Source organism: Enterocloster sp. 210928-DFI.2.20 (genome assembly GCF_020554465.1).
In the GTDB taxonomy this organism is placed as follows: domain Bacteria; phylum Bacillota; class Clostridia; order Lachnospirales; family Lachnospiraceae; genus Enterocloster; species Enterocloster bolteae.
The window spans coordinates 1-57,671 of the sequence record NZ_JAJCHK010000006.1 but is presented as its reverse complement, the minus strand read 5'-3'; the positions used below and the strand labels follow the sequence as shown (position 1 = coordinate 57,671).

Here is a 57,671-nt window from a genome sequence, read left to right as displayed (position 1 = left end):
AGGTTCCCTGTTGGTGCCTTATAATTACGATGAGGCTGGAGTACAGGCGGAGCAGATTCTGGAGGAAGTGCTGGAGGCGTATAAGAGGCGGCGCTCCAAGGTGGAATTAAGGCTTTTGGATACCCATGGATACAGGAACTGCGTTACCGGTGTCAGCGAACTGAATCTGAAAGCATTTCTGGGGGGCAGCTGGGAGCCGCTGCTTGATTTGATAAAGAGCGGAGCAGTGAAAGGAATTGCCGGAGTGGTAGGCTGCTCCAGCCTGGCGGATGGCCATGATACTCTGACGGCCAGCCTGACGAGGGAACTGATTCAGCGCGATATTCTGGTACTGACGGGCGGCTGTACCTCAGGCGGCCTGGCAAATATTGGGCTTACTTCCCCGGAGGCAGCCGAACTGGCGGGAGATTCACTGAAGTCCGTATGCAAGAAGCTTAATATCCCTCCTGTGCTCAATTTTGGTTCCTGTCTGGCCATTGGCCGTCTGGAGTTAGTTGCTGTGGAATTATCAGAAGCCCTGGGGGTAGATATTCCCCAGCTTCCATTAGTGCTTTCAGCGGCCCAGTGGCTGGAAGAACAGGCGTTGACTGACGGGGCTTACGGCCTTGCCTTAGGTCTGACGGTCCACCTGGGTACCCCGCCGTTTATAACAGGGAGCAGCATAGTTACGGAGACACTGACAGAGGGTATGGAGGGCCTGACAGGCGGGCGCATTATCATGGATTCGGATGGCACGTCAGCGGCCCGCCGGCTGGAGGGAATTATTATGCGGAAAAGAGGAGAACTTGGCATATGAAGAAACGCATTATGATTCAAGCGTCAAAATGTGTTGGCTGTCTCAACTGCTCAGCTGCATGTAAGAATGTACACCGGCTGGAAGGTCCTTCCATCTTTGCGTTAAACATGGGCAGCCGCGATAATCCACCCCGCAGCCGGATTTACCAGAAAGACGGATCATATTATCCTGTGTTATGCCGCTGCTGCGAAGAGCCGGACTGTGTCAGAAGCTGTATGAGTGGAGCCTTGCGCAAGAATCCGGAAACCGGCTGGATTGAATATGACAGCAAACAATGCGCAGCCTGTTTTATGTGTGTCATGATGTGCAGATATGGGCACCCCATTCCGGCTCAGGGAGCGAAGTCCGTAATCCGCTGCACCTTTTGTCAGGATACGGATGAGAAAGATCCGGCCTGCGTCCGGGCGTGTCCCACGAAAGCAATCACAATAAAGGAGGTGGGATAGCATGGGGGCATATATAATTATTGGAAGCAGTGCGGCCGGCCTTTCAGCGGCGCAGACCATACGCCGTCTTCAGCCGGACCGTGAGATTATTGTGCTGTCAAAAGATAAGGCAATCTATTCCCGGTGTATGCTGCACAAGCTTTTAAGCGGAGAGCGCAGCATGGAATCCATAGAGTTTGAAAGTATTAATTTTTTCCAGGACAACCGGATTAACTTTATGCCAGGGACAGAGGTGGTCAGGGTAGATGAGGAAGAACGGGTCCTTATTCTGGCGGATGGGAAGAAGCTGTTATTCGAAAAAATACTGGTTGCCTCCGGGTCTGAGTACTTCATGCCGCCAATTCCAAATTTCAGGTATGCCCAAAATGTATACGGCTTTCGCAGCTTGGACGATGTGAATCAGATTCGAAAGGGAATAGGTAAATATGGCCGCCATGCCGTTATTATCGGGGGCGGCATTCTGGGATTGGACGTTGCCTATGGACTTTTAAAATGTGGCCTTCAGGTAACGGTGCTGGAAAAGGAAAAACGTCTTATGCCTCTGCAGGCAGACGAGTTTGCCTCCGGACTCTACGAGAATGCGTTTCGCGGTGCGGGATGCCGTATTATGACAGGTGCTGCAGTTAAGGACTCAAATATAAATATGGAAGAAAACATTGAAGCTGTTCTGCTGGAGGACGGAATGGAGATTCCCTGCGATTTTGTGGTGGTTGCCACCAGTGTAAAGCCGCAGATGGATTTTCTGAACGGCACATCCATTCAGGCCCTGCACATGAATTATCACATTCACACGGTGCTCAGCCACTACCTGCGCAAGACAGGGGTAAAGGTGAATAAAGGGCTGGAAGTGGATCGTTATTTGGAGACGAATGTATCTGGTATCTACGCTGCAGGCGATGTTACCGGAATGTCCGGTATATGGCCGGACGCACGGCAGATGGGGCAGATTGCAGCATATAACATGTGTGGTGTGCCTGCCAGAAGGCCAGAGACATTTATAGAAAAGAACTCTGTAAATTTTTATGGAATCACCATGGTGTCTATGGGCCGGGTCAATGCAGATCCGCAGGTATATGATATATTAACACACCATAGTAAAGGAAGTTATACTAAACTGGTTCTCCGGGACGGCTGCATGGAAGGCGCACTGCTGCTGGGAAATCTTCAAAATTGCGGTGTTTACCAGTATCTGCTCCAGGAGCATAAGAGTATAGAGGGACTGGAAAAACGTCTCTTTAAACTGAGTTTTGCTGATTGGTATGGAATTGACGAAGAAACTGCGGAATATGTGTATCAGTGATAGGAAAGACATGGATATTGGGAGATGAGAAAATGACAGGACGAAAAACAGAGGAATCTGGCCAGAGCCTGGTTGAGTGTGCGATTATTCTGCCGCTACTGGTGCTGGTAATGTCCGTGGTAATTGAATTTGGCTGGATAATTATGAATCGGATGAATTTCGATAATATGGCGTTGGTGGCGGTGCATGCAAATGCCAAGACGGACAGCGGACAGGCTGCGGATTTTCTTGAAAAATATGTGCGGGATAATTTTGACAGGTTCGATGACAGCAGCCTGACAGTATCTGCATCTACTGAGGTCCAGACGTACTACTACGATGAATATGTATGGAAATCCAACCAGCACAAACATTGGCAGGTACCAATGTATTTCGATATTCTGCATACCGAAATGGATATTTCCTACGAAATGCCGTATCTGACACCGATGGGAAAGGTGCTTTTCCAGGATACGGACAATACGATGACGCTAACTACAAAAACAATGGCCAGCAGGGCTCTGGCTAATGACTCGGTTGCAGCGGTGGATGGAGGAGACGATGGTGATTAGAAGGCGTCGGACCTGCAGAGAGGGAGGTCAGGCCATTTTGGAATTTGCTCTGGTACTTCCGGTTCTCATTCTGATTATTATGGCATGTATCGAGTATGGATGGTATTTTACCAGCCGATATGAGTTAGGCACCTATTCCAGGGAGATAGGTTATAATATTAAGGAACCATTTAACCTGTACTGGAAGCATGAGACTGCTCCCAGAGACTGGGTGGATTCCTCTAAAAACAGAAAGCCTAGCTGGCTGACAGCGGATGAGAAAAGAGACTGGAGCTTTGATGAGTATGATGGCTGGTATGCATTTTCGGCGCCAGCTGCAGATGATATAATAGGGCACAATTATTATATTGCGGCAATGGATTCAAAGGATTTTTTCATTTCACGATTGAAGCATACTGGAATCGTTCTGGACGAAGATAAGGTCGATTACACAATCAACGGTGGCTGGTACATTAAGGCCGAGGCCCTTAATATGCCTATGGGAGGTGGAAGTTCCTGGAAGCAGAAGCGTAAACAGGAACGGTCTGAGTTTTATTATGTGGATGTCACAGTAGATGTATTCTATGAATATGAACCCATCACTTTTATTGGAAAGCTCCTTCTTGCTCCCAATGGAAGTGATACTGTGAGTCTTGAGGAGAGCAGCCGCTATACCTATAATTTACCGCCGTCCTGGCTGTCTAACTAGAAAGCACTAGAATAAAAGGGGCAGGCACGCTTAAGCGTAAGGGACGAAAGGAGAATGACCGTATGAGGACGAAATATTATAATCATGCTCAGGAAGAGGGCAGCGTTATGATAATAGGAGGCATGGGCCTTATCATTGCCATTATGATTATGGCGCTGCTGATGGATATGGGAATGTATTATAACAGTTACCGCAGGCTCAAGGCTGTGTCTGACTTTGCAAACGAGGAGGTTACACAGATGCTTCCTTATTATGCTTACTCTGGAGATTATGTGGAAGCATTTAACCGGAGTCTGGACGCGGCGCTGGATGGTCATGGGTACACATCAAGTAACGTGAAAAAAAGTGAAATCGACCGGAATACATCACTGAATATGTCATGGACAGTTATTGTTTCAACCGATATTATACTTGAGGATGAGTACTATTGCATGTTTGCGTCAATTATCGGTATCAATAAAATACCAATACGGGTGTCCGCAAAGAGCAGACAGCCTATGTCTATAGGTGAACCATACTACGATGGTCAGCCATATGAGGTTTGGGGAGAAGATGGGGCGGATCCTTAAAGTAACTTCATAACCTCATCTGCGAAGTAACCGTGTTTACATCCTTATAAACCGCTGCAAATGCATTTCCATAGGCTTCCGCTAAATACGCGTGGTTTTTTGCGGCTTGTACGAGTTCCTTCATGGCAATTGATACATGACAAGGATCCGGGAACAGAGATTCGTCAGCCGCCTGCAAATAGTGTCCCCAGATAATTAATTCGTCCAACTGGCTGTAAATACATTTCAAAGAGTGGCAGGGAAGCATCTGGATAAAGCTGCTCATAAGAATCTGAAACGACAGGGGAGTAGTCCGGCTGCCTTGGGCAGCCGAAAGTCTGTCCTCCATAAACAATGCAAGGTTTTCGGAAAAAGAAGAAAAGGAAGCGGCACAACTGCCTGCGGTGAGCGCTACAATCTGGAGCGCATTCATAAAATAAGTTAACCGCTCTCGAATAAGCGGTTCTGAAAAATCTATACTGCCGCTGATTGCTGTTGTTCCATTTAGTGCCACGGTCCCTTTTTTGTCGATTGTCCGGGCAAAGCCCAGGGAATTGAGCAGAGCAACCGCCCTGCTTGCCGTATCCTTCATCACACCATATTCCTCCATCAGTTTAGGGATGGAGGGAAGATACTTATGTCCGTCAAATTCCCCATTCATAATTCTGCGGATGATTGTCATGGTTAGGCGGGCATATAATTCACAGCGGTCTTTGGTTCGGAACCATGTTATCGTATCTCCCGTCTGTTCGCGTTCATCAGTATATCTGCTTAGAGCGCATAGATAATGGTCAACCCTCTCAGCCGACGCTCGGTATAAAAGTGATGTCCCGTCATGAAATTCTTCAAATTGCCTGTTCTCAATCTGATGGATGGCATTCTGCATCCAGACCTTTAAACGTTCTGCTGACAGAGCAAAGGGATTTTCCATGCCGGGTATGGGAATATATGGAATATGCAGGTAATTTTCGCTGTCCAGTTCCAAATCCATAATCAGTTGGTTATTCAGAGGGCGCAGCAATGCAGTCATAAAAAGATTGGCCTGCTTATAGAGACTGGCTAGTGACATCTGTTCAGATATCTCCCCCAGTAGATTCCGGAAATACTTAAACTCTGACTCCCCGCAGCGTTTAGCTCCTTCGCGGTAAAGAACGGGCATGAGAAGCTCCAGGCCTTTGTAGGCGTCCGCGATTCCTCTGCGGCGTTTTACTAAGAATGAGATATATTTCTTTTCAGAAGTTTGGCAGGTAACGATGGAAGGCTGCCCCTGGGCAGTGTGGATATACCCTTCTTGATTCAATATTTTCAGTACCTTTCGGATGGTCGTGATTCCCACATTATATTGCATACAAAGTTCCCGTTGGGATGGAAATATCTGCCCCGGCATATAGGCGCCGCTTAAAAACTGTATTTTAAGTATCTGAAGTGTGTATTCATATAGATTCTGACTTTGTTTCATCCGAATAATGCCTCCTCATTTTTTTATTATAGCAGTTTTGTGGACAAATTACAATTTGCTTCTCCTTTCAGTGTCTGCTGAAACTACTTGTAGTTAAAATGGGAAAGATGTATAATTACAAAGAGTATGCAAAACCATGAACGTGCTTGAGTACAATTAGAACATGGAAACAGAAACCATTATGATTATAGATGGGGGCAGTTGAATGCATATCTCACAAATGAATATATGGATGGCTACCAGGTCAGTTATTCGGTCATGACGGAAATTACCAATGTGATACATGAGACGGAACAAGTTCAGTCTGTAATTGTTTCACGGTTTTACATCAGTCCCTGTTCTGGAAGTGGCTTTATGATTAAAGATAAAATTCAAACCATATTTACATGATATTAAACCAAAGAAGAGGGAACAACATGGCTGATTTTATTGAGGAATTGGATGGAATGAATGAGCTCATATATATAGCGGATATAGATACCTATGAGCTGCTGTATATGAATACTTGCGGATTAAAGCAGTTTGGCTTAAAAAGCAGGCAGGAAATCTCAGGGCGGAAATGCTATGAAGTTCTGCAGGGAATTGATTCACCTTGCTCTTTCTGTACTAACAGTAAGCTGAGCAGGGATGAATATTATGAATGGCAGACGCAGAACCCGGTTACCAAGCATCAGTATCTGTTGAAGGATAAGCTCATTACTTATGAGGGCAGAAACGTGCGCATGGAAATTGCCATGGACATTTCAAAGTTTCTGTCACAGGAGCATCAAATCAAGGTGTTATTCGAAAATGAACAAATAGCCATGGAGTGTGCCCGTGCTTTGCAGGATACGCGGGACGACAGACAAGCAATTGAGCAGGCACTGGAACTGCTTGGGAAAAAGCTGAAGGGAGACCGTACCTATATATTTGAAATACATGATTTGCTGATGGATAATATTTACGAATGGTGTGCACCTGCAATTAAAGCACAAAAGGAGGAGCTGCAGGGGATTCCCCAGGAGGTCTGTCATCACTGGATTGAGGCCTTTGAGCAGAGAAAACCGTACATTATCAGCAACCTGGAAGAGCATGCCGAAATAGAGCCTGCCGAGTATGAGCGTCTTAAGCCGCAGGGCATACACTCATTGATTACGGTACCGCTGTTTGATCAGGATCAGCTTTTTGGATTTATTGGGATTGATAACCCTCCGTATGAAAATGGCAGCAACATCATTGAGATTTTTCAGATACTGGCATATTTTATCCAGGCGGTCTTAATCCGTATGCGCACCAACGAAAAGCTCCGCAAAAAAACTTATATGGATGAATTGACAGGTTCAAAAAATCAGAATGCCTATCTGCATGAAGTGGAAATACTGAATGCCCAGCTTCAGTTTGATAAACAGAATGCGGAAAACGTTGGAATGGGAGCTGTTTTTGTGGATGCCAATGGTCTGAAGGAGATAAATGATACGGTCGGCCATGAAGCAGGAGATAAGCTGCTTATCCATATTGCGCAGAAAATCATGCAGTTTTTCCCCGCAAAGCATGTGTACCGCACTGGCGGTGATGAATTTGTTGTTCTGTCCAATCATGTTGAGGAGAATGCATTCCTTCAAGAGGCAGTAAAGCTACGGGACAGCTTACGTGAGTTCGAGGCTGGTCAGGGTGATAAAGCCGCTGTGGGGGTCTGTTGGTCCCGTGATGCTGTTTATGTAGAAGAAATTGTAAACAAGGCTGAATCAGAGATGTATGAATCAAAAAAACAGTATTATAAAAAGGGATGCCGAAAGGTCCGCTCCTTTTCTGAAGATTATGATTTACTGGATACCTATACCACCCTATCGTTTAAGGACTCGGATGTAATATTGGAAGCGACCAAGTTACTGCATCTGATTGTTGAGCGTTGGAATGAAGAACAGCTGAGAATGATGCTGGATGATGATTTTATCTTGTTTGAAGAAGAATATCAAAAGGTGTTCCGAGGCAGGGAGGCAATCACCTTCCTGAAAAAGCAGCAGGAAGGAAATGATGGACAGAAATTACGTGATATGCAGTTCTTTCGTAAGCGTATTGTCAAGGGAGTCAGCATTTTAAGCTGTTACGGACAGTTGGATGTGAAAAACAAAGAAGGGAAAACCTGCAGTATACCAGTGGATGCAACCCTGATGCTGGTACAGAAAAATGGACGTATTAAATGTTTGTATATGCACAGTACCAATATTGGCCGGCACAAAGAATATGAGGAATATTTCCAGCGAAACGCCAACACGGCGTATTCAAATCTGATGGCAGAGTTTGCTGACGGAACCAACTCTTTGATTAAGCCAGATGATGCTTTGAATTCATGCAGCCTTCTGATGAATGCCTTTGAGCTGCTGCTGCAAAAATATAGTAACGTATACTTTGTCAACATAAATGCGGATTTTTATATAACACTCAGATCAGAGAATAAGTTCCAGCCCCTGGTTGGTTCGTCAGGCAGCTTCACCTGTATTAATGTAAACTATGCAGAACAGTACATGGACGAAATAAATAAAATTAAATACCACAACTTTACCAGCAGAAAAAATCTGCTGGACAATTTGGAAGAGGGAAACAGGTTCATTTCCATGACCTTCTTTGTAGATAAGGATAGCGACAAAAAAGGCAGGGAGGTTGAGGTGGATATCTGGTTGGGGGATCTGTCAGGGGAAGCTTCCTGTATTTTTGCTTTTAAAAACATTACTGAACACCCAAATTCCATTGAGTTTATAGAAACAGATAATCTGACCGGTTTAGCCAGCTATGAAAAATTCCGCAAAAATGGGCAGGACCTGATTGACCAAAAGTTAGGGAGATTTGCAATTGTTTCAATTGATTTCCAAAATTTTAAGTACATTAATGAGGTTACAGGCTACAAAACAGGTGATAAAATCCTGAAGAATTTTGCTGCTAATTTGATGAATATGCAAGGCCTGCATACGAGGGTGACAGCAGACCATTTTCTGACAATGCTTGCTTATGACCAGGATTCAAATTATGTGATTGAAAATGTGAGCCGGAACGTTGAACAATTTACGATGTCCCGAAGTGTCCAGAGTGAAGACATTAAAGTTGTTCTGCGCACGGGTATCTACTTTGTGGAAGAAAACTGCACTAACATTGATACCGCGATTGACAATGCTAACATTACCCGGCAGTCCATAGGACAGACTTTCAGTAATGAGATTGCAGTTTATAATGAGGCGTTTGTCAGACAGAAAAGTCTTCAGAGTAAAATACTGGCCAGGATGGAACCATCACTGGAGAACGGAGATTTTCAGGTATGGATGCAGCCGAAGATAGACCTTAAGACGGGAGAACTCTGCGGTGCAGAAGCATTAAGCCGTTGGATGAACAATGGAACTGTCTGTTTCTATCCCGATGAGTTTATTCCTATTTTTGAGAATAATGGTTTTATCACCAGCCTTGATCTCTATGTTTTGGAGACTGTATGTAAGAATATAGCCCAATGGAAAGAACTGGGCTGGGATGACATGGCCAGAATCAGCATCAATCTGTCTGTCATGGATATTATGAGGGATGGTGTGGTCGATTCCATCAAAAGAATCGTCAATCGCTATCATGTGGACTACAAGCTGCTGGAATTTGAATTAACTGAGACAGGTTATTTCCAAAATTTCAATACGGCGGCGTATGTAATGAAGGAACTTCAGGATTTGGGATTTTTCACTTCAGTGGATGATTTTGGAAGCGGTTACAGCGTAATGAATATGCTGGTTAATATGTCTGCAAATACGATTAAAATTGACCGGGCATTTATGCTCAATTCTATCAAGACAAAAGCAGGCTGCACGCTTCTTGAACGCATCATTGGTATTGTGCACGAATTAGGATACAGTGTATTGTGTGAGGGAATAGAAACGCAGGAGCAACTCGATTTGCTGCGGAAAATGGGATGCGACGAAGGGCAAGGCTACCTTTTTGCAAAGCCGATGCCAATGAATGAGTATTTCAATACATATAAAAACAGGTAACTGCAGTGAAGCATCGTATCGTGAAACCTTAACCGTAAATACATTGCAGTAGAAAGAAAATCTGTATAAGAAGAGCATTGAAACACTGTCCTGATGTTTCTGTGCTCTTTTATTTATGATGACATTGTGATAAAAAGACAACTACAAAGGCTATTTACCCATATATAAAATTGAGATTTACAGTAACTCAGCTTGCTATTCGTTTTCTAATATGTTATATTAAATCGAGAATAAAGATGATTATGATAAAGGTTGGCGGAACAACTAAGGGCTGAGATAACCAGTTTGAACAGCCGGACAGGTGCATATGCTGAAAAACTTGCCGGAAAGTTTAGGTTACATGGGTGGAAGTCCCGGGAGATATAGAACAGATGAACCAGCAATCATTGCCCAAAGCCGCTGCCATGTTACAGGAAAAAAAGCATAAAGGAAAATAACAGGAGGAAAAGAAAATGGCAGGAACAGGAATTACAGGTATGTTAATTACTTTTGTGGGGGGAATCATCCTAATCATGGTTCTGGTAATCGTACTTATTTTATATCACAAAAGGCAGGTGGAAAGGACTTCCGCCCCCTTTCCTCAGGTAATTCAGGACGCGGCAGTGATGGCGGTTCCAGAAACGGAGGATTTTGATAAATTCCTGGTAAGGGGAATCAAGGATGCAGGCCAGTCACTGAAGGGTTATGAGAGGATTCAGAGCGGTTATGATTCGCTGCCCAACTACATTATCTGCTATCGAGGTAATGAAATGTATATTTTGACGGCAAAATATTCCTCCCGGAGAAGAATTGATGTGGATACAGAGAGAATTCTGCACTTTACCAAAGAGCAGATTAAAGAGATTAAGATTGGTATGGGAAAAGTGGATATCATCTTTAAAAATAAGATGTTTTTTGTTGCGGCAGTAAGCCCGAATCTAATTGCTCCACAGACGGAACAGTATGGGGGATTTATGAAATATATTAAAAATCTGGCGGCAGAGGTGAAGGCTTAAGTAAATGGAAAGATTTGGAGGAATGATGGCCGCTTTATCGGGGCGGATGGATAACAGTCAAGAATTGGAGCTTCGTATCCAGGGAAACATATCCAGACGGTTTGAACAGGCGTTGCAGTTTTTAAGGCACAGTTTGCTGGCAGTTGAATATGGCGTCAAGAGGAGAAGATTATGTATCTGATTGTGTTTTTAAGTGTTCCATTGGTGAGTGTACTTATATGTATTAAACTGATTGAGAAAAAGGCTGAGAAAAAACATGAGGCGTTTTTACAGGTAGTGAGGGAAGGCGCGGAAACCGCAGTTCCGGAAACTGCCGGGTTTGAAAGCGTTATTGCACAAGGGGCAAAAGATATAGTTTCCTCGTTTAAAGGTTATGGCCGGATCCAGACCGGTTATGATTCTTTGCCCATCTTTATTGTCCGCTACAGGGAAAATGAAATGTATATTATGACGGTGCCTTATCCTTCCAGTACAGAGATGGAGGTGGACCAGGATTTCATTTTACATATCACAACGGATATTCTACAAAAAGTAGAGCTCGGAGCTATGGGAAAAGTCTCTTTTTATTTTAAGGGCAGCAACCGTATCTTTGCAATGACAGTGACTGAGTATGCAATTCCTCTTATGATGCAGGCAGCTGACAGTGAAAAATTCAAATCATATATAAAAGCATTTGCAGAAAGGGTAAAATAGCGGAGCAGAGTTATGTTATTTTATGTATGAGGGCCGATACAGGTCCAGAAACTCAGCTATTACTATGCTAAAAAAATAAATCGTATAGTAGATCTGCCGCTTCGCAGGCATAGATGAATCTTTACAAAACAGGAATTGCAGTGTATGGTATGACAATACACTGCAATTCCTGTTTTAAGTATCTGCTGCGGTTTCTGTGCAGTGGCGGTGAGTAGACCAGCATATTATGATGCCTGATACATGGTTATGTGTGGTATATCATGATGCAAAAGACACATCATCCCCGCCGCTACATCATACGCACCAGGCCAATAACCTTGCCCAGAATCTCCACGGTTTCTGTAATGATAGGATCCATGGCATCGTTCTCCGGCTGGAGGCGGTAATGTCCGTTCTCCTTATAAAAACGCTTGACCGTGGCTGAATCATCCACCAGGGCTACAACAATCTCCCCATTGGCCGCAGTGGGACACTGCTCCACAATCAGTTTGTCGCCGGGCAGGATTCCGGCGCCAATCATGCTTTCGCCCTTAACCTTTAACATGAACGTCTCCGCGTTGGGAAGAATCTCTGCCGGGAAGGGGAAGTAGTCCTCAATCCGCTCCTCCGCAAGAATGGGTTCTCCGGCAGCTACGGTTCCTACAAGAGGGATATTCACCATCTCTCTGCGGTTAAAATTAAAGGTGTCGTCTAAAATCTCAATGGTCCTGGGTTTGGTAGGGTCACGCCGTATGTAGCCCTTTTCCTCCAGGGCGGACAGATGGGAGTGAACGGAAGAAGTGGACTTTAAATGTACTGCCTCGCAAATCTCCCGCACAGCCGGCGGATATCCCTTCTGTAAAATAGTCTCTTTGATGTATTCTAAAATCTCCTGCTGCTTAGAAGTAATTTTATCCTGTGCCATAATCAACCTCCTGCGTTTTCTATATTAATAGTAACATATGTTCGATAAAAATGCAAACCTTTGTTCGTTTTTTGCTGGGAACACTTGACAAACATTTGTTCTGGTAGTATAGTATGGATATACAAAAGAACAAACGTTCTGTATTGCGCGCAAGAAGGAACCGCCCCAGGGAGGTTACCATATGAGAGTGAGAAAGAGAAGGTTGGCAGCTACATGTTTTACGGTTATACTGTTTGTCTCCATTATTATGGGACGCACCATGTTTACTTCCATGGCCAAAGAGGAGGGGAGCAGGAGTACTCCCTATTATAAGAGCGTCCGTATCCAGGAAGGGGACAGTCTTTGGGAAATTGCCCGTCAGTACAGAGAAGGCAGTTCCATGAGTATGGATGAGTATGTAAATCAGCTCAGGCAGATGAACGGTCTTAAGAAGGACACCATCCATACAGGGCAGTATCTGACCGTAGTATATTTTGAGTAAACCAGGTTAGATTCCGCACCTATAATATGATATACATCTAAACCCTTTGGAGGTATCCGGCCAGCTCCAAAGGGTTTTATCTTTTCATGGATTTTCTTTGTATTCCGGTTACATTTTTACCCGGAAATTTCCAAAAGTTCCATATTATATAATTTTGTAACGTTTTATTGTGCAAAATGATACAAATTTCTTTCTTGATGTTAAGATGCCGTGAAAATGAATATTATGTGTCGTGATATATTACACAAATTACAGAATGAAATCTTCTTAGATTTGTAATATTTTCTTTTTTATAACATTTATATTATCAATTTATAAATAATATGTATTTGAAATTATTAAATAAGGTGTCTATAATAGGCAAAAGCAAACGAGAAGAGAAAGGGGGTTGTTTAGTATGAACGGTTTAGTGGAATCACTGATGGAAGAGCTTAACTGCAATGTGGTGTTCACCATACCGCTGTTTGGCGGTATTGATGTGATGGAATCCGTGGTAGTGACATGGATCATCATGGCGATTATGATGATAGCTTCCCTGATACTGGTCCATGGCCTGAAGGTAAGGAACATAAGTAAGAAACAGGCTGCTCTGGAGAGCGGTATGTCTTTTATCTATGATTTTTTTGAAGGGCTTTTGGGAAAGGAAGGAAAGGCTTATATACCATATCTGATTACAGTGGTGATATACATAGGAATTGCCAATATGATTGGACTTCTTGGCTTCAAGTCGCCAACCAAGGATTTGAATGTGACCGTTTCCCTGGCTGTTATGAGTATTGTTCTGGTGGAAGTGGCCGGCATCCGTAAGAAGGGTGTCAGGGGATGGATTAAAAGCTTTGCGGAGCCCATTGCCATCATAGCGCCAATCAATGTGCTGGAGCTGTTTATACGGCCATTGTCCCTGTGCATGCGGTTGTTCGGCAACGTGCTGGGCGCCATTGTTGTCATGGCACTCATCAAGCATTTGCTGCCGTTAATTGTGCCGCTGCCATTCAGCTTCTATTTTGATATATTTGATGGAGTGATACAGGCATATGTATTCGTGTTCCTCACATCACTATATATAAAAGAAGCCATTGAGGATTAAGTTTGCAGCCTTATGGAAAAAGAAAATATTGAGAGAAAAAGGAGAGTCTTATTATGACAGGATTAATCGCATTAGGAGCAGGTGTTGCAGTTGTTACAGGTATTGGAGCAGGTATAGGTATCGGCTTGGCCACTTCCAAGGCAGTGGACGCTATTGCAAGACAGCCTGAGGCAGACGGCAAGATTACAAAGGCACTTCTGTTAGGATGCGCCCTTGCTGAGGCAACCGCCATTTACGGCTTTGTCATCGGCCTTTTAATCATTCTGTTCTTAAAATAATTTATAGCAGGAAGGCGACTTAATATGTTAAATTTAAACATTTGGAATGTAGCCTTTACGGTTATTAACCTACTGGTTTTATATCTGTTTATGAAGCACTTCCTGATTGGTCCGGTGCGCAGTATACTGGATGAGAGGAAGCAGATGATTGAGCACGACCTGGACGAGGCAAAGAACAGGGAAACGGAAGCGCGTCAGATGAAGGAGCAGTATCAGGCCTCCATCGGCAATGCAGATGAAGAAGCTTCAAGAATCATCGAGGAAGCCAGGAACAGGGCTGCCGCAGAGTACGAGAAGGTTCTGGCCCAGGCCAGGGCAGACGCTGCCAAAAAGATGGAAGAGGCAGACCGTACCATTGCCCTGGAGCGCGAGAAAGCCATGAATGACCTGAAGGCCGGAGTGGCCGGTTTGGCCATGACAGCTGCTGCCAAGCTGATTAGCGAGCAGAGCGCACCGGACAGCGACAGGAACCTATACAACCGCTTTTTAGCAGAATCAGGTGAAGGAAATGACTGAGACAGCCAGAACGTATGCCATTGTTCTATATGAACTGGGCATACCGGAAGAGATGGTCAGGGAAGCTGTAAAGCTGCTTAAGGAGAATCCGGAACTTCCGGAGGTCCTTAATAGCCCGGTGGTTCCCCTGAAAAGTAAGCATGCCGTTATTGAGAAGGTGTTCAGGGAACCGGAATTTTCCGCACTGATGGTACGTTTCTTAAAAAAGGCTTGTGATGCGGGATGCATCGGACAGACAGAGGAGATTGCAAAAGCCCGTGACGCCTATGCCAGAATGGCGGCCGGTGTTATGGATGCCGAGCTTCACTATGTTACCATGCCGGGTGCGGCCCAGATTACAGGAATGAAACAGTTTCTGTGCAGGAAATATAACAAAAAAGATGTGAACATCCGATTGGTGAACCAGCCGGACCTGGTGGGCGGTTTTGTCCTAAAGGCCGGGGATACAGAATATGACTACAGCCTGAAGGGGCAGCTGGTAAGGCTGGGCCGGGCTGTGGTAAGATAGGAGTCTTGATATGAGCACAATCAGTTCCCAGGAAATCATCTCCATTATTAAGAGTGAGATTGAGAATTTTGACATGCATGCCGGACAGGAACAGGAAACTGGTTCTGTTATCTGGGTAGGAGACGGCATAGCAATTGTATACGGCATTGAACATGCCATGTACGGGGAAATCGTTATATTTGAAAATGGTGTTAAGGGAATGGTCCAGGATATCCGCAGGAATGAGATTGGCTGTATCCTTTTCGGAAAGGATACAGGAGTGGGCCAGGGCACCAAGGTGGTCCGCACCAGGAAAAGGGCAGGCGTGCCTGTGGGAAGCGGATTCTTAGGCAGGGTGGTCAACGCTCTGGGAGAGCCCATTGACGGACTGGGCCCTGTAAAGGAAGAAGATTATCTTCCGGTGGAGGAGGAAGCTCCCGGTATTGTGGACAGGAAATCAGTGGGAGTTCCCATGGAGACAGGTATTCTTGCCATTGACTCCATGTTTCCCATAGGCCGCGGCCAGAGAGAATTAATCATTGGAGACCGGCAGACCGGTAAGACCTCCATTGCCATGGATACCATACTGAACCAGAAGGGCAAGGATGTGGTCTGCATCTATGTGGCCATTGGCCAGAAAGCATCCACCGTGGCAAAGCTGGTTTCCACCCTTAAGAAGAACGATGCCATGGATTATACCATTGTCATGTCGTCCACGGCCAGTGAGGCAGCGCCCCTTCAGTACATAGCACCCTATGCCGGGACTGCCATGGCTGAATATTTTATGCATCAGGGGAAGGACGTTCTGATTATTTACGATGACCTGTCCAAGCACGCAGTGGCCTACAGGGCATTGTCCCTGCTGTTAGAGCGTTCTCCGGGCCGTGAGGCTTATCCGGGCGACGTGTTCTATCTTCATTCACGTCTTCTGGAACGTTCCAGCAGACTTTGTGATGAAAAGGGAGGCGGCTCCATTACAGCCCTTCCCATCATTGAGACACAGGCAGGGGATGTATCGGCCTATATCCCTACCAATGTTATATCTATTACAGACGGTCAGATATTCCTGGAAAGCGACCTGTTTTTCTCCGGCATGAGGCCGGCTGTGAACGTGGGACTTTCCGTGTCACGTGTAGGCGGTGCAGCCCAGACAAAGGCCATGAAGAAGGCATCGGGAAGTATCCGTATCGACCTGGCGCAGTACCGGGAGATGGAGGTATTCACCCAGTTCAGTTCTGATCTGGATGAGGCTACCAAGGAGCAGCTGGCTTACGGAAAGCGGCTTATGGAGCTGCTTAAGCAGCCTCTGGGAAGGCCCCTCAGCTTGCATGAACAGGTCATTACCCTCTGCGCGGCGACCCACAAGGTCATGCTTTCCGTAGAGGTTTCGGATATTAAGGAATTCCAGATGAACATGCTGGCCTGGTTTGATGAAAAGCATCCGGAGATTGGAAAAGAAATCGAGGAGACCAAGGTCCTGGGCGATGACTTGATAAACCGTATTGTGGATGCTGCAAACCAGTATAAGACAAACCAATATAAGGCGTCCGTCTGACCAGGAAGAAGGAGTTAATATGGCAAATGCAAGAGAAATCCTAAGCCGTATGAAAAGCGTCCAGGATACCCGGAAGATTACCAATGCCATGTACCTGATTTCCTCCACCAAGCTTAAGAAAAGCAAGAAACTTCTGGAGGAAACAGAGCCTTACTTCTATAGCCTTCAGGATTTGATACGCCGTATCCTGCGCCATATGCCGGATGTAGAGCATTTTTACTTCAATCCCAGGAAGGAAATCAAGGAGGAGGACAGGGTAAAGGGGCTGATTGTCATTACCGGTGATAAGGGATTGGCAGGCGCTTACAACCATAATGTGCTGAAGATGGCCCATGAGTGGATGGAACAGAGTAAGAACCACCGGCTTTATGTGGTGGGAGAACTGGGACGCCATTATTTTGAGGCCAGACATGTCCAGGTGGAGGAGCAGTTCCATTACACGGTACAGAATCCCACCATGCATCGCGCCCGTCTGATTTCCTCTACTATATTGGAGGATTACGAGGAAGGACGTCTGGATGAGGTTTGGATTATATATACACAGATGATGAACAGCATGCAGATGGAAGCGGAGATGACAGAGCTTCTTCCCCTTAAACGTGAGGATTTCAGCAATATCGTTATCCCTGCGGATATCATCCAGGAGGAGATACAGATGGTGCCTTCCCCCAGCGCCGTCATGGACCATGTGGTCCCCAACTATGTGACCGGATTCATATTCGGTGCCCTGGTGGAGTCCTTCTGCAGCGAGCAGAATGCCAGGATGATGGCCATGCAGTCTGCCAGCGACAATGCCAACGCAATTTTAAATGACTTGTCTATAGAGTACAACCGTGTGAGGCAGGCGGCTATTACCCAGGAAATCACAGAGGTAATCAGCGGTGCAAAGGCACAAAAAAAGAAACAATCGTAAATTCGTAAATATAAAAGGAGGCAGCCATGAGCAAGGGAAAAATTATACAGGTCATGGGACCTGTGGTTGACGTGGCTTTTGAGGATGATGGACTTCCCCATATCAAGGATGCCCTGGTGGTGGATAATCAGGGTAAGAAGTGCGTCATAGAAGTGGCCCAGCATGTAGGCGGCAATGTGGTGCGCTGCATTATGCTGGCATCCAGCGACGGCCTGTGCAAGGATATGGAAGTGGAACCAACAGGCGCCGGTATTCAGGTTCCTGTAGGCGAGAAGACCCTGGGGCGTCTCTTCAACGTATTGGGCGAGACCATTGACGGAGGAGAGAGCCTGGAAGGCGAGGATAAGTGGGTCATCCACAGGGACCCGCCGTCTTTTGAGGACCAGAGCCCTGTTGTGGAGATGTTGGAGACTGGTATTAAGGTAATTGATTTGCTGGCCCCCTATGCCAAGGGAGGAAAAATAGGTCTCTTTGGCGGCGCAGGTGTGGGCAAGACCGTACTGATACAGGAGCTGATAACCAATATAGCAACGGAACACGGCGGATACTCCATTTTCACGGGCGTGGGAGAGCGTTCCCGTGAGGGAAATGACCTGTGGACCGAGATGAGGGAGTCAGGGGTGCTGGAAAAGACAGCCCTGGTATTCGGACAGATGAATGAACCTCCGGGGGCCCGTATGCGTGTGGCCGAGACAGGGCTGACCATGGCTGAGTACTTCAGAGATGTGGAGCATCAGAACGTACTTCTGTTTATTGACAACATATTCCGTTTTGTCCAGGCCGGTTCCGAGGTATCCGCCCTGTTGGGGCGTATGCCTTCGGCTGTGGGATATCAGCCTACCCTGGCCACTGAGGTGGGCGAATTACAGGAAAGGATTGCGTCCACCAAGAATGGTTCCGTTACTTCGGTCCAGGCTGTTTATGTGCCTGCTGATGATTTGACTGACCCGGCGCCTGCTACTACCTTTGCACATCTGGATGCCACCACGGTATTGTCCAGAAAGATTGTGGAGCAGGGCATTTATCCGGCTGTAGACCCTCTGGAATCCACCTCCCGTATCCTGGAAGAGGATGTGGTTGGGAAAGAGCACTATGAGGTGGCAAACAAGGTGCAGCAGATGCTTCAGAAGTATAAGGAGCTGCAGGACATCATTGCCATTCTGGGTATGGAGGAGCTGTCTGAGGATGATAAGCTGACTGTAAACCGGGCCAGAAAGATCCAGCGGTTTCTATCCCAGCCATTCCATGTGGCGGAAAACTTTACCGGTGTACCTGGTAAATATGTGCCTGTAAAAGAAACGATCCGGGGATTCAAGGCCATCATTGACGGCGAGATGGATGAGTACCCGGAGGCTGCATTTTTCAATGTGGGTACCATTGACGAAGTTGCGGAGAAGGCCAAGACCCTGGAGCATCATGAGGCTTAACCAGGACTGTCTGACGCAGAAAGGAGCCGGGATATGTCTGCATTTTGGCTGAAAATTGTAGCCAGCGACCACATATTTTATAATGGACATTGTTCATATCTGGCAGTGCCAGCACCGGACGGTGAGATGGGCATTATGCCTCACCATGAGGCTATGATTCTGGCTATCCAGGAGGGGAACCTCCGTTTTAAGGTGCCGGAGGAAACAGAATGGCATCAGGCCATTGTGGGCCGCGGGATCCTGCAGGTGGCTAATAACCGTGTGACCATGATTGTGGACACAGCGGAGCGGCCTGAGGACATTGACGAGGTCAGAGCCAGGGAGGCGCTGGAGCGCGCACAAGAGCAGCTGCGCCAGCAACTGAGCCTGAGGGAGTTCAAGATGTCCCAGGCATCCATGGCAAGGGCGCTTACCAGGCTAAAGGGAAGCCATCTGAAGGAACTTAAGTGACGGAAGAATAAGAGCTTGATTTATAGCAGCTTGATTATAGTAATATGTAAGATATGATGGTAAGAGAAGTATTAAGGTATGGCTGTGGGACTGAAATGTCCTACAGCCATTTTGAATTTTGTATGAGAAAATTGCAGAAGTCCATGACGATAGGATTGTCCTTGCCGAGAGGAGAACACATGAGGATAATCTGACGGCGGCATACCTGATCTCTGATGGGAAGCAGCTTTACCGGGGAGTGGGGAGACATGGGGCCCCATTCGCCGCCCAATGGTCCCCAGGAGTACTGGGGCCAGAATCCGATGCCAAGGCCGGCAGCAATCAGGTTCCTGACTGACTCTGTGGTATCACTTTCAAAAATTACGTTAGGGACAAAATCCGCCTCTGAAAAGTAGCTGTTGCATATCTGGCGGATGGGCCTGGAACCGGCCAGACATATGTATCCCGCATTCCTTGTGTCAGCCAGATTGATAGAATCCTTATCCCCATAGGGAGAATGTGTGGGGACTGCCAGATACAGGTCCTCTTCCAGCATAACCATGTAATCCTCATAATCAGTATTTTTTAAGTCTGACCGCACCGCAGACACGCATAAATCATAGTCCGAATGGTTTTCAGCCTGGTACAGCTGGAAATTTACATCTGGCCGCAGGGCCCTGTAGGCAATAATCCGGTTGGTAATCAGGGTGGAGGCCGCCAAAAGCTTTAAATGGATGGTATGGCTGGACATGTACTGGTCGGCCCTCAGTTCGCCGGGAATCCGGTCCAGGGCGCTTACAATGGGAATCAGCCGCTTTTGAAGAAGGCGTCCGGCTTCATTCAGTTCCACACTTCTGCTTTTTCTCTCAAAGAGCGGCACACCCAGCTCTGCCTCTAACCGGTGGATGGCCTGAGAGAGGGCTGGCTGCGCTATCTGAAGATGTTCGGCCGCCTTAGTCATATGCTGGTATTCAGCGGCTGTCAAAAAATATCGTAATTGCAGTAATTCCATATGTCACCTCAGAGATATGATTTTACGAACAGGGGAGCCCCGCCCGGGTATCCGACTATTATATAACAGAATTCAAAAAAATGCATTCAAATTTTAAATGAGAAAAAAACTCTCATATAATTTAAGATATGAGAAAAAAACTCAATACAATAGAAGATGAAAAAACTCAAAGAAAATGAGAATTATTCCCTGTTTCAGCTATTGTAAATTCATGTGTGGTCTGATAATATTGTATTGAAGTTAGTCATGACTAACGAAGAAGGCGATATGGGAGAATATTTTAAAGGAAATATGTCTGAGGGGAATAGGCCAAGGGATGAGTAATCAGAGGCAGATTGAACCTATGAATCTCTCGGGTGTAAAAAAATTCTGAGACAGGCGGAGGTAATTCGTGAGCAGGGAAACCTTACATCTAATGTTAAAGCTGAATACGGAAGATTTGGATACCCAGGTGGCATTGCAGTGCGCGCCGTTACTGACAGGTATGAAGATATCAAACCTTCTAACGGTAGGACGTTCCAAAAGGGCGGCGGTTCTGGAATTGTTTAAAGAAACAGCCGTGTCCTGCTGCATTCTGTATGAATCATCTGAGAAAACCACTTTTCTTCTTTATATCAGGCCGGCTCTTGAAGCGTATCTGTCCCGGCCTGAGGTAAAGGTCCTTATGGAACGCTTTGGTTACAGGGGATGGGATTTGGAAGAGATTTTAAGCCTTGTGTCCATCAAATATGAGGAGCACATGGAAGACTGCGCCGGGTTCCCTCATGAGATAGGTCTGTTGTTGGGTTATCCTGCCAAGGATGTGACAGGATTTATCGAGAATAACGGAAAGAATTTCCTTTATATAGGATACTGGAAGGTTTATTCGGATCTTTCTGAGTGCAAGCGCATATTTCAGTCATACAATCATGCCCGTGAGCACATTATCCATATGGTTTCCCGCGGTATGAAGATTGATGCAATCTTAAGGATACACAATCTGAATCAATATAAATCAATGACAATATAAGGAGGATATACGACATGAATCAGATTATGGTAGTTTACTGGTCACAGACAGGCAACACAGAGGCCATGGCCAATGCGGTGGCGGAAGGCATCAGGAAGGCCGGAAAGGATGCCCTGGTGACAGAGGTCTCCAATATTTCGGCAGATGCGCTGAAGGATGCAGGCGTTTTTGCTCTGGGATGCCCGGCTATGGGAGCAGAAGTCCTGGAAGAGAGTGAGATGGATCCGTTTGTGGCAGAGGTGGAGACGTTTGCTTCCGGTAAGCATATTGGTCTCTTTGGCTCCTATGGATGGGGTGATGGAGAGTGGATGCGCGACTGGCAGGCCCGTATGGCCAATGCAGGAGCCGACGTAGTGGGAGGAGAAGGCGTCATTGCCCAGGAGAGTCCGGGCGAAGATGCACTCAATCATTGCAGGGAGCTGGGAGAGGCTCTGGCGGCCGCAGAAGTATAATGCAGAATCATAATTGCAGATACCATGTCTTTTGGCAGACCTTTCGGTTTGCCTTTTTTTGGCGCTATGGTATAATGATGGAATGGTGTCATGATTTTATAAAAGCAGCAGGGGGATATAAAACTTATGGAAAACTCAGAAGGCAGAGGCAGGATTAACCGAAAGGAGGGCAGAGGATGCAGAAGGAGCTCCATCTCTTTTAAAATCAGCCTGAGCCTTTTACTGGTACTGATTCCCTTTTTAATTATACTTATTACCATGGCCTGTGTCATGGCAGCCGGGGCCATTTCCGCCCTGAATGACAAAATACTGGAGGTTCAGACAGATTATGCAGTCTCCAGCGTGGATGACTTTTTCAGCAGCAAGGTTACAGCAGCCGGCATGTTTCGGGATAATGATGATTTGCAGACATATTTTGCATCTGTCTCCAGGGAGGAAGATATCAGTGCTTATAACCAACTGGACGATGTGCTGAGGGTGCTTAATAGTGCTTTGGTTCAGATGGGGGAAAAGGAGAAGGTGATGGAGGCCTGGGTGGCAGATCCAAGGACAGACAGCTACCTTCTGTCAAACGGCAGTGTGGTGGACGCCGGTTTGGAGGATACTCAATGGTATGAATCTGTGATTTCAGGGGGAAGTACCATCATAACAGAACCATTTCTGGATCCGGCCACTCATGAGATGATTGTCTCCATCGTGTCACCGGTGGTATCCGGGAATGGTTCAGAGATAACAGGTCTTTTTGGATTTGACGTATACCTGGATACACTTAAGCAGACACTTTCCGATATAAAGGTAGGAGAGGCAGGATACCTGGAGTTGATTTCCAACAGCTCGGATTACATCTACAGCGACGACCCCACTGCATCCGGCAAAAATGTCAGTGAGATAAAAATATCGGATGATTATAAAAACAAGGTAAAAAATAATTACAATGGATTTGCGGATTTTACATATTCCGGCGTCAAATACACAGCCATGTTCCGGAACTGTGATACAACGGACTGGCTGGCCGTGGCCACGCTGCCTTTGTCAGAAGTAAACCACACCCGCAATTATCTGATAGAGACAATGGCGTTCGTGTCCATTCTGATGCTGGCCCTGCTGGTCCTGCTGATTGTATTTGCGGTCCGCAGGGTGCTGAAGCCTCTGGGGGGCATCAGCGCCAGTATGGAGGCATTTTCCAGGGGGAATCTGGATGTGGATATACGGGCTGCCGGGGATGATGAGATTGGAAGACTATCTGAAAGCGTCCGTTCCTCAGTGCGCTCCTTAAAGGATATCATCGAGGATATCACCTATATACTGACAGAGGTTTCGGCGGGAAACCTGGCTGTGCCGGTGGAGGGGAATTATATAGGTGATTTCAGGTTTATCCGGGAAGCTCTGGAGCAAATCATCGCTTCTCTGAATGATACCTTAAGGCAAATAAACATCTCGGCAGAGCAGGTTTCCTGCGGTTCGGAACAGGTTTCCGCGGGGGCCCAGACACTGTCCAGGGGGGCTGCGGAACAGGCAGGATCCGTGGAGGAACTGGCAACTGTTATCAATGACCTTTCCCAGAAGATTACATCCAATGCCGACCTCGCCTCAGAGGGCAGCCGCTTGGCCGCAAATGTGGGAGAGGAGGCTGTAAAAAGCGATGGCAGGATGCAGGAGCTGCAGAACGCCATACACAATATTAAGACCAGTACCTTTAAAATACGTGAAATCATCAGGACCATAGAGGATATTGCGTTTCAAACCAACATACTGGCTATCAATGCTGCTGTGGAGGCTGCACGGGCCGGGGACGCGGGGAAGGGATTTGCCGTGGTGGCAGGGGAGGTCAGAAACCTGGCATCCAAAAGCGCCCAGGCATCCAGGAATTCAGTTGACCTTATCACCCATTCGTTAAAGGCAGTGGAGGATGGGACACTAATTGTGGACGCCACAGCTGTTTCCATGCGAAATGCATTGAACGGGGTGCAGAATGTGGTAAAGACCATGGACGATATAGCGTCTGCTTCCAGGGAACAGGCGTATTCCGTGGAACAGGTGACCCGGGAGATGGAACAGATAGCAGGCGTGATTCAGGAGAATTCAGCCACGGCCGAGGAAAGCGCGGCAGCCAGCGAGGAGCTTTCAGCCCAGGCGCTGCTGCTGAAAGGACTTTTAGAGCGGTTCCGTTTTGACAATACGGATGTACTGTGACAGGATTTTGTCATCAACCCTTATCATTTGTTCTTGACACCTACATATAGTAGGTGTAAACTGAGTATAAGAACTACAAAATGTAGGTGAAAGGGGTTGGTCAGATGGAGAAGGAAATATCACTGCCTGAGGCGCAAATGGAGGTTATGGAGGTCATCTGGGACAAAGGAGGAAGGACCATGTTCGGCGTTCTGGGGGAGGAACTGGCAGCCAGGGGAAAGTCTTGGAAGGCCAATACCATTCTGACTCTGTTATCACGTCTGACTGAAAATGGTATGCTGACCGTGCGCAAGCAGGGCAGGCTGAACGAATATGTTTCCCTGGTGTCCAGGGAGGAGTACCGGCAGACCCAGGCCCGGCTTCTGGTAGACCGGATATTTGGCGGAGACACAAAGCATCTGATATCCGCTCTTGTCAGTCAGGAATATCTGACAGAGGAGGATTATGAGGAGCTGAAGGCGTTCTGGGAGAAGGGAGGAGATAAGGGATGAATATGTGCCTGAAGATGCTCTTTACCCTGTCACTGTCAGGAACAGCACTGATTTTGGTGCTCCTTGGAGCCACACGGATATTTGGCAGCCATATGGGGCGCAGATGGCAGTATTACATCTGGCTGGCAGCCGTGCTCAGGCTGCTTTTGCCCATACCATCCCCGGCCGGCCTTATCTTTCCGGATGCTTTAAGCAGCGGGATGTCCGCCGGCCTTCTGTCTGACGGGGGGAATCTTTATGCCTGGATGGATGGACGTTCCGGCAGCGGAAATCCTGCGGGACAGCCGGAATCGGTTATGGGAGTGCGTCCGGGAACGGGGACGGAGAGATTGGCGGAAACAGGAGATATGGAGGAGATGGCTTTCACGGTGGGAGATACCGCAAAAGCTGATACCGCAAAGGCCTATACCGCAAAGGCCCCTGGGCTGTATCTGTTTCTCCTTACACTGTGGCTGTCTGTGGCCGCTTTGCTGATGGGAAGAAGGATATGGAATTACAGGTCCGCAGCCAGGCTGTATAAGAGCAATGAATCCCTGGCTATTGCCCGTGATGGGGGGCTGGAGGCCTATGGCGCACCGCTGGAGGAAGCCTGCCGTGTCTGCGGCCTGAACAGGAGACCGAGGCTGGTGGTCAGCAGCACCCTTCCTTCGCCGGTGACAATGGGGCTGTTGTCCCCTGTTATCATCATGCCTGGTGATTTTCCGGCAGAGAGGGCATATTATGTATTTCTGCATGAGCTCACCCATGTCCGGCGTATGGATGGGTTTTACAAGTGGCTGGTGGAGGCGGCCGTATGCCTGCACTGGTTTAACCCGGCTGTGTATGTGCTGCAAAAGGAGGTATCCCGGGCCTGTGAACTGTCCTGTGACGAGGAGGTAATCCGCCGTATGGACGGCAGGAATAAACACCTTTATGGCGAGATTCTCCTCACCGCGCTCAGGCGCCGTCCCATGCCGGTGAGTGCAGATATGGGCCTTCCTCTCAGTGAAAATGCAAAGTGGATGAAGGAGAGGCTGGTTTCTATCATGGAATTCAGAAAGAGAAGCAGGCCATGGTCCCTGGCAGCCTGTATAATGTCTGCAACAATCGTGTCCATGGCTGTGCTGTGCGGATTTGCTCCGTTACAGAGGGAAAATGGGACGGTTGGGGCAGAGAATGTTCTGACAGGCGCGGCAGATAGGCTGGGAGCGCAGACGATAGCGGGAATTGGGAAAGCAGATACATCCGTCAGGTCCAGCGGGAGCTTTGCCGATTCAGAAACGATCAGCTGGAATGAGTATGAGGATGTGCGCCGCAGTCCGGACCAGAAAAGCCTTCAGACAAAAATGTTCTGGGCCAATGGTTATATCGTGGTTCTGGCCTGGAACGTGGACCCCGGCCAGTATGATGTAGTCCGGCAGGTTGACGGAAAGCCTTTATGCTTTACTGGCAGGACGGAGCAATATGCAGATAACAGCGCCATAGCTGAGGCAGTGCGGCAGTCCATTGAAAAGCAAAAGCTGAGTAAGAGCAAATACGGGTTCCGGCCGGAGCAGATGGCCCTGTTGGAAGCGGCAGGCCCCTTTGAAGGTACGGCGGATGAATTGGCCCGGCGCTTTTATGAGGCGGATAATCTGTCCTACTTTGCAGCCGTGTCAGGCAGTGTAAGCCCGGAAACCTGTGCCAGCCTGATGGAACAGTTTTATGCCGAGAACCAGATAGAGTATTTTGCCATTATCTCGGAAAATGATGCCCCATCCCTTAAGGCCAGAAAAACAGAGATGGCAAAGCAGGCTGCCAGGGCCGGGAATACGGACATTTTTTCCATATTAAAGGATGAGCTGACGGATGCTGATAAGGCGGAAATCGCCCGGAATGCATACCAGACAGACCATGCAGATATATTCTATATGACATATGAGTCATTGAATCAGGAACAGGCCGGGGAAATGGCTATTCAGGCTTATGAAGAGGACCGGGTGGAATATCTCTATGTTCTTAAGGAGCGGCTGTCCTCCAGCCAGATTTCATCCCTGAAGGAACGTGCCGGAAGGGATGGGAAGCAGGAGTTCTTATATGTGCTGGATTAACCGTATGAGGTAAGTAAAAATGTGTTTGGCCATGCAGCAGGGCAGCGCAGGAATTTGGGCGCCGCCCTGTATTGCACATCAGGTTCCGGCAGTTTGAATGGCAGCTTTAATGGCTGTCTTAATGGAAACCTTTACAAGGAATTAACTTGTAAAAGCAGATGGAGGGGTGTTAGAATATATTATTTAGTAAATGGATTGGCACAGAGCCCGGAACAGGACTGTGCTCCCGGGACGGAGGAGCTACATGAATCAATTTGTCACGGAACAGCTTATCTACGTATTACGGCTGGTGGCCGCTGCTCTCTGCGGCGGCCTTATTGGCTGCGAGAGGCAGAGTAAAAAGAAGACGGCAGGCACCAGGACCCATGTAATTATTGCTGTGGCCTCTGCCATGATGATGATTATTTCCAAGTATGGGTTCGGGGATGTGCTGAACGAGTATGTAAAACTGGACCCTTCCCGTGTGGCTGCGGGAGTGGTTACGGCCATTGGCTTTATTGGTTCAGGCATCATTATTTTCCGGAACAACAGCGTGAACGGAATCACTACCTCGGCCGGAATATGGGCGACTGTGGGCGTGGGTATGTCCATGGGAGCGGGAATGTATATTCTGGGGGCTGTATCCACGGCTATCGTGATGCTCTCGGAACTGTTCCTGGGCAGGAAAGGTTATTTTTCCAGAAGGAACGGGGAGGACAAAGAGGTGGAGATTGAATACTGCGAAAGTCTGGATGAGGACATCTTCCAGTTCATCAACCGGACATTGCAGGACCAGAACTGCAAGATGGTGAATATCCAGCTTACAGAGGAGGCGTCCACCTATGTGCTGACGGCCCAGTTAAAAACGCCTGCGGATTACGATATGTCCGGCCTGGTGGGAGAGCTTAAGAAAAAAGGCCAGCTGAAGCGTATATCCGTGCAGTGAGCCTGTCATAGAACATGATTGGCAGTTGAGTGATGAACGGGGGTATCCTGGGTCATGTTTTTGCTGTGCACAACAGGTGGGCCAGAACATATGACAGACCGTGCGGCGGGAAGTCTGCACAGTCTGCACGCTCTGTCCGGTACTGTAAATTATTTCTGTCCGGTACTGTAATTCTATTTCTCCCGAAGCCTGACCTTATTCCTGGCGCTGCGTCTTCTCTCATCCTCCAGCGCGGCATAGTGCCGCTTAGTGGTATTGACATCGGAGTGGCCAAGCACATCGGCCACCAGATAGATGTCGCCTGTCTCCCTGTACAGGTTGGTGCCATAGGTGCTGCGCAGCTTGTGAGGGGTGATTGGTTTTAAAGGAGCTACGGTGCGGGCATACTTTTTAACCAGATTTTCCACGCTGCGCACAGCCATTCGCCTGCGCTGCAGGGAGAGAAAAAGGGCGTCCTCATGTCCCTGCTCCGGGATGATGCGGTCGCGTTCCTCCAGGTAGTCTAAAAGGGCGTCCTCCACCTCTGTTCCGAAGTATACGGTCACCTCCTTGCCGCCCTTGCGGTATATGCGGATGCCGCCGTTCTTAAAATCAATGTCGGAGATATTCAGCCCCACACATTCAGACACACGGATTCCGGTTCCCAGAAGGAGGGTAAGAAGGGCCAGGTCCCGCGTCTTTGTTTTGGCATGGTAACTTTTCTGCTTATCGGTCAGCTTGTCACCCTGTTCCACCTCGTCCAGAAGAAGGGCCACCTCATCCACGTCCAGCCGGATGATTTCCTTTTCATGGAGCTTGGGCAATTGTACCAGGGCCGCCGGATTGTTCTTAATTCGCTCGTTCCTGTAATAGTAATTGTAGAAACTTTTCAGGGAGGATATTTTTCGCATGATTCCCCGTTCCTTGTTCATGACCTCCTGGTTCTTGTCATTGAAACGATATTTCAGGTATTCCATATATTCCTCAAAATCCGTGACAGACAGCTGGTCCAGCTGGTCCAGTTTGATATCCTGCACCGTAATCCTGGCAAGGGCCGGATTTTCCTTATGGAGGAAATCAAAGAACACATGCAGGTCATAGGCATAGGCGATCCTGGTCCTGGAGGATGTCCTGGGCTCGATTCCGCGGAAAAAGTCTCCGCAGAATGGCGGCAGGTCTTTTATCAGATTGCGCAGCCGCAGAATGTTTTCCCGGTCTACCTGTTCATGGTATGATAATTGACTCATGTAAGTGGATGCCTCATTTCATAAAAAGTATTGTCGTGTCAGACACGCTATAACATATATTTTAGCGTCAACTGCAAATGATTGTCAATTGATTGTTTTTTCCTTATGGATTTTGTTGTATAATAGAGCAATTCAGATAAACAAACAGAGAAAGAAGGCAACATGGAATTAAAATTAGAATTTGGCGGCCAATCCTGCGGCGTGTCCATCTTCCTTCCTAAAGGGACAAAGCCGGAGAAAAAGGCGGCGGATGAACTGAAATCAATGATGGAATTTACCGGTACTGTGCAGCGGATGAAAGAGTCCGGCGTTTTTTCGGTGGAAAAGGAACACTCTGTCATAAAGGCAGCAGTGACTCCGGATTTTCACAAGGGAGCCGGCATTCCTATCGGCACTGTGCTGATGACAGAGGGATTCGTGATACCCCAGGCCATGGGAAATGATATTAACTGCGGTATGAGGCTCTATACTACGGATTTAAAGGAGGAAGAACTGGAATGCTGCCTGGTGTCCCTGCTGCCCCAAATCCGCCGTATCTTTTTTGAAGGCGGACGCAGTATACCTATGAACGGAATACAGAGGGAAGCCATGCTGCGACATGGGCTTACGGGATTGCTGGAGACTTCGGGGGAGGCAGAAGGAAGGGGAATATGGTCCCTTTATGACAGGGATGAACAGGAAAAAGCCCTGGAGTACACGGCCTTTAAGGGCAGCCTGTATACGACCGGCACCGAGGGCCTGGGGGATTTTATCGGGGCCGCCCATACTTTGTCCTATGATGACCAGATTGGATCCATTGGAGGCGGAAATCATTTTGTGGAGATGCAGCGCGTGGCGGAGATTTACGACGGCCGGACAGCCAATGCATGGGGAATCAGGAAGGGAAGTATACTGGTCATGATTCATTCCGGATCTCTGACCATCGGCCACCAGAGCGGCAGAATTAACCGAATCATAACAAAGGAGCTGTATCCGAAAGGAGTTCCCCATCCGGACAACGGAATTTATCTTTTGCCCGAAAGGGAAAAAATGGAAATAAATAGCAGAGAAAATGTTCCGGTAAGCGATAAGACAGACAGCCCATGGCAGCGTTTTTGCAGCACTACATACAACGCCGCTAATTTCGGATTTGCCAATCGGTTATTCCTGGGGCTTATGCTTCAGCGTGCCGTGACAGACAAGGTACGGCCCTATGAGATGAAGCTTCTGTACGATTCACCCCACAACTTTATCTGGAAAGAGGAGATGGAGGGCAGGAATTATTTCATTCACAGGAAAGGGGCCTGCTCAGCCAGGGGGATGGAGGGGATGGAGGGAACGCCCTTTGCCTACTACGGGGAGCCGGTGATGATACCTGGTTCCATGGGAAGCTCCAGCTATCTGCTGAGAGGCATGGGAAATCCGCAATCCCTGTGGAGCGCCAGCCATGGAGCCGGGCGCAGGCTTTCCAGGGGAGAGGCGATACATGGAAATGACCGGGAATTTAAGGAATTTATGAAAAAATTCCATATCGTGACACCCATTGATCCGGACCGCAGTGATTTAAAGGGCCGGAACGATATACTGAAAAAATGGGAGGAAACCATCCGCTCTGAGGCGCCCTATGCCTACAAGGATATCCACCAGGTGGTAAAGGTCCATGAGGAACACGGGATGGCAGGACTGGTGGCCAGGATGGAGCCGGTGTTTACGGTGAAGGCGTAGAAGGGGAATCCTTATCAGAATATGTTAGGAAGAAACCGCTGTATGAAATGGAATGAGGAATTGCTGACGGAATTTTTCGCGATGACACCTCATATAACAGCGGTTTTTTTTGCGGGAACAGGAGGAAAATCTGGTAAACAGGAATCATATGGATGACAAATGTGAATGACAATGACATATGTCACTCACAAAATGGCAAATGACATCTATCTAATTCCGGCATTGTATCTTATAATTGCCACATAGTGATAAGGAGGTGTTATTATGGCGGAGAGGCCGGCAGAGGATAAGAGTGGTATACTGCCAGAAACGTCTATCTTCTTTTATGGAATACCGGCTTACGGGCATCTGCATTCAAACCTTTATTTAACAGGATGCCTGTCTGCTGCCGGATACAGGGTTGTTTATTATTCAATGGAGCCTTACAGGAGAGAAATTGAGGCAAATGGCTGTGAGTTCAGGGCTTATCCTTTGGACCGGGATTCCATTGATGCCTCTGACGGGGACAAGCCGTTAAAACTGTACCGTCTGATTCTGGAATACACCCGCGATATGCTTCCTCATCTTCTGGCAGAGGCAGAAAAGGAGAAACCATACCGTGTCATATTTGATTCTCTGGCCCTGTGGGGCAGGGCTGTGGGAGAAATCATGAAGATACCTTCATACAGCTTTTACAGCATTGCGGTCGTGGACCGTGTTGGAGGGAACGCATTTTGGGCATATGCATCCGGGTTCTCAGCTTCTTTTCTCCGGTATGCGGGAGAATTTAATCGGGCCATGGATGTCCGCCGCAAGCTAAGGCAAACATATGGAATCAGAAAGCTGGGTGTGCTGTCTGTTTTGATGAACAGGGGAAGCAGTAATCTGATGGGATATTCCAAAGACTTCCAGCCGGGCGGAAACAAATTGGGAAACGGTTATGTATTCCTGGGACCCTTGGCGCCCTTTAGAAAGGTCATCCAGACCAATGATTTTGTTTGTCCCGATGACAGGCTGATTTATATTTCCCTGGGAACCGTATTTAACCGGGATGAGGGACTCCTGCGGGAGATACTGCGCCAGTTTGGGCAAAAACATCCGGTGGATGGGGAACCGTATAAAAATGAGAACCCCTGGAATATAGTCATGGTCTGGGATATGGAAACGGCCGGCAGGAACACAGACACCAAGAAGGATGAATGGAAACACAGGGATAACTTTATTATCCGTCCTTTCGTCAACCAGGGTGAGATACTGAAACATGCGGACCTGTTTATCACAGCAGGAGGAATGAACAGCATTCATGAGGCATTGTACTACGGCGTACCCTGTCTGATGTGCCCCCAGCAGGGAGAACAGCTGCTGAATGCCGGTCAGTTTGAAGCTTTGGGGTTTGGACGGATACTGAGGGACAGGTTGGATTTATATGGGGAAGCCATGGCTGCAATGAAGCTGAAAGACCAGTGGGATGAAGGACTCAGAACAGAAATGTGTGCTGTACACATGGAAGCGGCACTGCAATTATTTAATGAAAACAAATGAAAAGGCCGGCTGAAATATATGGATAAGAGGGGAAACAAAGTATGGGAAAGACCGTGGAAAACGGAAAAAATACAGTTCTTATAACAGGTGCAACCGGATTTCTGGGAGAATATCTGGTAAGGCGTCTTACAAAGGAATACCGGGTCCTGGCAATGGGAAGGAACCGGGAACAGGGGAGGAAACTTGAAGGGCTGGGCGCTGTGTTCTGTCCGGGTGATTTTACAGACCGGAAAACGTGTGAGGCATATTTTAAGGGAGTCCGGTATGTGATTCACGCAGGCGCACGTTCCACTGTCTGGGGCAGATGGGAGGATTTCTACCGGACGAATGTGGCTGGTACCGCCCTTGTGGCAGAGCTTTGCCTGGAAAATGGGATTGAGCGTCTGGTATATATATCGTCTCCGAGCATCTACACGGTAAAATGCGACCGCTATGATATCCGAGAGGAACAGGCACCAAAGTATAATGACCTGAATCATTATATCAGGTCCAAGCTATCAGCGGAACGAGTGGTTGAGGACGTACACCAGAAGGGATTGGAGACTGTCATCCTCCGCCCGAGGGGGCTGATTGGGGTTGGGGATACAAGTCTTGTGCCCCGGCTGCTGCGGGCCAATATGCGGATTGGAATTCCGCTTATGAGGGAGGGCCTTAATACGGTAGACCTTACCAGCGTGGAAAATGTGGCTCAGGCCTGCCAGTTAGCGCTGACAGCCCGGGCGGCTGATGGCATGGCGTTTAATATTACCAACGGCGAGCCGATGGAATTCAAGACATTGCTGGAGCATTTTCTTGCAGCTATCGGAGAGAAGCCCCATTACAGAAAACTGCCCTTTGGAGCTGTCTATGGCATGGCTGCGGCCATGGAATGGGTATACAGGAGCCTCCATCTTCCGGGAGAACCGGCACTTACAAGATATACAGTGTGTACCCTGGGATTTTCCCAAACCATGGATATCAGCAGAGCCAGAACCATATTGGGCTATGAGCCGGAAAAGACATTGATGGAATCCATAGAGGAATATGGAAGGTGGTGGAAAAACAGGGACGAGCCGGTTCTGGATCGTATCGCCAGGGTAAAGATGTATCACTGCGGCTCCTGTACCAATGACCTGGGTCTCCTGTTTAAGAGGCATCCCGGCCAAAAGAGGGAGTTTCCGGCCAGAGCGTTTCTGATACAGCACCGTGACCTGGGCAATATACTGTATGATACAGGTTATTCACAGGCTGTGTATGAAGATGGATTTCTGCTAAAGCTGTACCGCCGGCTGAATCCGGTCCATGTGAAGCCTGATCAGATCATTGATGAGAAATTGAGGGCAGACGGAATAAATCCTGAGAGCGTCCGGACCATCATTCTGTCCCATGCACATCCGGATCATATGGGAGGGCTTAAACATTTTCACGGGTATCATCTGGTGGCAACAGAACAGGTACAGAAGGCGCTTCTGAGACCCTCTGTGAGGAATCTGGTGTTTGCGAATATGCTTCCGAATAGGTCTGCGCATATGCATCCCAAGCGTTGGGGCATGTTTTCCGGTACGCCCAGGGAGGCAGTATCAGAGCTTCCTCAGGATATGATGACAGATATTCCATCGGGAAAATGCTGTGAAGTAAGGGGGCGAACGCCCAAAAAACGGCTGTCAGAACACTTTTTATGCAGATATTTTGAACAGGTGTATGACCTGTTGGGAGACGGGAGCATCATAGGCGTGGTGCTGGACGGACACTGCAGGGGGCAGATGGGGATATGGATTCCTGATTTTAAGCTGCTTCTGGCAGCAGACGCCTGCTGGGGCGGTGATTTGGTCCGCCATACGCTTGAAATGAGGCTGTTTCCGCGTCTGATACAGAATGACTTTATGGAATATAAGAAAACATTAAAAAAGCTTTGTGAGCTTCACAGGGACCATCCGCAGATAAGGATTGTGTTTACCCATGAAAAAGGAAGCGAGGAAACATATGGCTGATACGTTATCTGTTCTCAAATACTATCTTTACTACAAATACAAAAAGCGGTTTTCAGACAGAAGCGCCCTGGAACGGTGGCAGGTACAAAAAATCAGGAAGCATCTGGAGTATGTGGGGGAGCATTCCCGGCTTTACAAGGGAATGAAAAAACTGTCCTCTTATCCGGTTATAGACAAGAAGTTTATGATGGAACATTTTGATGAACTGAACACAGTTGGAATTGGCAGGGAGGAGGCCCTGGAATTTGCGGTCCTGGCAGAGCGCCAACGGAATTTCTCACCTAAGCTTAAGGGGGTAACAGTAGGGCTCAGTTCCGGCACATCGGGAAAACAGGGGATCTTTCTGGTATCGGATGATGAGAAAAACCGTTGGGCCGGATATATTCTTGCAAGGTTCCTGTCGGGAAGTCTGTTTGAGACGTATTCCATAGCATTTTTCATGAGGGCGGACAGTAATTTATACCAGGCAGTGAAGTCCAAAAACATACAGTTCCATTTCTTTGATATTTACAAGGATATGGAGGAACACAGAAAACGGCTGGAAGAAATCCGTCCCCGGATACTGGCAGGACAGCCGTCGCTCCTTCTTATGATTGCAGAGGATGTAAGGAAGGGGAAAACGGATATTTGTCCCCGGATTGTCATATCCATTGCCGAGGTGCTGGAACAGGCGGATGAACAGAGGATAAAGGAGGCGTTTGGCCTTTCTGTTATTCATCAGGTCTACCAGTGCACCGAAGGATGCCTGGCAGCCACCTGTTCCATGGGAACGCTGCACTTGAATGAAGATATAGTGTACATTGAGCGGGAGTATCTGGATGACCGGCGGTTCGTGCCGGTGGTGACGGATTTAGAGAGAAAGGCCCAGCCCATCATCCGTTACCGTCTGAATGACATATTGGTGGAGCGAAAGGAACCCTGCGGCTGCGGCAGCCCCTTCCTGGCTCTGGAGAAGATAGAGGGGCGCGAGGATGATGTGTTTTCCTTTAAAGGGAAGGACGGAAGGAATGTGCCTGTGTTCCCGGATTTTATCAGGAGATGCATCCTGTTTGGGGATAAGGGCAGCGGTGAAAACCAGGCAGGGTCTTCCGGAGATTACAGGATTGTACAGGAGACGGATGGGCGTCTGACTGTGTATGCGGACATGGCAGACCCTGGTAAACAGAGGGTTTTAAAGGAGTTTGAACTGCTCTCAAAAGACTGCGGCTTCCTGCTGCCGGATATATCCTTCCGGCCGTATAGTTGTGAAAAGGGAAGGAAAATGAAGCGTGTGGAGCGCAGAGGTGCAGAGCCGGTGAAGGGAAGGTACATATGAGGGAACGCAAGGTGAAAATTGCCGGCTGGGGAAACACCCTGTCGGGAAAGAAAATAGAATTTGATGGCCAGACCCGGTACCGTCTGGATAAAGACGAAACCTTACTAATGCTTGCGGTCAGGTCTGCCCGAAAGGCATTGGAGCGCGCGGCCATGGATATCAGTGATATGGACTGCATTGTATGCGCCATGGCAACCCCGCTGCAGGCCATTCCCTGCAACGCTGCCCTGGTGCATGAACAGCTGGCCAAGGGACTGGACATACCGGCTATGGATATTAATACCACCTGCACCAGCTTTATATCGGCATTGGATGTGATGTCATGCCTGATTGAAATGGAGCGGTATAAGAATGTGCTGATCATATCGGGCGACACTGCGTCCGCGGCCCTGAATCCAAGGCAGAAGGAGAGCTATGAGCTGTTTTCAGACGGCGCCAGCGCCTGTGTTTTGACGAGAGCTGGGGAACAGGAGTCATCGAAAATTCTCTACAGCTGCCAGAAAACCTGGTCGGAAGGCGCCCATGATACGGAAATCAGGGGAGGTGGAGGCATGATGCCGGCATTTTCCATGAATGATGAAAACCGCGAGGATTTTTACTTCGATATGAAAGGCAAACGTATCCTGAAGCTTTCTGCCCAGAATCTGCCCGGATTTGTGGAGCAGTGTCTGAAGGAGGCGGGGGTAAAGCGGGAGAGCATTGACCTGGTGGTTCCCCACCAGGCCAGCCGGGCGCTGGATGTTATTATGCCCAGGCTGGGCTTTAGGAAAGGAACCTATATAGACCGTGTGTCACAATATGGAAATATGATTTCGGCCTCAGTACCCTACGCTCTCTGTGAAGCCATTGAGGAGGGACGGGTGGGGAAGGGAGACCTGGTGCTGCTCATCGGTACGGCGGCCGGTCTGACGGCAAATTTTCTTTTGATGCGGATTTAATGGGGATGTCTGAAGGTGTTCATTTCCAAGCCGGAACCTGTAAATCTATATTGCCAGATCCAGATATGCCCCGTATCCTTCCTCCTCCATCCTGCTGCGGGGAATGAAGCGGAGGGCAGCGCTGTTGATGCAGTAGCGCAGTCCGCCGGTCCCGGCAGGACCGTCTTCAAACACATGGCCCAAGTGGGAATCACCCTCGCGGCTGCGCACCTCCACGCGGTGCATGCCATGACTGCTGTCCGGAAGCTCCGTGACGGCGCAGGACATGACCGGCTTTGTAAAGCTGGGCCATCCGCAGCCGGAATCAAATTTGTGGGCAGAGGTAAAAAGAGGCTCTCCTGTAACGATATCCACATATAGACCTGGTTCGTGATGATTCCAATATGGTCCTGAAAAGGGCCTTTCGGTGGAGGCATTCTGGGTCACGTCATATTGCTCCCTGGTCAGCTGTTTCTGAAGCTCTGCCCGATCCTGCTTTATGCCCGTTCTGCCGTCCGGACGGACAATGAGGTCCTTGAGACTGCTGAAATCAATATGGCAGTAACCGTGGGGATGATTTTGCAGATAGTTCTGGTGGTAATCCTCAGCCGGATAGAAATTCCTCAATGGTTCTAACTCCACAGCCAAGGGCTGGCTGCAGTCCTTCTGGATTTCAAACATGACAGACTGGATGGGGCCGAGATCCTCATCGCTGATATAGTAGATACCGGTCCGGTACTGGCTTCCGCGGTCATTTCCCTGACGGTTTATGCTGACAGGGTCAATAATTTTAAAAAACTGTCTGACCAGTATGCGAAGTGCAACAATGTCCGGATTATACAAAATACAGACTGTTTCAGCAAAACCAGTGGTGTCTGAGCAGACCTCCTCGTACGTTGGATTTTCCACGGCTCCGTTGGCATAGCCGCACTCCGTATCGCAGACTCCCGGTATACGGGAAAAATATTCTTCCACCCCCCAGAAGCATCCTCCTGCAAAATATATTTTCTGCATGATCCTATCACATCCTTTTCTATGTTTTTTCTGAATTGAATCCATGATTCTATTATGCCCTGGTAAAGGACTAAAATCAATGAATAATGAATGCGGCAATCAAAAGGAGTGCCGTCTGCGGCAGAGAGAGCTGTTTAATTTGTTGCAGACTGTAAAATTCTGGTGTAAAATCATATTATACAGACGGTTAATACAGGTCTTTGGGCTGGAGGTTCTATTTATGGAAATGTTGGTTTTCGGAATTGCCGCAGCAGTATCCTATTGGTATGAAACAGAGGTTTTTTTGTTTTTGGGCAGCGCGTACGTTACGTGCAGGTTTTTGTATAAATGGTATATGCCGCTGCTTGAGACCTGGCCGCCTGAACATGGGGAGACGGGGCGCCGGGTTTTGGGCTGCCTGCCCCCTGTTTCCTTGGCCATCATACTTTTTGTTCTACTGACCATGGCATCCTATGACGTGGTTGGAATTTGGGTTGTTTTTTATATTCTTATGGGATATGCGTGGATATGCGGCGGGGTTTTCATGATGGAATGCCTGGATTTATCCTGGCCCTTTGACGCTGTCCACCTGGATAATAAGGCTGCGGTTTTTCCGGCTGCCGGGGGATTTGTGGGAGTGACTCTTATTTACGCGGGAGCCAACACAGGGGATGGACCCGGCTGGTGGGTTGTCTTATTTGCCGCAGGACTGGGGTTAATTACCTGGCTTGGACTGGCGCTGGTGATAAATCTCTTGACTGATATATCCGAGCGGGTCAGCGTGGATCGTGACATGGGCAGCGGCATCCGTTTCGGTGCTTATCTGATTGCCAGCAGCCTGATACTGGCTTATGCGTCGGGCGGGGACTGGACCTCCACCCAAGCCACGCTCATGGAGTTCTCCGTTGGATGGCCTGTGCTTCCCCTTATGCTGTTTTCTCTTGCGGTGGAGTGGTTTTACATACGTCCGTCCCGTTCCCTTGCGGACAACCGTCTGCAGGCAAATATACTTCCGTCAGTTCTTTGGGGGGTTATTTACCTGGTCTATGCCGGTATTGTGCTTTTGATTTTTCATGGGATTCCGGAACGTATTTCCGGCGGGGTACTCCTGTGAGCGGGGCGGTGCTTGCCCGAATTCCCGGTGAACGGTATTCGGATTACCGTTATGAGGCAATTTTTAGGGCATACAAATGGGATCCTCAGGTGGAGGACCACAACACAGTGGCTGAGCATGTGGTGCTTCTGGACAGCCAGACAGCCAGACAACTGGAACAATGGGCGGAACAGCTGTCCGCTGAGACTATGGAGATTGAGCAGGCTATGATGGAACGGAGCGATTTGGTAAAAAAACTGGGCCTGCCGTCTAAGGTAAAGAAGGCAATTCCCAGAATGGGCAGTTATTCCCCGGAAAGACATGTTAGGCTCATGCGCTTTGACTTTCATCCCACCACAGATGGCTGGTCAGTATCAGAGGTCAACAGCGATGTTCCAGGAGGTCTGGCGGAAGCGTCTGTACTCCCGAGAATCGCGCAGCCGTATTTTCCGCAGTATGAACCACAAGGCCATGTGGCCCGCAGTTTGTTGGAGGCATTCCAAAAGAGAACCGGTCCCGGTGTAAGGATTGCTTTTGTACATGCTACCTCATATGCGGATGACCGCCAGGTCATGCAGTTTTTAGGGGACTATTTTGAAGAAAATGGATACCGTTCCCTGTATGCGGCCCCTGACCATCTTATCTGGAGGGAGCAGCAGGCGGTAAGCCTGATTCAGGGGGAAGAAGGCCCTGTAGGCGGAATTGTGCGGTTTTATCCCCTGGAATGGCTCCCCAATCTTTCCGGACGAACGGACTGGGGCGGTTATTATGATACACAGACACCATCCTGCAACCATCCAATCGCTGTTTTTGCCCAGTCCAAGCGTCTGCCGCTTATATGGGATGAGCTGGGGCTTGAACTGCCTGCATGGAGGGCATTGCTTCCTGAGACCCGCGCTCCGGAGGCCGGTAAATTTGGGGATGGGTGGATTTACAAACCCGCCCTTGGCCGTGTGGGGGAGGGGATTTCCATTCGGGAGGCACTGACTCCAAAGGAATACAGGCAGATTCAGAGAAATGTCCGCTGGCACCCAAAAGACTGGATTGTACAGAAACGGTTTGAAAGCAAACCGGTTTCTGGCGATGAGGGGGAACATTTTCATCTCTGTGTGGGAGTGTTTACAGTAGATGGCAAAGCTGCCGGTTTTTATGGGCGCATCAGTCCCTTTCCCCGCATAGATGCCAGGGCAAAGGATATTCCCCTATTGGTGGAGAAGGAGGATAAACCCAATGAATGACAATTACAATACATACCGAATCTGGGCGCCGGACAATGCTCTGTGGACTCAGTGGGCCAAGCCGGTGCTGTTTGCCCGGACGCTCCAGCAGGTTCCGGAAAAGCTGGTTCTGCCTGCCGTTAAATGGGCCCCTTATGGGGACGGCAGAACGGCTCTGTTTGTGGATTTGCCTGGAAAGAGAGGCGTACTGGAGGGACTTGCCCTGGCTCAAATGGGTTACCGTCCTGTACCTCTTTATAACGGTGTCTACGGCGCCGATAAGTGGTCCATGGCCGTGGATGTAACATCTGTGGCGGAAACGTTGTATCAAGGTGCAGATTACCTTAGCTGCCAGCATATTCGTCCAGATGCGCCGCCTGCATTTCTTCTGGATGCGGCCAGAATGAAAGGTACGGCCCGACAGCCGGGAAGATATGATAACCGCTGGTGCGTCTTTCCGCAGGACGCCCCCTCGGCTGATTTTCTGAAGGCCCAGGGTATCGAATCCATTTATGTAAGAACCAAGGAGATACAGAATGATCTGGCCCATATACTTCTGCGCTATCAAAAGAAGGGGATTCGGATTTATCAGGTCAGGGATAATGGCGTGCCGAAAAAGCTGACTGTAGTGAGGCCTTCCCATTTTAAAAGTTTTCTGTACCGCTTTTGCACATTGCTGGGACTGACCAGGAATGCAGCGGGGGGATTCGGCGGAATGGTGCCCGAGGCCACCCAGTCCTCAGGAACCCGGTATTATGGTATTGGCTAGGAAGCGGCGGAAGAATGCGAAATCGTCCTATTGCCTTGAAGATGTCTGCCAGGCAATAGGGCGATTTGTTAAAAGAAATGCTATTATTTTTCATACGTTACCAGCTGGCTCAGGGCAATTCTCTGCCGGTCAAAGCGGCTGGTATCAGCAGTTCCGGCATTGGAATATCCAATTGCCAGAATATTGATTGGTTCAAGATGTTCCGGCAGTTCAAACTCCCTGCACAAAATGTCCGGATTAAAATAGCATACCCAAACGCTTCCCAGGCCCAGTTCCGTGGCCTGCAGCATCATATGGTCTGTCAGAATAGAGGCGTCAATGTCGCCGGTCTGTTTTTTGTCAAAGGGACGAACCCATGCCTTCTCATGGTCTGCGCAGACAATGATGGCCAGGGGAGCGCCGTAGATGTTAGCAGCCTTTCCGATTTTTGCAAGGCTTTGCTCACTTTGGGCGACAATCAGACGGATCGGCTGCAGATTGGCAGCAGTGGGGGCAACACGGGCGGCTTCCAGAATTTTCTCCAGCTTTTCTGGTTCTACATGCTGACTGGTATAACTGCGCACAGAAAAACGCTGCTTGGCGATACTGAGAAACTCCATAATATTAAATTCCTTTCTGATTTTTATTATGGCATCAAATCAACCATTGATTTTACAACCATTGACTTTATTTTATCATCTGTCATATAATTCACAAGAATGCACTTTTAAGGTAGATACTTCCCAAAACCATAGTATCCCCGTAAGCAATAGCAGGACAAACAGGAGGAAATCATGACACAGCAGGAAAGAAGCATGTTCAACTGTCCGGTGGAGGCGACCTTATCCTTGATTGGCGGAAAATACAAACCAATTATTCTCTGGCATCTGATAAAAGAGCCGCTTCACTATATGGAGTTACAGCGGCTCATTCCCGGCGCAACACCTAAAATGCTTTCCCAGCAGCTTCGCGGCCTGGAAACATCGGGTATGATTTCCAGAGAAGTTATACCGGAGAAACCGCCCAGGACTATCTATTCCCTGACCGAATTCGGCAAAAGCATTATTCCGGTGCTGGATGTGATGTGTACCTGGGGAACGGATTATTTAAACGGGCTGAATGTGAAAACACCTTGTCAGAAGCAGGAGAGGGGATGAGTGGAGGGAAAGACTCATAGCATTTTTATGTTAGTTAGATTATTTGGTTTACGTAAAAATGTTATGTAAACACAAAGCGTGTGAGAAAATATTAAGTGGATACAAGGTATCCCGAAAGAACACTAAATCCCTTGTGCATTTTAACTGCACAGGGGATTTTTAATAAAAAATAAATATTATAGCCACGATAGCCTCTCTGATAAATATTGACCAAAACAGCGGCTTCCCATAATGCATATTATCAACCAAAACAAATATCTCCTATTTAGATAAATGCGGATACCTGTGCGCATAACTATAATATATTTCGACAATAAAACTAAATTTATAATCCCCCAGGATTAAAAAAATACAACTTATTTTGTCGGTATGCGAAAAAGTGTGAGATTATTGTATGATAAAAATAAAAAAACAGGTTATTTTGGAACAGTCCTATTGATAATATGCATTATCAGAAACAAATATCATACTATCTGATAAATCACGAACAGAATATGTACAAATAAGGAAAGGGAGCAAAAATGAAGAATTTAAAGATTGGTCCAAAACTGATACTATGTTTTATGCTGGTTACATGTCTGTCCAGTATATCTGGTATATTGGGGGCATTTTTTTTGCACTGGTCAGATCAGAACTACAGCAAAGCTCTTGTGGAAAATGGGTTTAGCCAAGGAGATATCGGCTCATTTGATACATACCTCAATAAAGGCTCTGCTGTTGTGAGGGATATTGTGCTTCTTACTGAGGAGAAGGAGATACAGAATTCCCGCAGCGAGCTGGAACAGATTGACCAGAAAATGCAGCAGTCCCTGGATGCTCTGAAGATAAATTGCCAGACGCCGGAAGAACAGTCGCTGATTGCTGTTATTGACCAGGAACTGCCCAGGTATATGGAAATCCGATCCCAGGTGGTGGAAATGGGACTTAAAAACCATAATGATGAGGCGTTGGACATATTCAGGAACCAGGCAAGACCGATTCTTAATAATGCTATGAACGCAGCCCAAAAGCTGGCGGACCTTAACAAACAGATGGGAAATGAAGTATCCAGGTCCCTTACGGATAACAGCAGGCTTATTATATATATGATTGTCTTTGTTATTATAATTTCAGTGAGTATATCCGTGGCAATGTCCTTCTGGGTTGCGCGGCTTATATCCAGGCCGATTCTGAACGTAAGGGATGCCGCGTTCAAGCTTGCCCAGGGAGATTTAGATATATCCATCTCCAACGATTCCAATGATGAGGTGGGAGAGATGACACGCTCATTTTCCGAGGCTGCCGGGATGATGCGGCGCTACATCACAGATATATCCAGAGGACTGAGCGAAATATCCCATGGTAATTTTAATATTACCCCTAATGAAAAGTACAAAGGGGCATTTATAACAATTGAAGAGTCATTGTTTACGATAATCCATTCCCTTAGCAATACTATGGGAGAAATCAACGAGGCGGCCGAGCAGGTATCCTCCGGTTCGGAGCAGGTATCCATCGGGGCACAGTCTTTGTCACAAGGCTCTACGGAACAGGCCAGCTCCATTGAAGAAGTGGCGGCTACTGTAAACGAAATTGCATCCCGTATTAAGCGGAACGCAGAGAATGCTCTGAGCGCCAATGAGAAGGCTGTGGAAATGGGCCGCCGGATAACGGAAAGCAACCGCCAGATGCAGGACATGATACACGCCATGGATGAAATCAGCAGTTCTTCCAAAGAAATAGGAAAGATTATTAAGACCATTGAAGACATTGCCTTCCAGACCAATATATTGGCATTAAACGCTGCCGTGGAGGCTGCCAGAGCCGGGGAGGCAGGGAAGGGCTTTGCCGTGGTAGCTGATGAAGTGAGGAGTCTTGCAAGCAAATCAGCAGATGCATCAAACAGTACGTCAGCCCTTATTGAAAACTCCCTGCGCGCTGTTCTTAATGGTACAAGAATAGCTGATGATACTGCTAAGAACCTTTCGGACGTGGTTTCAGGTGTAAAGGATGTGGTAGCCACCATTGGACAGATATCCAATGATTCCACAGAACAGGCAGATGCCATCGGACAGGTCACTCAGGGAATTGACCAGGTTTCCAGTGTCGTACAGACGAACAGCGCCACTGCGGAAGAAAGCGCTGCGGCCAGTGAGGAACTGTCAGGGCAGGCTCAGCTGCTAAAGAAACTGATTAGTCAATTCCGCCTTATCACGGTTCAGTAAGAGATTAACGGTAAAGGACTCATAGCAGGCAATGACTCCTGTGCGGTAATATGAAACAACTGGCTGCCGAGAAGTGCAGATTAGGTCCTGCCTGCTGCAAAACGCCCCCATTGGAAACAATGGGGGCGTCAGAATGATGATATCATAAACCCTGTATCCGGATTATCACATACCTCTTATTAAAAACACCTCTGCCTCGTATCTACCATTGGCAACCGCCTCTTCGTGGGTTTCATAATAGATGTCCACAACATTTCCTTTGATGGAAGCCCCAGTATCCTCCACTAAATAAATAATCTCTTCAATCCGAATCCTGCTGCCCAATGGAAACACATCTGGATCAGCAGCAACCGTATAATCTGGCCTGGGAGCGGTCCCTGATTTGGTAAAATGGTTTTCCCCGGTACACAATTCACAGCTACAATAACCAGTGATTTCAAACATGCCGCAGGATTCTTCCCCGGCGGTTCCCTGGGAACTGGCCTGTAAGGGAACGTCCGTATCTGCCTGTTTTTCCTGCGCTGCTTTGTTTATCCGGTCATCCTTGATATCCTGGACCCCCTCTGTTTCCAGCCCGCCCTCCCCAGAAATTGTATCCTGAATCACAATTATTCCTGGTGCCTCAACTGTATTGCTTCCATCCGCTGTCTGTACCTCTATGTCTCCTTTAAGGGGCAGAGCATAAGAATCAAAAAAATCCACCTTCAGCAGTAACATCGCCGTAAAAAACAGGACAGATAAGAAAATTCTTCTGCACAACTTGCAATCCCCCCTTCGTTATTATAAATTATATATCGGCTGTTCAGCAGAAATTCTAAGCTAAAACAGGACAGAAGGCGTTTTTTTCTCATGTGGGCTTAGTAAAATATATCCGTATTTGGGTTTATGAGCCTCAGATAGATAAGAGGGAAGGGGAGAAGCTCCTCACCATTATAACGCATGATATCAATTTCTAAAGAAGCGGTTGAATATAACACAAAGCAGACAACCAAGGATAAGAGTCAGCAGGAAAAAGGCACACAAAAGCAACGGAACGATATTGGCCGTATTTTCAGCAGTATGGCAAATGTTTGCATTATCAATGGACGTATCCAGAGATTCTGACTTTATCAAATTCCCACTCATAATCATTAAGTAAGTACTGTAAGCCAGAGACTTTATTGTCAGAAGGTCTGACCTCAGAAGGAGTGGCAACAGACATAAAACATCACATCCTTTATTCAATTTTAAACAATGGGAGTTATCAAGAATTGATATATTGATATATAGAAAGAACAAGGAACCTCACCCCTGTTAACTATTCGTTAAACGGCCCAATGTTTCGCGAAAGCCCATTCATAAGGGTGGTAGTTGCAAGGTGCGCGACATTCATTTTCCCGTAGGAGCGCACCTGTCTGCAACTATTTGCGAAACAGTAGTTTAACGATATAGTTATAATTCACATCAATTATTTAATTCACCCATTGCCATTTTATATAATGATTTATTCATACGATTTAAACCATTTTCCAGATTATCTTCCACAAATTCAAGGCTACCTCCATCCGCAAGGATAACAGCGGCAAGAGTAGGCATAACCTGTCTTTTTATCCAGGTCTTTTTCTCGTCCATGGTCTTTTCATACTTTGGGACGGTTATCTTAAGTGATGATACACCATCCATAAAATCAGCCCAAACAGGATATGTAGAACAACGAGAACGATTGATGTCGTCAAGCTCAATCATCCGCATGTAATGCCCTAAAACACCAACAGCAACAGCGCCCAGAGAAATACCGGATGTAAGCATTTTAGATACACTGACCGCCCGGTCATTCTTAAGTTCAAGCTCCCAACGGACCCAAGGATTATCAATGTGGGTGCCAATCGTGGAAAGCTTGCGATTGCGTTCCAATTGCTTGTCATAAACCCTTAAAAAGATATCACTTGTACGACTACCAAAGTACACCGTATGGCCTGTTTTACGACCGGATACTTCTGATTCAACGACATTGCGCATATTACGGAATTTTGAGACAATCTGGGTATTCCGATACAGGTCACACACATCATCCGTGGTAAAATAATTACAGCCGATATCGTCTATCGCCACATCAATCCTGGTAACATGACCATTATCACGTATGCGTTCCAGGAGAGCCACCATAAAAGTACTATCAAAATCTATGTCGTACCCCTCACCAAAGGGGGTATTTATTTTCAACGTTTCCGAAAAACTACGGACCAGTTCACCTATGGCAGAACCGGCCACATCAATATGTATACCCATGTCCGGGTTGCCATCACACAAAACGCTGAGTGAATAGCCGTTAAGCCGAAACATGGTCCTGTAACCACGGGCACCTTTTGGCATCCGTGTAAAATCATCCATCACATAGCCGAACATATCCAGCACATCCACAACATCAGCCGTTGACATGACCGTGAACGACAGCCAGTCAACAGACACAACCAACCCATTAGCCAGGGTTATTAAGTTTCCTTCCATCCCGACCTCCAATGTATTTAGTACCCCCGTATTACCCTACGGGGGTTTTACAAGCCATCCCCAGCAAGGGATATGGCAGAACGTAGGTATTCCGCACAATGACGAATCTAAACCGCTGTCTGGCCTGGAACTGAGAGTGGACAAGGAAATGCGGGATTGCACCCACAAGGGGCTGGCTGAACCAGGATAGAACAGCCAGCATAAGGAGAAATGCAAAAAAGCCGATTACTGCTTACAGATAGCCAAATCACAGACATAGCCACGGTTATTGTATTCCACGTCAACCAGCATACCGGGACGAATCTCAGCGACACACTTAAGATTTAAGTTATCGCTAACAAAGATAGAGCTAACAGATTCACCTTCCACCTGCGCATCCTTAAAAGCTGAATGCAGTGTAACCCCCTTTACAGGATTGCCAGTTTTGCGACTTACATAATCAACGGACTGAATACCCAAAACTTTAACTTTCATAAACTTACCTTCCTTTCAATATTCTATTTTCAACGTACCACCCGGAGCGTATTCATCAATCCGGGAGGGCAGTATTTCTGCCTAGCTTATACAATGACGGTTTCCAATGCACCGACAACAACCGCTTGAACATTAAAACCTTCCATCTGCATTCATACGGGGTGTGGACCGTTGCGCAATTAAGCGACCTGCATTAAAGGGGAAGGGGCTAGGCCCCTTGCTCTATCTCTTTTAAACTCCTGTCCAGCTTTTGTAATAAGCTGAATTTTTCCCTCGCTATAAGAATGGATTGTTCATTGCCATTTTCCATTGAATCAAACATATCTTCCGTAACCATATCTTTGTATGCACGGAAAACCTCTTTCTCTTTCTTTGTCATTTCTCTTTCCCCTTCCTTTTTCTGCATGAATCTGATATACTCAAATTGAGATAGTAGCTCCATTCTCACTGCTACACTGTATAACGTTCTCGTTGCTATGGAGCTTTATTAACTTTGTAACTATAGTATACTACATCTTGCGTAAGATGTATATTGACATCTTGCACAAGATGTTAGGCTTTTTATTGTACATCTTACACAAGATGCATGAGGGAACAATAAATGAGTGATTTTAATGCAACAAAATACAAAAATGAATTCAACAAAGAATCATATGATAGAGTCAGTATAAATTTTCGCAAAGGCCAAAAAGCTGTTATAGAAGCCCACTGGAAAGCAAAGGGATACAAGTCTTTAAACGCATATGTAAACGACCTAATCACCCAGGATATGGGGCGGACAGAAGAAAAGCAAGGCATCCATATCCAGAATAGTAATGGGGTAGTGATAGGCGGCAACAACAACAATGGAATCGTGATTGGTGACAACAAGGGCAATATAAACATGTAATTTATAAAAAGTTCCTCCCTGTCAATTCTATACAATCAGCAGGGGGGGGGGTCTTTTTTGCAGACGATAATTGCGAATGTCATACATGCAGTAATAGCCATACTAACGTACAAATATACAGCGATAATATGCATCCAGCTAATCCTTATAATCATCATCCACGCTCAATCCAGGACAATACAGGAGCAAACGGAGGAGCTTAAATGGATGGAATTGAAGCATCAGCAACTACACAACCAGAAGCATCTGGACAAACAGGAGACAAGTCCGAAACATCATCATCGGCAGTGACATCTGGACCAGTCAGACAAGCGGTCGGCGGGGCCCCTTGCTCCCCTTCCTCGCGCTTATCTGCCCTGTCCAGGAGCGCAAACGTATCGTAAATGCAATAGTACTTTTTCCGGCATTGAAAGAACTCACTCCCAACCTTTTCTTTCATCGGGTACCATATCTTTACCTTGATAAAAAGGTTAGTGGGAGAGAGCAGGAGACAGGACAAAAAGATACCCTTCCAGCCCATGTTATTTACCTTGCGATGGACATATTCATACTCTATCAAGCCACGAACCTGTCTATCTAACATACGGTCAAACTGAGCGCAAAGGATGATAAAAAAACCAAAGTGCCGATGCATGGTAAAAAACCAGTTCCAACGCTCCCGGCCCTTGACGGACCAGTCACGCGCATTAAATAAAAGCTGTGCTTCATCAATCACCAAAAGGATACTATCTTCTTTGCAAGGCCGGCCCGCAAAATAGGTGCGAGAGAACGACACAAGTTCGTCCGGGTCAAGCTCCCCATTGGGAATAAAATGTATATCCTTTTTACGCTTAACATGGATATTATCAGCATTAAGAGGAAAGTTACAAATGATTGGAGCACCACGGCGGCACCAGTTATAAATGGTCCTGGCAGTATCCAGGGATTTACCGCTCCCTGGTGTACCAGAGTATAAGACAATCATGCATACACCCCCTTAATCAATCGCATTGATAGTACGCAAAATTGCGCTGAAAACATAGTACGTAGCAATAGCAGTACCCCAGGCTGTCAAGATGGAAATAAAGTCACTGATAGGGACAAAATAGTTCAAAAAACCGATGTACGGAATCGAGATAATATTATCAATAAATCCACGGAAAGGCGAATCTGGAAGAAGGTCCATAATAACCGCCAGCATGGAGCTAAACGCTTTCATAACAACAGACATATAACTACCCCCTTATGAGCTCACGGGTTGTCGATATCAGCCCAGCAATAAACAGTAAATCTAACATAGTACGCAATATTTTAACAGCCGCATCCCATTCAGTCATATCAACAATAAAAGTATGTTCGTAATTGATATTTTGATAGTGAATCTTAAACGGGAGCTCAAACCGGGGAACCTCAGACGATGCATTCATGGCCTTGACCAGATATATTACATCAAACGGTATGCAAAACGGAAATTTGTCGGCAATACTGGTAGGTAATTTCATGTTTTCCACATCTTCGTCCGTATCGCCCGGCTCCAATTTATTATTAAGCATAGCTTCAATCGTGGCAGGAATCGCTTCAACTTTGGCAAGGATAGCCGCAAGGGTAGTCTTTGTTTCCGTGTCCTCACCTTCAACCGGGACGTCCGTGGGTGCAACCGTGGGGACAACAACATCCGCCCCCCAATCAATTGCAAAACCTGCATTTTTAAGAGCGGCTTCCAGTTCTTCAATGCGGTCCATGGCATCCGACAATTCGTCCATCAATTGGGCCGCAAGTTCGCCCGTTTGTGGCAGGGTAATAACCGTAGGGACCACCTTTGGTTCCATCGTTTGTGCATCCTGGTTTATCCCAATAACAGGCATACCAACAATTTCTTGATTCATGATATTATCCAAAGCTTTATTTGTTAAATATGCCGTAGCGGCGGCCTCATTTTGGAAGATGGGAATGGGGAACTCTTTAATTTGTTCCGGAGTCAAATCAAGACCAGAATTGATAGAAATATTAAAATCATTATAGGCCTTATATGCACCTGTATCTATATCATATTTAACAGTATGACCATACAAATTAAGGCCATATATAGAACCAATCGTAGGGGCAGTATTGCTAAGATATTTAAAATGTATCGTCCATTTATTAGAAGATGAATTATAGATAGTAGGATAACCAACAGGAACATTTTCACTAGCAAGCGAGGATGGAAGGTAAATATAAGTTTGAGTCAAATATATAGATTTACCTGTATAATGATAAATGCATTTACCATATTTGGCAGGTTTCGTCCAATGGTCCATATTTTCAGTGACAGGGGCCAGCTCCTTAATATAATCAAGAGCCGCCGAACCATACGAGGAAAACGTACTGAGATACCCTTTAATGCTAGTAGCATAGTCAGCGGCAGTACCCTTAACACCATCCACCCAACCGTTTAAAATACCAGTTCCAAGCGTGATATCTTGACCGCCAACATCGGCCCAGTCCATATTCATCCAGTCTGTCATAGCGTCAATTTGTTCACGGGCCTTTGCCTTGATTTCAGCATTTTCCCCGTTGTACTGCCTGTCATATAACCATTGACTGTATGACCCAAGTTCCCCACGCTTTCCTTGCTCCAAATAATCATCGTAGCCAGTCCAGGAGCCCAGCCAAGACTGTACACCGGATAGGGATGTATCCACCCCATTCGCTGATAACAACGTATCAAATATGTATTCTGATACGGACGGAACAGCGGCAGGAGCGGCAAAGGCCGTAAGAGGAAAGGAGAGAAGCAAAACCGTAACAAGAAACAAGCTAACAACACGTCTTAATGTTTTCATAAATTCACTCCTTTAATGACTGTGGGACAGTCATTACTATAATGACCGTCCCACAAAATAGTTGCTTATGCTTTACCTGCAATCCGCTTAAATACCTTAAGGCCGATTGTGATAACCAGACCAGCGCCAACCAGCGGTAATGCAATAGGTATCACCCCATTGATAGCAGTCGTGGCAGAGCTTGCAATGGATGTGCAAGCAGTGATTAACGGGTCAGCCGCGTCACCCTCAGCGGCAAAAGATGTGATAGTGCAAAGAGCCAGGGGAGCGCTCACAGCAACACCAGCAACAGCACAACGCATAGTAGTGACCTTGTTTTCAAATCTTTCCTTCAACATAAATTCTTACCTCCAAAATTAAATTTTTTTAAATATATTGATAACCACATGGATACTTAAACCTGCCAGCATGGGTAAGCATCCAAGTAGGAAACCAGCGCCAACAAAGGGAGCGTACATCGTAAGTAAATCTTCAACAATCATTTTAAGCACACCCCCAAAATCTGTAAAAAATCAGGGAGTAACAGCACCCCTAAAGAAAGAAAAATAACAGCAATTAAAAGTCTATCATAATCATTGTCATTCATTGAATCAACTCCTCAAAAAGCGGCTGAATATAACACATAGCAGACAGCCAAGGACAAGCGCCAACAAGAAATTGGCACACAAAAGCAACTGTACAATATCGGCTGTATTCTCAGCAGTGCGATAAATGCTTGCATTATCAATGGACGTATCCAGAGATTCCGACTGCATTAATTTCCACTCATAGTCACTAAGTAAATCCTGTAGGTCAGCGGCATCATTGTCAGATGGATTGACCTCAGAAGGAGTGGCAACAGACATAAACATCACATCCTTTTATTCAATTTTAATCAATGGGATTTATCAAGAATTGATATATAGATTGGGTGATGAACCTCACCCCTGCTAACTATTCGTTAAACTAGACTTTCGCGAATAGTTGGAGGTGTTACTTATGTCTGCTATTGAGTTGCGTAAAATTTTATTATTGAGTGTTTTATTGGTTGTTGTTATTTTATATCCTTTGACTACTTTTGCAATGGTTGCTACTTCTTCAGACGCTAAGGAACTTCCAGTTTCCACGTTTAGTAATGCATTGCCATCCCAGGATTATATGGAATCGGATGATTTTGATACGTTAGATTTTGTGCCTTTTTCTGATGCTGGTATGCCTAGTGTATCTAATACTGTATCTTATACTGGTTTGCGCCTTGTTACTGAATATTATGATATGCATGGTGTTTTACGGGAGGCTTTTGTTCCGTTTAATTCTGAATTTTATGCGTCTATTGGATTGCCTAATGATTGTGTGTCTGTATTAGGTTTTCGTGTTCGTTTATTAAAGGCTTCATTGCCTGCATCTGGTACTTATAAAATGTCTGTTCGTTTTGGCTCTAATACTGGTCTTGAATATTATGATTGTTATGTTAATTCTACAAAGGGGAATTCTAACGCTGCCCCGCAATATAATGATGCATATATTAATTTTGTTCAGCAGTCTGGTGATTGGTATACTGATTTAAATATTGATGTTGGTTCTGTTAATTTTATTGATGTTGGTGTGCATGTTAAGGATACGGCTACAACTGTGTATCCTTATGGTGGTTATGTTAGTGTATCTTTTATTAAAACTACTGTTTCACCAGATTATACAACAGCTGGGGGGTCACAGACATCACAGGATGTGCAAAGTAACATTGCTGATAATACAGCCCAGCAGGTGGAACAGGGGGACACAATTATTGAGCTTATCAAGAATACGATACAAACTATTTCTAGTCAGCTTACGGCTTTTTGGAATCAGCTTGCGGGTGAGTTTACAAATCTCTATAACAAAATGAACCAGCAACATTTGGAAAGCATGGATAAGGTGGACGAACAAATAGACAATGATAATACTAATACGGATAAAGTTACTACAGCCATTGAGTCCCATGGAAATTTTATCATTGAGGGTTTGAAGAAACTTTTCATTCCCTCGGATGAATATTTTAAGGCTTATTTTGATGACCTCTATAGTTGGTTCAGTGAAAGGTTTGGGTTTCTCTCCTTCCCTATTGATTTACTATTAGAGGTCATTGATATTTTTGTTAATTCATCCCAGACAGACTGTGTGTTGGTACTCCCCTCTTTCACTATCATGGAAAATCTGCTCTGGCCTGAGATGTCTTTTAACCTGACTGTATTTTTAAATACAAATTTTTCTTTTGTCGTTGTTGCGATTAAGACTGTAACAAGTATCTATTTGGTAATGGCATTTGTGCAGTTATGTGAGGAAAAATGGAATGAGGTGATGATGAATTGATTTTGGAAAGTGTGTTTAACCTCTTTTCTTCTGCCTTGAAACTGATATTTGGATGGATTAATCTTCCAGAGTTGCCGGCAGAGATACAAACGGTAGTGGATTCACTCTTTCAATACATGCGTGCTGGTCTTGGATTTGTATTCTTGTTCTTTAACATGGATTTGGTTAAAATTATGTTGCCGTTCGTGATTGTGGTGGCGAATTTTGAGAAGGTTTATAAGATTGTTATGTATGTGTTGCGTAAGATTCCTTTCCTGGGTATTGAGTGAATGGTTGGCATGGCTGCCGGAACCGCACCAGCGGTGCGGTCCGGTAGCCATTACTTGACAGTATAAACACTTAACACTCATTTTTATAAAAACAGGGGGAAATATGGAACCGTATAATGTCAAGATAATCACTTATCCTGACCTTACAAAACAGTATCGTATTTATCATAATACGATTGGTACGGATGATTTAAGTATTCCTGTACGGCCTCATAAGAAGGGGGAACGGAATCCATTTGACGGTAAGGTTTGTAAGGAAATATTGGTTGATATAAAGGACTATAAAAACCATGTGGATGAGGTGAGTATAAAACGAACAAAGAAAAAGGTCTATGATTATGCTAAATCAAATGAATGGGAATGGTTTGTCACTTTTACTTTCAGTCCTGATAAAGTGAATCGTTATGATTATGATGAATGTACAAAGTATCTTAGTAAATGGTTTAATAATCTAAAACGTTCCTCTCCTGCTCTCTCCTATCTGGTTGTTCCTGAACAACATAAGGATGGCGCATATCATTTTCATGGATTATTTAGTGGGATGAATGAACATCAGATAGTATGGACTGGTAAGTATGTTATAAAGCGTGTCCGTGGGCTTAGAAGTAAGTTTGTTCGTACGAAAGAAAAGATATATAAGATAGGCAGTTATAAGTTGGGTTGGATGACGGCTACAAGGGTTCGTGAGATGGAAAAGGTCACGTCCTACATAACAAAGTACATCACGAAAGATATGTTGAACGGTCTGCATGGTAGAAAACGTTATTGGTGTTCCAGGAATTTGGTTTTGCCTTTGGAAGAGGTTTTTATCCTGGATGCCACAGACCGGTTCATTCTGTCCCAGGAACTGGATGACAGTTCAAGGTTCAAGAAGGTTTCGCAAGTGTGTTATGGGGACATGACCCAATCAGTTAATATATATGAGGTTTGATATCAGTGTAGCTTATAAATTGATGAATGTCAAGGTGTTTAAGGAATGTAACACATGTATCTTCCGGAGCCGGGCTGGCCGGGGAATTTCCTGCAGCAAAAATGTGTTACAATGAAATGAAAGGTGATGTGATTATGAAAAGTGCTAAGAATAATATACGTTCATTTAGGTATTCAGACAGAGTGGCGGAGATTCTGGAAGCAATGGAAGGTGATAGTTTGAACGCAAAGTTTGAGAATCTGGTACTCTTTTGTTATGACAGACTGCCAGAGGTAAAGTCTAAGTATGAATCCTATAAAAAGATGGCTGATAGGGAATGGAATGAGTTTATGGAACTGTCTGATTTGCGTGATTCTATCAAGAGAGATTTAAACAACATTGATTCCCGTCTCCGGTCATTGGATGACCTTATGTCATATGTAGAGAGAAAGTGTAACATAATTGTTGATAAAAGAAAAGAGGGGAATCAATGATAAATAAAATATGGTTATGGCTTAACTCTCCCTGTCAACGGCAATATACGCATATTGAATTAGCCTTGCTTTGTATACAGGTGTTGGCTTTTACGAATGCTATCATTTTTTCTTTATTATGATTCCGATAATAGTTGCGATAATAAAGATGGCAATCCAAAAGTTTGGTGATTCAATATTCATGGTATTCTCCTTCCAGCGGAGCAGCGCGTACTGCTCCGTTTTTTCATGAGTTTCTTTAACCAGTCTTTGAGATAGATGACTTTTCCAGTTTACTCTTCTGCTCTGTCCGGTTCTGCTGGGCTTCATAGTCATTTATATATTTTGTAATTATGATTGATGCCATTTGACTTTCAGTTCTCATCTCTTTGTCACATAATGTTTTGAATTTCTCATATATATCTTCATTTAGTATTGTTTGCACACGTGGCTTTTTTGTTGGCATAATTTCCCTCCATGGTGTTGACAGTTACTCACTTTTATGTTATTGTAAAAGCAAGTAGTGAGTAACCGATACTGACGGTACTCACCAAATGTCAAAGTGGTTGTTGTAGGTGCATTGGTAACCTTCCGAAAATCTGAGTCATTCCGAATAGGTGTAGGGGTACAACTATTTTACCATGATTTCAGATTTTTGTACATACTGGCTGAGGAAACAGCTATCCGTGTAAGTCGGTATATCTGTTCGGTGTTTAAGAAGTCTCCGGCCGTGCCATATCAGCGGTAAAGTGGTATGGATGTTCTGGACACAATTCCAGAGGGGAGATATTTTCCTGTATCTCCTGTTAGATATTTGAATACTGGTTGAATGGTTAAGGAGGTATGTTATGAAAGTACAGGGTGAATTTAAATTTTTAGGTGTTGAAAAAAGGCAGGGCTTCAAGGACCCGTCCCAGACATTTTATGTCGCTGGCTTTGCTCAGGGATTGGATTCTCTTCGCTGCTATGTGGATGCGGAGGCATATGGCAGGTATTCCGGTATTGAACCTTATTCCGATGTAATGGCGGAATTAGAATATAACCCGGTATCGGGTAAGGTTGCACTTGTGGGCATTAACTAGAAAGGAGGATTTAAGGTGAAGTTGTATCAGTCTTTGAAAAAGTATGGCACTCTCCCGGTCGCTACTGGTCTTATGGCAGTTTCATCTTTTCCGGCTTTGGCATCCGAAGCTGGGGCCACTGTCACATCCACGGACTGGGCGCCTATCATTTCAGCTATGACGGGTCAGATATCCGTGTCGACGGTAGTGGGTGTGATTGCTACAGCCATCGGTGCCGGCATCGGCCTGGTGTTCATGTGGTGGGGCGGTCGCAAGGCAGTCCGTACACTCATGTCAGCATTCCGTAAAGGTAAGGTGTCCATGTAGCTCAGGGTTGGGGGTGGCGGTTGCCACTCCCTTTTTTTATTTGGAGGTTGTCATGTCTTTTAAATGGTATATGGGTTCCCTGGACATTGGGAATGTGTTTAAGGTCTGGAAGTATAACAAGGAATTCCGTAAACAGCATCCTGAGTATTTTGACCCGGATGGGATTATCGTTTTTTGTGGGATGCAGGGAGCCGGTAAAACAATCAGTGCTGTCCAGTATGTACAGAAACTTTGTGAACTGTATCCCCAGGTAAAGGTGTGCAGCAATATGGATTTGCGCCTCCCGGATGGCATTGAAGTATATCCCTGGGACGGTGTTCATTGCTTCACAGATATTAATAATGGTTATGCTGGTGTGATTTATCTGATTGATGAGATACATCTGGAATTCAATTCCCTGGAATCGAAAAAGATGGACAGCAATATTTTTACGGTCGTCTCCCAGCAGCGTAAACAGCGGAAACATATTGTCGGCACATCCCAGGTATTCAGCCGAATTGCGAAACCTTTCCGGGAGCAGTTTCGCTATGCGGTCGCCTGTCGCACGGTGCTGCGGTGCATTCAAGTCAATGCGTTGATTGACGCGAAAAATGCCCGGGAGGTTGACGGCGAGGTCGTTGCCAACAGTATCAAGCGGTTTTTCTGGTTCCACTCTCCTGCGCTTTATGATAGTTATGATACATATGCGGTGATGAATCGGTATCGCCAGGATTGGGGGTGATTGGATGCAGGTTGCAATTGGATTATTTGCGGATGTGATTCGGGAAGCAATGCCCTATGCAATTGTGTTTGCTCTTGGCCAGCGGGTTGTTTCATTGTTCCTTGGGATGGCCTTTAGAGGGGATGTACGCTTATGATGTGGAGGAGGATGTATTGTGTATTACTTTGTTTGGTTCTGTGTGCTTTATACTGTTTTCGGTCTTTTGCGGATGAGTATACGCTCACTGAGGAGGATTTTATGGCTCCTGAGGGATATCCTCAGGCTGAGACGAATGATGTAAATGGGTGGCTTTCCAGTGTTCCTGATGAGGATATGGACTTTGACCAGTATCAGCAGATAATGGAAATCTTGTATCCTGAGCTGGCGGAGGAGGATGAGGAAGATGAGGATGATATGGCTGATATTGAGGACGATGATGACATGGAAGATATTCCTGTTGCTTCTGGTTCTAATGCTCGCGTTGCTAGTGCTTCTAATGCTGGGCGCACAAAAAAGGCCCAGACGGTAGCGAATATTCTGACTGTGAATTCTCCTGTGGTTTATAGCTCGTATACGCCTTATGATTCGTCTATTTCCACCACAGTGATAACTTATATGTCGGATGTGCTTCCGAAGCTGGGGAACGTCCATTATGTGCTGTTCCGCCACGGACAGTATGCGTACCGTTTGGTTTATGCAAAGGATATGATTTGTAATGGTACTACGTTCACGGCGGAGGATGCGCAATATATTGCCTATGATTCCCGGTATTATACTTGGTCAGCCGGCACGGAAGGTTCTTTTCGGCTCCAGGCGAATAATTACATCGTATACAGTGACCTTGCGGAATATCCGATGCTCCAGAGTGAGGGAACATATTACTGGCTGATTATCTTCATTGCCGGGGTAGCATTCCTTTTTGTGATATACCGCTCTCTGTTCAGTCCTGGCCGTGTACGGATATGATGGGACATCTTCATTTCCTTGTCCGCTGACAGTGCCAGGGGATTTATGGGTACGAATCGTAATCGTTTTGTATATCTTCGTTTTGGATTTATGTAACACATTTTCGCCTGCAGGTGATTCCAGGCCAGGCCGGAGCCAGCTGTGTCGTGTGTTACAGATAATGATCTCTCGGAATCTTGAGTGATCATGCCAGCAAAACTCTGGCATTGAACT

59 protein-coding genes (1 of these 59 running past the window's edge) are annotated in these 57,671 nt (G+C 46.5%); 44 read left to right on the top strand and 15 right to left on the bottom strand.

The genetic code is table 11. The features are described from left to right. The 6 genes from cooS to LI015_RS07900 form a co-directional block, all read left to right on the top strand. Positions 1-796 carry the end of an anaerobic carbon-monoxide dehydrogenase catalytic subunit gene (gene cooS / locus LI015_RS07925; RefSeq protein WP_227124498.1) on the top strand. 1,082 nt of this gene lie to the left of the window's left edge, so only the last 796 of its 1,878 coding nucleotides appear in the window; the start codon falls outside the window, past its left edge; it ends in the stop codon at positions 794-796. Beyond that, positions 793-1,242: a 4Fe-4S dicluster domain-containing protein gene (locus LI015_RS07920; protein ID WP_119205216.1), complete on the top strand. Its 450-nt coding sequence runs from the start codon at positions 793-795 to the stop codon at positions 1,240-1,242. The genes cooS and LI015_RS07920 overlap by 4 nt, the downstream gene beginning before the upstream one ends. 1 nt (position 1,243) lies before the next feature. Next, on the top strand, positions 1,244-2,542 hold the full coding sequence (locus LI015_RS07915) for an NAD(P)/FAD-dependent oxidoreductase (protein WP_227124496.1): 1,299 nt from the start codon (positions 1,244-1,246) through the stop codon (positions 2,540-2,542). Positions 2,543-2,574: 32 nt separating this feature from the next. Then, positions 2,575-3,093 (top strand): TadE/TadG family type IV pilus assembly protein, encoded by a 519-nt coding sequence (locus LI015_RS07910; protein WP_117625864.1) that lies wholly within the window; start codon positions 2,575-2,577, stop codon positions 3,091-3,093. Further along, the gene (locus LI015_RS07905; RefSeq protein WP_166461005.1) at positions 3,083-3,781 is read left to right on the top strand and encodes a TadE family protein; all 699 of its coding nucleotides are present in this window, start codon (positions 3,083-3,085) and stop codon (positions 3,779-3,781) included. Before LI015_RS07910 ends, LI015_RS07905 begins: the two co-directional genes overlap by 11 nt. Before the next feature lie 62 nt (positions 3,782-3,843). Continuing rightward, the gene (locus LI015_RS07900; protein WP_054354248.1) at positions 3,844-4,350 is read left to right on the top strand and encodes a hypothetical protein; all 507 of its coding nucleotides are present in this window, start codon (positions 3,844-3,846) and stop codon (positions 4,348-4,350) included. Positions 4,351-4,357: 7 nt separating this feature from the next. Here LI015_RS07900 and LI015_RS07895 read toward each other — a convergent pair whose 3' ends face one another. Further along, entirely contained in the window at positions 4,358-5,788 is a 1,431-nt protein-coding gene (locus LI015_RS07895; RefSeq protein ID WP_117625866.1) for a GntR family transcriptional regulator, read from the bottom strand. A 416-nt stretch (positions 5,789-6,204) separates the two neighbouring features. Between LI015_RS07895 and LI015_RS07890 the strand changes: the two genes are divergently transcribed. The 3 genes from LI015_RS07890 to LI015_RS07880 all read left to right on the top strand — a co-directional run bounded on the left by LI015_RS07890 (position 6,205) and on the right by LI015_RS07880 (position 11,477). Then, the gene (locus LI015_RS07890) at positions 6,205-9,789 is read left to right on the top strand and encodes an EAL domain-containing protein (RefSeq protein WP_166436714.1); all 3,585 of its coding nucleotides are present in this window, start codon (positions 6,205-6,207) and stop codon (positions 9,787-9,789) included. Positions 9,790-10,241: 452 nt separating this feature from the next. Next, a complete protein-coding gene (locus LI015_RS07885; RefSeq protein ID WP_117627114.1) occupies positions 10,242-10,784 on the top strand; it encodes a hypothetical protein in 543 nt (180 codons plus the stop codon). 171 nt (positions 10,785-10,955) lie between these two features. Next, positions 10,956-11,477 carry a hypothetical protein gene (locus LI015_RS07880; RefSeq protein ID WP_117627113.1) on the top strand — a complete coding sequence of 174 codons (522 nt, stop codon included), beginning with the start codon at positions 10,956-10,958 and terminating at the stop codon, positions 11,475-11,477. 289 nt (positions 11,478-11,766) lie between these two features. Here the strand turns inward: LI015_RS07880 and lexA are convergent, their stop codons facing one another. Next, positions 11,767-12,381, bottom strand: coding sequence for a transcriptional repressor LexA (lexA, locus tag LI015_RS07875; RefSeq protein WP_054354255.1), 615 nt, complete (start codon positions 12,379-12,381; stop codon positions 11,767-11,769). 181 nt (positions 12,382-12,562) lie between these two features. Between lexA and yneA the strand changes: the two genes are divergently transcribed. The 9 genes from yneA to atpC all read left to right on the top strand — a co-directional run bounded on the left by yneA (position 12,563) and on the right by atpC (position 19,575). Next, positions 12,563-12,862, top strand: a complete 300-nt coding sequence (gene yneA, locus LI015_RS07870) for a cell division suppressor protein YneA (protein ID WP_054354256.1) — start codon at positions 12,563-12,565, stop codon at positions 12,860-12,862. Between the two features lie 397 nt (positions 12,863-13,259). Next, on the top strand, positions 13,260-13,949 hold the full coding sequence (locus tag LI015_RS07865) for a F0F1 ATP synthase subunit A (protein WP_002567623.1): 690 nt from the start codon (positions 13,260-13,262) through the stop codon (positions 13,947-13,949). Between the two features lie 53 nt (positions 13,950-14,002). Continuing rightward, the gene (atpE, locus tag LI015_RS07860; protein ID WP_002567624.1) at positions 14,003-14,227 is read left to right on the top strand and encodes an ATP synthase F0 subunit C; all 225 of its coding nucleotides are present in this window, start codon (positions 14,003-14,005) and stop codon (positions 14,225-14,227) included. A 24-nt stretch (positions 14,228-14,251) separates the two neighbouring features. After that, positions 14,252-14,743 carry a F0F1 ATP synthase subunit B gene (gene atpF, locus LI015_RS07855; protein ID WP_002573636.1) on the top strand — a complete coding sequence of 164 codons (492 nt, stop codon included), beginning with the start codon at positions 14,252-14,254 and terminating at the stop codon, positions 14,741-14,743. Then, complete coding sequence (gene atpH / locus LI015_RS07850) at positions 14,736-15,251, top strand: ATP synthase F1 subunit delta (RefSeq protein WP_002574607.1); 516 nt, start codon at positions 14,736-14,738, stop codon at positions 15,249-15,251. Before atpF ends, atpH begins: the two co-directional genes overlap by 8 nt. A gap of 10 nt (positions 15,252-15,261) precedes the next feature. Next, positions 15,262-16,785 (top strand): F0F1 ATP synthase subunit alpha, encoded by a 1,524-nt coding sequence (atpA, locus tag LI015_RS07845; protein WP_118018767.1) that lies wholly within the window; start codon positions 15,262-15,264, stop codon positions 16,783-16,785. 19 nt (positions 16,786-16,804) lie between these two features. Beyond that, positions 16,805-17,698: an ATP synthase F1 subunit gamma gene (gene atpG / locus LI015_RS07840; RefSeq protein ID WP_002567628.1), complete on the top strand. Its 894-nt coding sequence runs from the start codon at positions 16,805-16,807 to the stop codon at positions 17,696-17,698. Between the two features lie 26 nt (positions 17,699-17,724). Next, positions 17,725-19,125 carry a F0F1 ATP synthase subunit beta gene (gene atpD, locus LI015_RS07835; RefSeq protein WP_227124494.1) on the top strand — a complete coding sequence of 467 codons (1,401 nt, stop codon included), beginning with the start codon at positions 17,725-17,727 and terminating at the stop codon, positions 19,123-19,125. 33 nt (positions 19,126-19,158) lie between these two features. Beyond that, positions 19,159-19,575: an ATP synthase F1 subunit epsilon gene (atpC, locus tag LI015_RS07830; protein WP_002567630.1), complete on the top strand. Its 417-nt coding sequence runs from the start codon at positions 19,159-19,161 to the stop codon at positions 19,573-19,575. A 100-nt stretch (positions 19,576-19,675) separates the two neighbouring features. Here the strand turns inward: atpC and LI015_RS07825 are convergent, their stop codons facing one another. Continuing rightward, positions 19,676-20,566 carry a LysR family transcriptional regulator gene (locus LI015_RS07825; protein WP_002567631.1) on the bottom strand — a complete coding sequence of 297 codons (891 nt, stop codon included), beginning with the start codon at positions 20,564-20,566 and terminating at the stop codon, positions 19,676-19,678. Positions 20,567-20,957: 391 nt separating this feature from the next. On the opposite strand from LI015_RS07825, the gene LI015_RS07820 reads away from it, so the two are divergent. The 6 genes from LI015_RS07820 (at position 20,958) to LI015_RS07795 (ending at position 27,705) form a co-directional block, all read left to right on the top strand. After that, a complete protein-coding gene (locus LI015_RS07820) occupies positions 20,958-21,575 on the top strand; it encodes a DUF3793 family protein (RefSeq protein ID WP_118018765.1) in 618 nt (205 codons plus the stop codon). 14 nt (positions 21,576-21,589) lie between these two features. Further along, positions 21,590-22,027: a flavodoxin gene (locus LI015_RS07815; protein WP_002567633.1), complete on the top strand. Its 438-nt coding sequence runs from the start codon at positions 21,590-21,592 to the stop codon at positions 22,025-22,027. Positions 22,028-22,153: 126 nt separating this feature from the next. Further along, positions 22,154-24,220, top strand: a complete 2,067-nt coding sequence (locus LI015_RS07810) for a methyl-accepting chemotaxis protein (RefSeq protein ID WP_227124492.1) — start codon at positions 22,154-22,156, stop codon at positions 24,218-24,220. A 104-nt stretch (positions 24,221-24,324) separates the two neighbouring features. After that, entirely contained in the window at positions 24,325-24,711 is a 387-nt protein-coding gene (locus tag LI015_RS07805) for a BlaI/MecI/CopY family transcriptional regulator (protein WP_038295316.1), read from the top strand. Then, positions 24,708-26,780, top strand: a complete 2,073-nt coding sequence (locus LI015_RS07800; RefSeq protein ID WP_227124490.1) for a M56 family metallopeptidase — start codon at positions 24,708-24,710, stop codon at positions 26,778-26,780. Before LI015_RS07805 ends, LI015_RS07800 begins: the two co-directional genes overlap by 4 nt. 244 nt (positions 26,781-27,024) lie before the next feature. Further along, complete coding sequence (locus tag LI015_RS07795) at positions 27,025-27,705, top strand: MgtC/SapB family protein (protein WP_002573642.1); 681 nt, start codon at positions 27,025-27,027, stop codon at positions 27,703-27,705. Between the two features lie 173 nt (positions 27,706-27,878). Here LI015_RS07795 and LI015_RS07790 read toward each other — a convergent pair whose 3' ends face one another. Continuing rightward, complete coding sequence (locus LI015_RS07790; RefSeq protein WP_002573644.1) at positions 27,879-28,931, bottom strand: tyrosine-type recombinase/integrase; 1,053 nt, start codon at positions 28,929-28,931, stop codon at positions 27,879-27,881. A gap of 162 nt (positions 28,932-29,093) precedes the next feature. Here LI015_RS07790 and LI015_RS07785 point away from each other — a divergent pair, with 162 nt between their 5' ends. The 5 genes from LI015_RS07785 (at position 29,094) to LI015_RS07765 (ending at position 36,379) form a co-directional block, all read left to right on the top strand. Then, positions 29,094-30,635 (top strand): RtcB family protein, encoded by a 1,542-nt coding sequence (locus LI015_RS07785; protein ID WP_227124489.1) that lies wholly within the window; start codon positions 29,094-29,096, stop codon positions 30,633-30,635. Positions 30,636-30,899: 264 nt separating this feature from the next. Next, positions 30,900-32,156, top strand: a complete 1,257-nt coding sequence (locus tag LI015_RS07780; protein ID WP_227124487.1) for a glycosyltransferase — start codon at positions 30,900-30,902, stop codon at positions 32,154-32,156. Positions 32,157-32,197: 41 nt separating this feature from the next. Beyond that, positions 32,198-34,126 carry an NAD-dependent epimerase/dehydratase family protein gene (locus LI015_RS07775; protein WP_227124485.1) on the top strand — a complete coding sequence of 643 codons (1,929 nt, stop codon included), beginning with the start codon at positions 32,198-32,200 and terminating at the stop codon, positions 34,124-34,126. Continuing rightward, a complete protein-coding gene (locus tag LI015_RS07770) occupies positions 34,119-35,441 on the top strand; it encodes a F390 synthetase-related protein (protein WP_227124484.1) in 1,323 nt (440 codons plus the stop codon). Before LI015_RS07775 ends, LI015_RS07770 begins: the two co-directional genes overlap by 8 nt. Next, positions 35,438-36,379: a 3-oxoacyl-[acyl-carrier-protein] synthase III C-terminal domain-containing protein gene (locus LI015_RS07765; protein WP_117627106.1), complete on the top strand. Its 942-nt coding sequence runs from the start codon at positions 35,438-35,440 to the stop codon at positions 36,377-36,379. The genes LI015_RS07770 and LI015_RS07765 overlap by 4 nt, the downstream gene beginning before the upstream one ends. A 45-nt stretch (positions 36,380-36,424) precedes the next feature. Here LI015_RS07765 and msrB read toward each other — a convergent pair whose 3' ends face one another. Next, a complete protein-coding gene (msrB, locus tag LI015_RS07760; protein WP_002573649.1) occupies positions 36,425-37,372 on the bottom strand; it encodes a peptide-methionine (R)-S-oxide reductase MsrB in 948 nt (315 codons plus the stop codon). A gap of 220 nt (positions 37,373-37,592) precedes the next feature. Here msrB and LI015_RS07755 point away from each other — a divergent pair, with 220 nt between their 5' ends. From LI015_RS07755 to LI015_RS07745, 3 genes are read left to right on the top strand one after another with little or no spacing between them, the layout of a single operon-like run. After that, on the top strand, positions 37,593-38,465 hold the full coding sequence (locus LI015_RS07755; RefSeq protein WP_118018756.1) for a DUF350 domain-containing protein: 873 nt from the start codon (positions 37,593-37,595) through the stop codon (positions 38,463-38,465). Further along, positions 38,462-39,682, top strand: coding sequence for a glutathionylspermidine synthase family protein (locus LI015_RS07750; RefSeq protein ID WP_117627103.1), 1,221 nt, complete (start codon positions 38,462-38,464; stop codon positions 39,680-39,682). The genes LI015_RS07755 and LI015_RS07750 overlap by 4 nt, the downstream gene beginning before the upstream one ends. After that, positions 39,675-40,430, top strand: a complete 756-nt coding sequence (locus LI015_RS07745; protein ID WP_002573652.1) for a hypothetical protein — start codon at positions 39,675-39,677, stop codon at positions 40,428-40,430. Before LI015_RS07750 ends, LI015_RS07745 begins: the two co-directional genes overlap by 8 nt. 83 nt (positions 40,431-40,513) lie before the next feature. Here LI015_RS07745 and LI015_RS07740 read toward each other — a convergent pair whose 3' ends face one another. Next, positions 40,514-41,029, bottom strand: coding sequence for a nitroreductase family protein (locus LI015_RS07740; RefSeq protein ID WP_002573653.1), 516 nt, complete (start codon positions 41,027-41,029; stop codon positions 40,514-40,516). A 174-nt stretch (positions 41,030-41,203) separates the two neighbouring features. On the opposite strand from LI015_RS07740, the gene LI015_RS07735 reads away from it, so the two are divergent. Together LI015_RS07735 and LI015_RS07730 are read left to right on the top strand one after the other, a co-directional pair. After that, on the top strand, positions 41,204-41,566 hold the full coding sequence (locus tag LI015_RS07735) for a winged helix-turn-helix transcriptional regulator (protein WP_002567650.1): 363 nt from the start codon (positions 41,204-41,206) through the stop codon (positions 41,564-41,566). A gap of 521 nt (positions 41,567-42,087) precedes the next feature. Continuing rightward, the gene (locus tag LI015_RS07730) at positions 42,088-43,770 is read left to right on the top strand and encodes a methyl-accepting chemotaxis protein (RefSeq protein WP_002573654.1); all 1,683 of its coding nucleotides are present in this window, start codon (positions 42,088-42,090) and stop codon (positions 43,768-43,770) included. 165 nt (positions 43,771-43,935) lie between these two features. Here LI015_RS07730 and LI015_RS07725 read toward each other — a convergent pair whose 3' ends face one another. From LI015_RS07725 to LI015_RS07710, 4 genes are all read right to left on the bottom strand, one after another. Further along, positions 43,936-44,529, bottom strand: coding sequence for a 3D domain-containing protein (locus LI015_RS07725; protein WP_227124482.1), 594 nt, complete (start codon positions 44,527-44,529; stop codon positions 43,936-43,938). A 684-nt stretch (positions 44,530-45,213) separates the two neighbouring features. Then, positions 45,214-46,257 (bottom strand): replication initiation factor domain-containing protein, encoded by a 1,044-nt coding sequence (locus tag LI015_RS07720; RefSeq protein WP_054354263.1) that lies wholly within the window; start codon positions 46,255-46,257, stop codon positions 45,214-45,216. 225 nt (positions 46,258-46,482) lie between these two features. After that, positions 46,483-46,731: a hypothetical protein gene (locus LI015_RS07715; RefSeq protein ID WP_054354264.1), complete on the bottom strand. Its 249-nt coding sequence runs from the start codon at positions 46,729-46,731 to the stop codon at positions 46,483-46,485. 208 nt (positions 46,732-46,939) lie between these two features. After that, positions 46,940-47,110 (bottom strand): hypothetical protein, encoded by a 171-nt coding sequence (locus LI015_RS07710; RefSeq protein WP_227124480.1) that lies wholly within the window; start codon positions 47,108-47,110, stop codon positions 46,940-46,942. Between the two features lie 222 nt (positions 47,111-47,332). Between LI015_RS07710 and LI015_RS07705 the strand changes: the two genes are divergently transcribed. Then, on the top strand, positions 47,333-47,620 hold the full coding sequence (locus tag LI015_RS07705) for a hypothetical protein (protein ID WP_054354266.1): 288 nt from the start codon (positions 47,333-47,335) through the stop codon (positions 47,618-47,620). Between the two features lie 199 nt (positions 47,621-47,819). Here the strand turns inward: LI015_RS07705 and LI015_RS07700 are convergent, their stop codons facing one another. From LI015_RS07700 to LI015_RS07685, 4 genes are all read right to left on the bottom strand, one after another. Next, positions 47,820-48,584 carry a zonular occludens toxin domain-containing protein gene (locus LI015_RS07700; RefSeq protein ID WP_227124479.1) on the bottom strand — a complete coding sequence of 255 codons (765 nt, stop codon included), beginning with the start codon at positions 48,582-48,584 and terminating at the stop codon, positions 47,820-47,822. A 12-nt stretch (positions 48,585-48,596) separates the two neighbouring features. Continuing rightward, a complete protein-coding gene (locus tag LI015_RS07695; protein WP_227124474.1) occupies positions 48,597-48,830 on the bottom strand; it encodes a hypothetical protein in 234 nt (77 codons plus the stop codon). Between the two features lie 4 nt (positions 48,831-48,834). Further along, positions 48,835-50,424, bottom strand: coding sequence for a hypothetical protein (locus tag LI015_RS07690; protein WP_054354271.1), 1,590 nt, complete (start codon positions 50,422-50,424; stop codon positions 48,835-48,837). A gap of 65 nt (positions 50,425-50,489) precedes the next feature. Beyond that, on the bottom strand, positions 50,490-50,762 hold the full coding sequence (locus LI015_RS07685; RefSeq protein ID WP_054354272.1) for a hypothetical protein: 273 nt from the start codon (positions 50,760-50,762) through the stop codon (positions 50,490-50,492). Positions 50,763-51,402: 640 nt separating this feature from the next. Here LI015_RS07685 and LI015_RS07680 point away from each other — a divergent pair. The 4 genes from LI015_RS07680 (at position 51,403) to LI015_RS07665 (ending at position 54,425) form a co-directional block, all read left to right on the top strand. Further along, complete coding sequence (locus LI015_RS07680; protein WP_227124471.1) at positions 51,403-52,752, top strand: hypothetical protein; 1,350 nt, start codon at positions 51,403-51,405, stop codon at positions 52,750-52,752. Beyond that, complete coding sequence (locus LI015_RS07675; RefSeq protein ID WP_002567670.1) at positions 52,749-53,021, top strand: hypothetical protein; 273 nt, start codon at positions 52,749-52,751, stop codon at positions 53,019-53,021. Before LI015_RS07680 ends, LI015_RS07675 begins: the two co-directional genes overlap by 4 nt. A gap of 103 nt (positions 53,022-53,124) precedes the next feature. Next, on the top strand, positions 53,125-53,952 hold the full coding sequence (locus tag LI015_RS07670) for a rolling circle replication-associated protein (RefSeq protein ID WP_227124469.1): 828 nt from the start codon (positions 53,125-53,127) through the stop codon (positions 53,950-53,952). 134 nt (positions 53,953-54,086) lie between these two features. Continuing rightward, the gene (locus LI015_RS07665) at positions 54,087-54,425 is read left to right on the top strand and encodes a hypothetical protein (RefSeq protein ID WP_227124468.1); all 339 of its coding nucleotides are present in this window, start codon (positions 54,087-54,089) and stop codon (positions 54,423-54,425) included. A gap of 238 nt (positions 54,426-54,663) precedes the next feature. Here LI015_RS07665 and LI015_RS07660 read toward each other — a convergent pair whose 3' ends face one another. Then, positions 54,664-54,870 carry a ribbon-helix-helix domain-containing protein gene (locus LI015_RS07660; protein ID WP_227124466.1) on the bottom strand — a complete coding sequence of 69 codons (207 nt, stop codon included), beginning with the start codon at positions 54,868-54,870 and terminating at the stop codon, positions 54,664-54,666. A gap of 382 nt (positions 54,871-55,252) precedes the next feature. On the opposite strand from LI015_RS07660, the gene LI015_RS07655 reads away from it, so the two are divergent. The 5 genes from LI015_RS07655 (at position 55,253) to LI015_RS07640 (ending at position 57,458) form a co-directional block, all read left to right on the top strand. After that, positions 55,253-55,486, top strand: a complete 234-nt coding sequence (locus LI015_RS07655) for a hypothetical protein (protein WP_002567674.1) — start codon at positions 55,253-55,255, stop codon at positions 55,484-55,486. Between the two features lie 15 nt (positions 55,487-55,501). Next, positions 55,502-55,792: a hypothetical protein gene (locus tag LI015_RS07650; protein WP_002567675.1), complete on the top strand. Its 291-nt coding sequence runs from the start codon at positions 55,502-55,504 to the stop codon at positions 55,790-55,792. Positions 55,793-55,844: 52 nt separating this feature from the next. Next, positions 55,845-56,513 carry an ATP-binding protein gene (locus LI015_RS07645; RefSeq protein ID WP_227124465.1) on the top strand — a complete coding sequence of 223 codons (669 nt, stop codon included), beginning with the start codon at positions 55,845-55,847 and terminating at the stop codon, positions 56,511-56,513. Between the two features lie 4 nt (positions 56,514-56,517). Beyond that, complete coding sequence (locus LI015_RS28190; RefSeq protein ID WP_264468358.1) at positions 56,518-56,649, top strand: hypothetical protein; 132 nt, start codon at positions 56,518-56,520, stop codon at positions 56,647-56,649. Positions 56,650-56,750: 101 nt separating this feature from the next. Further along, complete coding sequence (locus tag LI015_RS07640) at positions 56,751-57,458, top strand: hypothetical protein (RefSeq protein WP_227124463.1); 708 nt, start codon at positions 56,751-56,753, stop codon at positions 57,456-57,458. Positions 57,459-57,671: the final 213 nt, after the last annotated feature.

Bases quoted from the DNA above. Each gene is read 5' to 3' on its own strand.
- LI015_RS07710 (WP_227124480.1), bottom strand. From the start codon at position 47,110: ATGACAAAGAAAGAGAAAGAGGTTTTCCGTGCATACAAAGATATGGTT.
- LI015_RS07685 (WP_054354272.1), bottom strand. From the start codon at position 50,762: ATGTTGAAGGAAAGATTTGAAAACAAGGTCACTACTATGCGTTGTGCT.
- LI015_RS07715 (WP_054354264.1), bottom strand. From the start codon at position 46,731: ATGAAAGTTAAAGTTTTGGGTATTCAGTCCGTTGATTATGTAAGTCGC.
- LI015_RS07910 (WP_117625864.1), top strand. From the start codon at position 2,575: ATGACAGGACGAAAAACAGAGGAATCTGGCCAGAGCCTGGTTGAGTGT.
- LI015_RS07720 (WP_054354263.1), bottom strand. From the start codon at position 46,257: ATGGAAGGAAACTTAATAACCCTGGCTAATGGGTTGGTTGTGTCTGTT.
- LI015_RS07655 (WP_002567674.1), top strand. From the start codon at position 55,253: ATGAAAGTACAGGGTGAATTTAAATTTTTAGGTGTTGAAAAAAGGCAG.
- LI015_RS07645 (WP_227124465.1), top strand. From the start codon at position 55,845: ATGTCTTTTAAATGGTATATGGGTTCCCTGGACATTGGGAATGTGTTT.
- LI015_RS07730 (WP_002573654.1), top strand. From the start codon at position 42,088: ATGAAGAATTTAAAGATTGGTCCAAAACTGATACTATGTTTTATGCTG.
- LI015_RS07670 (WP_227124469.1), top strand. From the start codon at position 53,125: ATGGAACCGTATAATGTCAAGATAATCACTTATCCTGACCTTACAAAA.
- LI015_RS07800 (WP_227124490.1), top strand. From the start codon at position 24,708: ATGAATATGTGCCTGAAGATGCTCTTTACCCTGTCACTGTCAGGAACA.
- LI015_RS07900 (WP_054354248.1), top strand. From the start codon at position 3,844: ATGAGGACGAAATATTATAATCATGCTCAGGAAGAGGGCAGCGTTATG.
- LI015_RS07690 (WP_054354271.1), bottom strand. From the start codon at position 50,424: ATGAAAACATTAAGACGTGTTGTTAGCTTGTTTCTTGTTACGGTTTTG.
- atpG (WP_002567628.1), top strand. From the start codon at position 16,805: ATGGCAAATGCAAGAGAAATCCTAAGCCGTATGAAAAGCGTCCAGGAT.
- LI015_RS07905 (WP_166461005.1), top strand. From the start codon at position 3,083: ATGGTGATTAGAAGGCGTCGGACCTGCAGAGAGGGAGGTCAGGCCATT.
- LI015_RS07695 (WP_227124474.1), bottom strand. From the start codon at position 48,830: ATGTCTGTTGTTATGAAAGCGTTTAGCTCCATGCTGGCGGTTATTATG.
- LI015_RS07680 (WP_227124471.1), top strand. From the start codon at position 51,403: ATGTCTGCTATTGAGTTGCGTAAAATTTTATTATTGAGTGTTTTATTG.
- LI015_RS07790 (WP_002573644.1), bottom strand. From the start codon at position 28,931: ATGAGTCAATTATCATACCATGAACAGGTAGACCGGGAAAACATTCTG.
- atpH (WP_002574607.1), top strand. From the start codon at position 14,736: ATGACTGAGACAGCCAGAACGTATGCCATTGTTCTATATGAACTGGGC.
- LI015_RS07890 (WP_166436714.1), top strand. From the start codon at position 6,205: ATGGCTGATTTTATTGAGGAATTGGATGGAATGAATGAGCTCATATAT.
- LI015_RS07915 (WP_227124496.1), top strand. From the start codon at position 1,244: ATGGGGGCATATATAATTATTGGAAGCAGTGCGGCCGGCCTTTCAGCG.
- LI015_RS07895 (WP_117625866.1), bottom strand. From the start codon at position 5,788: ATGAAACAAAGTCAGAATCTATATGAATACACACTTCAGATACTTAAA.
- LI015_RS07780 (WP_227124487.1), top strand. From the start codon at position 30,900: ATGGCGGAGAGGCCGGCAGAGGATAAGAGTGGTATACTGCCAGAAACG.
- LI015_RS07795 (WP_002573642.1), top strand. From the start codon at position 27,025: ATGAATCAATTTGTCACGGAACAGCTTATCTACGTATTACGGCTGGTG.
- LI015_RS07825 (WP_002567631.1), bottom strand. From the start codon at position 20,566: ATGGAATTACTGCAATTACGATATTTTTTGACAGCCGCTGAATACCAG.
- atpD (WP_227124494.1), top strand. From the start codon at position 17,725: ATGAGCAAGGGAAAAATTATACAGGTCATGGGACCTGTGGTTGACGTG.
- atpE (WP_002567624.1), top strand. From the start codon at position 14,003: ATGACAGGATTAATCGCATTAGGAGCAGGTGTTGCAGTTGTTACAGGT.
- atpF (WP_002573636.1), top strand. From the start codon at position 14,252: ATGTTAAATTTAAACATTTGGAATGTAGCCTTTACGGTTATTAACCTA.
- yneA (WP_054354256.1), top strand. From the start codon at position 12,563: ATGAGAGTGAGAAAGAGAAGGTTGGCAGCTACATGTTTTACGGTTATA.
- LI015_RS07640 (WP_227124463.1), top strand. From the start codon at position 56,751: ATGGCTCCTGAGGGATATCCTCAGGCTGAGACGAATGATGTAAATGGG.
- LI015_RS07705 (WP_054354266.1), top strand. From the start codon at position 47,333: ATGAGTGATTTTAATGCAACAAAATACAAAAATGAATTCAACAAAGAA.
- LI015_RS07865 (WP_002567623.1), top strand. From the start codon at position 13,260: ATGAACGGTTTAGTGGAATCACTGATGGAAGAGCTTAACTGCAATGTG.
- msrB (WP_002573649.1), bottom strand. From the start codon at position 37,372: ATGCAGAAAATATATTTTGCAGGAGGATGCTTCTGGGGGGTGGAAGAA.
- LI015_RS07810 (WP_227124492.1), top strand. From the start codon at position 22,154: ATGGAAAACTCAGAAGGCAGAGGCAGGATTAACCGAAAGGAGGGCAGA.
- lexA (WP_054354255.1), bottom strand. From the start codon at position 12,381: ATGGCACAGGATAAAATTACTTCTAAGCAGCAGGAGATTTTAGAATAC.
- atpC (WP_002567630.1), top strand. From the start codon at position 19,159: ATGTCTGCATTTTGGCTGAAAATTGTAGCCAGCGACCACATATTTTAT.
- LI015_RS07920 (WP_119205216.1), top strand. From the start codon at position 793: ATGAAGAAACGCATTATGATTCAAGCGTCAAAATGTGTTGGCTGTCTC.
- atpA (WP_118018767.1), top strand. From the start codon at position 15,262: ATGAGCACAATCAGTTCCCAGGAAATCATCTCCATTATTAAGAGTGAG.
- LI015_RS07880 (WP_117627113.1), top strand. From the start codon at position 10,956: ATGTATCTGATTGTGTTTTTAAGTGTTCCATTGGTGAGTGTACTTATA.
- LI015_RS07745 (WP_002573652.1), top strand. From the start codon at position 39,675: ATGAATGACAATTACAATACATACCGAATCTGGGCGCCGGACAATGCT.
- LI015_RS07660 (WP_227124466.1), bottom strand. From the start codon at position 54,870: ATGCCAACAAAAAAGCCACGTGTGCAAACAATACTAAATGAAGATATA.
- LI015_RS07805 (WP_038295316.1), top strand. From the start codon at position 24,325: ATGGAGAAGGAAATATCACTGCCTGAGGCGCAAATGGAGGTTATGGAG.
- LI015_RS07740 (WP_002573653.1), bottom strand. From the start codon at position 41,029: ATGGAGTTTCTCAGTATCGCCAAGCAGCGTTTTTCTGTGCGCAGTTAT.
- LI015_RS07735 (WP_002567650.1), top strand. From the start codon at position 41,204: ATGACACAGCAGGAAAGAAGCATGTTCAACTGTCCGGTGGAGGCGACC.
- LI015_RS07815 (WP_002567633.1), top strand. From the start codon at position 21,590: ATGAATCAGATTATGGTAGTTTACTGGTCACAGACAGGCAACACAGAG.
- LI015_RS07770 (WP_227124484.1), top strand. From the start codon at position 34,119: ATGGCTGATACGTTATCTGTTCTCAAATACTATCTTTACTACAAATAC.
- LI015_RS07765 (WP_117627106.1), top strand. From the start codon at position 35,438: ATGAGGGAACGCAAGGTGAAAATTGCCGGCTGGGGAAACACCCTGTCG.
- LI015_RS07755 (WP_118018756.1), top strand. From the start codon at position 37,593: ATGGAAATGTTGGTTTTCGGAATTGCCGCAGCAGTATCCTATTGGTAT.
- LI015_RS07785 (WP_227124489.1), top strand. From the start codon at position 29,094: ATGGAATTAAAATTAGAATTTGGCGGCCAATCCTGCGGCGTGTCCATC.
- LI015_RS07775 (WP_227124485.1), top strand. From the start codon at position 32,198: ATGGGAAAGACCGTGGAAAACGGAAAAAATACAGTTCTTATAACAGGT.
- LI015_RS07700 (WP_227124479.1), bottom strand. From the start codon at position 48,584: ATGATTGTCTTATACTCTGGTACACCAGGGAGCGGTAAATCCCTGGAT.
- LI015_RS07665 (WP_227124468.1), top strand. From the start codon at position 54,087: ATGAAAAGTGCTAAGAATAATATACGTTCATTTAGGTATTCAGACAGA.
- LI015_RS07885 (WP_117627114.1), top strand. From the start codon at position 10,242: ATGGCAGGAACAGGAATTACAGGTATGTTAATTACTTTTGTGGGGGGA.
- LI015_RS28190 (WP_264468358.1), top strand. From the start codon at position 56,518: ATGCAGGTTGCAATTGGATTATTTGCGGATGTGATTCGGGAAGCAATG.